The organism is Candidatus Methylomirabilota bacterium, assembly GCA_035315345.1.
Classification (GTDB): domain Bacteria; phylum Methylomirabilota; class Methylomirabilia; order Rokubacteriales; family CSP1-6; genus CAMLFJ01.
On sequence record DATFYA010000010.1, the window covers coordinates 1 to 55,871 of the forward strand.

Below are 55,871 nucleotides of genomic sequence, written 5' to 3' on the forward strand. Positions count from 1 at the left end.
GCGGCACGTGATCGTGGACGCCGACGATCCCTACCCGGGCTGCGCACGCCTGCGCGACGTGCTCGAGGATGGCGACGCGCCGGAGTGGGCCGCGGCCCTGCGCGCGGCCCGTGCCGCGGTCGAGCCGGCGGATCCATACACGATCCTCTACACCTCGGGCACGACCTCGTTCCCGAAGGGCGCGGTGATCAGCCACCTCAACTGCCTCCCGCACGGCTGGTGGTGCGGCGAGGTGATGCGCATGAGCGCGGACGACCGCGTGCTGCACGCCCTGCCGCTGTCCGGCACGTGGGGCGGCCTCTGCATTCCCTTAGCATCCTTCACCCACGGCAGCGCGCTGGTCCTGATGGAGTCCTTCGAGCCCGCGGTGGCCCTGCGGCTGATCGAGGCCGAGCGCATCACGGTGTGGAACGGCGTCGACACGATGGCGATCCCGATGCTGGAGCACCCGGACCTGGCCCGGCGCGATCGATCGCGCCTGCGCACCGGCGGCTTCGCGGCCACCGGCGGCGGCGTCGAAGGTCTCTTCGAGGCGGTGGTCGAGCGGCTCGGGGTGCGCCAGGCGTTCCAGCCCTACGGCATGACCGAGGTCAACGCGATGGCGATGGTGCACGATCTCGACGAGCCGCTCGAGGATCGCGCGCTCGCCGGCGTGTGGCCCGCTGACGGCATCGAGGCGCGCGTGGTCGATCCGGAGACCGGGCAGGACCGGCCGGTGGATCGCGAGGGCGAGCTGTGGCTACGCGGGCGGCTGGTCACCGCCGGCTACTACGAGAAGCCGGAGGAGACCGCGCGGGCCTTCACCGCCGACGGGTGGTTCAAGACCGGCGACCTGGCGGTGCGCGATGGGGCCGGCCGCGTGATCTTCATCGGCCGCCTGCGCGAGGTGCTGCGGGTGAGCCACTTCATGGTCGCCCCCGGCGAGATCGAGGCCTATCTGCAGACGCATCCGAAGGTGATGCAGGCCTTCGTCATCGGCGTGCCCGACGCGCGCACCAACGAGGCGGTGGCGGCCTACGTGATCCCGCGCGCCGGCGTCACCGATCTCACCGCCGACGAGGTGATCGCCCACTGCAAGGGACGCATCGCCTCGTTCAAGGTGCCCCGTCACGTGCGGATCGTGGCCGACGTACCGCGCACCCCGGGGCCCCACGGCGACAAGGTGCAGAAGGCGCGGCTACGCGAGATGTTCCTCGGCGAGGGCTGAGCGCGCCGCCGCGATCTCCTCGCGCACCGAGCCGGCGCCCGGAAACTCGCGCTTGGCCCGCCGGTACCAGTACTGCGCGTTGTCGAGATCGCCTTCCAGGGTGTGGACGATGCCGTGCAGCCACGAGCCCAGGATCGACTTCTGCTCCTGCACGATCTCGTGGGCCCGCTGCCAGTCTCCGGCCGCGAGGAGATCCAGGGCGCGGGCGAGAGCGTCCGACGCGGGCTTCATGCCGCCCGATGAGCGCTGGCGCGAAGAGGCCCGACCGCCAGACCGACGTGTTCCACGATCATCGTGCTCCGAAGTCTACCGCAGTCGTGTTGCCTCCGCTCACCACGACGCCGACGCGAGCTTGAGCGTGAGGGGAAACGGGGCGAGGCCGAGATCGGCGCCGGAGAGGTGCACCACCGGCGTCACCCGGATGTGCGGCTGGATCAGGCTATACGTCTGCTCGATGCCGGAGCGATCGACCCGCGTGGTCACCGCCCGTCATCGTACCAGCCGCCGCCCTGTCCCGGGCACTGGCACTCGGGCGTCGCGCAGGGCCCGGAGCCATCCGCGTGGCAGTGCATGCTCATCAGGTGCCCGCACGGGCACAGGCCCCGGATGGGAGGCGGCGACGGGACCTCCGTGTGCCGCTCGCCCGCCGAGAGGCAGCCTGGATCGAGGCGGGAGGAGATGATCTGGCGAGACCCGACGTGAACGTTCATGGCGCGCCGAGAGCGCAAGCCGGGTGCCAGGATGGAGGCCAAGTCCGATCACTACTTAGCCGCCCGGGCCCGACGTCGTTACCGGTCAGTGGCAGGCCGACTGCCATGGTTCGGTACACCGGCCGTCGGCAGGAGTTGCGCCCTCGGGCGCCGCTCAGGCCACGAGGTTGACCGGCGCCTCGCCACGCGCCACGCGGTGGATGTTCTCGGCGATCACCGAGGCGCGCGCCTCCATCATGCCCTCGGTCCAGCCCGACACGTGCGGAGTCATCAGCACGTTCGGCAGCGTGTGGAACGGGCGATGGCCGGGATGGGTCGGCGCGCCGCCCGACGGATAGCGGTACCAGACGTCGAGGGCGGCCGCGGCGATCGCCCTCCGGTGGAGGGCCTCGTAGAGCGCGTCCTCGTCCACGACCTCAGCGCGCGCCACGTTGATCAGCACGGTCGTGGGCTTCATCAGGCGGAGGCGTCGCGCGTCGATCAGCCCGCGGGTCTCGGTGGTGAGGGCGAGCGTGACCGCGACGTAGTCGCTGCGCCCGAGCACCTGGTCGAGCGCCTCCGGCCCGCGCACGAAGGCCAGCCCGTGGGGATCGGGCCGCGAGGCGTCCCGGCGGACGGCCAGGACCTCCATGTCGAACGCCCGCGCGCGCCGCGCAAGGGCCTGGCCGATCCGCCCGTAGCCGAGGATGCCGAGCGTCTTGCCCGCCAGCTCGGGCCAGAGCGGCGCCGGGCTGCCCGACCAGACGCTGTCCCATTGCCCGCGCCGGAGGTCGGCGTCCACGCGGCAGAAGTCGCGGGCGACCGCCAGCATGGCGCCGATGACGTACTCCGCGATGCCGACGTCGTGGCCGTAGGCGTTGGCGAGCGCGGTGCCCGGCCCGAGCGCGCCCCGGTCGATGCGATCGAGCCCGGCGCCCGGGACCTGGACGAGCCGCAGGCGCGGGGCGGCCTCCGCCATCTCCCGGGTGAAGCCCATGCCGACCAGCACGTCCACGTCGCCCAGCCGCGGGAGGATCTCGCGCTCGTCGCCCGCGATGACCTCGCACGGCACGCGCAGTCGCGCGCGCACCCGATCGATCACGTGGCTCGCGAAGACGCCCGCGAAGGCGACCCGGAGCGGCGACGTCACATGAGCACCATCTGGGTCTGGGTGGTGAGCGACAGCAGCCGCCCCGACTCGTCGGTGACCCGCGTCTGCCAGACCTGGGTGCGCTTGCCCTTGTGCAGCGGCGTGGCCTCGGCGCGCACCAGCCCGCTGCGGCCCGCCGCGAAGAAGTTGGTCTTGGACTCGAGCGTGGTCGTGCTCGCGCCCGCCGGCAGGTTGACCACGGTGGCGGCCGCGCCCACCGTGTCGGCCAGCGCCATCAGGGTACCCCCGTGCAGCGCGCCGCCGACCGTGCGCAGCTCGTCACGGATGGTCAGCTCGGCGACCACGCGGTCCGGCGTGGCTAGGACGATGCGCAGGCCGAGCAGCGTGCTCAGCGTGCCGCTCATCCGCTCGTTGAACAGCTCGGGATCGATCGCCATGGTCTCTCCTCTCGGGCTCCGGCCGGAGCGTCGCGGCCCTCCCGGCCTCGACGATCCTGGCTCCGAGCGCGCGCCGACTCAATTACCTCCCAGGTAATGGCGAAGGCGCATGGCGCGGTGTACCGTGCCGCCATGAAAACCGCCGCCGCATCCACGAAGACGACGAAGGCCAGCCCGGTGGGCCGGCTCATCAAGCACTGGCGGGAGCGCCGCCGCCTGAGCCAGCTGAGCCTGGCCGTCGACGCCGAGATCTCCACCCGGCACCTGAGCTTCATCGAGACCGGCCGCGCCCGGCCGAGCCGGGACATGGTACTGCTGCTGGCGCGCGCGCTGGAAGTGCCTCCGCGCGGGCGCAACGACCTGCTGACCGCGGCGGGTTTCGCCCCGGTCTATCGCGAGACCGCGCTGGACTCACCGGCGATGGGGGATGTGCGACGGGCGCTCGATTTCATCCTGCGCCAGCAGGAGCCGTTCCCCGGCCTCGTGATCGACGGGCACTGGAACCTCTTGATGGCGAACCAGGGCGCCGCGCGGCTCATGGAGCGATTCCTCGAGCCGGGCGGCGCGGCGGCGGTGGGCGACCGTCCCAACGCGATGCGGCTCTTCTATCATCCGCGCGGCCTGCGCCCCTACATCGTGAACTGGGAGCCGACCGCGGCCGCGCTGATCCAGTGGCTGCACCTCGACCTGGCCCGCGGTATCGGCGACGCCGAGACGCGGCGGCTCCTGGACGAATTGCTGTCCTATCCCGACGTGCCGCAGAAGTGGCGGACGCTCGATCTCGATCTGACTCCGGCGCCGTTCCTGGCCGTCGAGATGCGCAAGGGCGACCTCGACGTCAGGTTCTTCTCCACCCTGACCAGCCTTGGCGTACCCTACGACATCACGCTGCACGAGCTGCGGGTGGAGTGCTTCTTTCCCGCCGACGCGGCGAGCGAGGCGCGGCTGCGCGCGCTGGCCGGACCCGGATAGGCACGAGGAGCGACATGACCGAGACGACGCGGCCCACCCAGTTCGGACGCATCCACGCTCCCGACGCCGAGTGGCTGGCCCGCAATCCGCCCGAGCCGGTCCTCGAGCCCGACCTGCCCATCATCGACACGCACCATCACCTGTGGGATCGCAACGGCCACCGCTACTTCCTCCACGATTTCCTGGCCGACGTGGCGACCGGCCACACGGTCGTGGCCACCGTGTTCCTCGAGTGCCACTCGATGTACCGCGCGGGCGGGCCGGAGGAGATGCGGCCGGTGGGCGAGACCGAGTTCGTGACCGGCCAGGCCGCCATGAGCGCCAGCGGAATGTACGGGTCGACGCGCGTGGCCGCCGGCATCGTCGGCTTCGCCGATCTCACCCTCGGCGACCGGGTGGAGCCGGTGCTGGAGGCGCACCTGCGCGCGGGCGGCGGGCGCTTCCGCGGCGTGCGGCACGCGGCGGCGTGGGACGCCGACCCGGTCATCGGCAACAGCGAGGTCGCCGGCGGCCCGCATCTCTACCGGCGTCCCGACTTTCGCGCCGGGCTCGCGCGCCTGACCCGGCTGGGCCTCTCGCTCGACGCCTGGGTCTTCCATCCGCAGCTGGCCGACGTGGTGGACCTGGCGCGGGCGCATCCCGACGCCACCATGGTGCTCGGTCACGTGGGCGGCGTGCTCGGCTACGGCGCCTACGCGGGCAAGGGGCCGGAGGTCTTCGCGGCGTGGAAGCCGCAGATGGCCGAGCTGGCCCGCTGCCCCAACGTGAGCGTCAAGCTCGGCGGCATGATGATGCGCCTGGCCGCCTACGATTACCGCACGCAGCCGAAGCCGCCGACCTCTACCGAGCTGGCCGCCCTCTGGCGCCCCTACTTCGAGACCTGCATCGAGCTGTTCGGGCCGGATCGCTGCCTCTTCGAGAGCAACTTCCCGGTGGACAAGATGGGCATCGGCTGGGTCCCGCTCTGGAACACCTTCAAGCGCATCGCCTCGGGCGCGTCCGCCTCGGAGAAGCAGGCCCTGTTCAGCGGCACCGCGCGGCGGGTCTATCGCCTGCCGTGACGGACCCGCGGCGCGCCAACCGCGATCTCTGGAACGCCTGGACCCGGATCAACCTCCAGTCGGATTTCTACGACGTCGAGGCGTTCGCGACCGGGCGCGGCCGGGATCTCGACGCGATCTGCCTGGCCGGGCCGGGCGACGTGCGGGGCAAGTCGCTCCTCCACCTGCAGTGCCACTTCGGCATGGATTCCATCCGGTGGGCGCGACGTGGCGCGACGGTGACCGGCGTGGACTTCTCGGAGGAAGCCCTCGCGGCGGCGCGCGCCCTGGCCGCGCGCATGGGCGTGCCCGTCACGTTCATCCACGCCGACGTCTGCGATCTGCCCGCGAAGCTCGACGGCTGCTTCGACGTCGTCTTCACCTCGCACGGCGTGCTCTGCTGGCTGCCCGATCTCGAGCGCTGGGCCAGGGGGGTCGCGCGCTGCCTGGCCCCCGGCGGGCTCTTCTTCATCGTCGATGCGCACCCCATGCTCCTCTGCTTCGACGACCGGCCGGCCGAGCCCGATCTGCGGCTACTCTACCCGTACTTCCGCGGCCCCGAGCCGATCCGCGAGGAGCACCCCGGCTGCTACAGCGCGCCCGAGGCGCCGATCACGAGCGTCGAGCACGTCTGGCTGCATCGGCTCTCGAGCATCATCGGGTCCCTCGCGCGGGCCGGCCTGCGGGTCGAATCGTTCGAGGAGTATCCGTTCCTCGGGTGGAAGTTCTTTCCGTGGATGCAGCAGGGCGCAGATGGCTGGTGGCGGCTGCCGGACGACCGGCGGATTCCCACCGGCGCGGGCAGCCTCCCGCTCATGTTCTCGCTGAAGGCCAGCCGCTCCTCCGCTTGACAGGCCAAACGCCGGCATAGTATGTGGGGCATCCAGGGTAGTCCTCCGGGGCGACCCATCGTCGGGTCAGGACGTGAAGCGACTCCTCTTTCATCTCCTCGTGGCCGGCGCCGCGGTCGGGAGCCTCGCGCTCCTGGCCGGTGCGGTGATGCTGGTGCTCCGGCCGGCGCAACCCACTGAAAACCCGATCGATCCCAGCCGGGACCCGGCCGGAGAGGTCGCCGGGCGAGTGGCCAAGGTCGAATCGGGCATCATCCTCGTCAGCTCGGAGCCGCCGAGCAGCGGGCTGGTTCCGCTGGTCCTGACGAGAGATACGATGATCATGGTCGGCTCGAGCGCCGGGTGGCCCACGGATATCCGTCCGGGCGGTCAGATCAAGGTCGTCTACGACCTGTACGAGGGCAAGCGGCTAGCTCGATCGGTCCAGGTGATCACCGATCAGGCGACGAAGCGGACGGCCGCCTCCGAGCTGCTGCCCAGGCCCGCAGTGGCCCAGAAGGCCTCCGACCCGCCAAAAGCGGCGGATCCGCCGAAGCCCACGACGCCTCCGGTCGTGGCCGAGAAGACGCAGCTCGCCCCGCCCGCCAAATCATCCGGGCCGGAGCCGGCGGCCCGGTCGGGCGCCGCCGTCAAGACGGAGTCCCCGGCCGCGGCCGGACCGACGCCCGCCAGGGCCGCAATCCCGAGCCCGGCTGTGGCCGTGGCACCGCCTGCGAAGACGAGCGCACCGACCCCCGCCGCGTCCACACCGGCTCTGCCGGCGCCGCCCGCTTCCCCGGCGTCGCCGGCGGCCAGATCGACACCGCCCCCCGTGACCGCAGCCCCGGCAGCACCTCCGGCTCCGGCGCCCCAATCAACGCAGCAGCCGGTCAAAGCGCCCTCGCCGGGCGCCACCGGCGAGCCCATGCCGAAGGCCAGCTCGAGTCCGCCGACTTCGCCCCGGGCAGTGACCGTGACGCCGGCCCCGCTTCCACCGCCGGGAAAAGTCGCGCCGGCGTTGCCCGCCCCTACGGCGCCGGCTGCGGCGCCGCCAGCGGCCGGGCCACCCGCAGCTGCCCGGCCGACCGCCGCGGCGCCGACGTCGGCCCCGACGCCGGCCGCCGCGCCGCCTGCTCCGGCGCGCGCGGCCGCACCTCCTTCGGCGCCCGCGGTGCCGGCCGCCGAGCCAGCGCCGGCCCCGACACCGACGGTGGCCGCGCCGGCGGCTCCGCCTAGGCCGGCCGCCGCCGCGCCCGCGTCTCCGCCGCCGCGTCCGGGACCGGCGCCCGCGCGCACGCCTGCGCCCGTCCGGCCGGCGGAGCCCGATGCGACCGACGGCTCCGCGGCAGTGGACTGGCTACTGAAGGGACGACGGTAGCTCGACCGTCTTGACCCAGATGCCGGGCGAGCCCGGCGCGTGCTGCATGTGCGGTCGGATCTTCTGCGTCACCGGCGAGGCATCTCGCTGGGCCAGCCACTCCGCGCTCTCCGACACCTTCGGGTGCTCGAATTCGTAGAGCGTGAGATAGGTCGGTGCGCCTTCGACCGCCCGGTACCGCCGGCCCCGGATCACGCCGGGCACCTTCTCGTAGTTGGGCACGTAGATGGTGTTGTACCAGTCGTTGAACTCGCGATCGACCTCGGGCGGCACGTCCATGCGCCCGATCTGCAGTGACGGCGCCATGGGCGTCCGCGCCGCCTCGGCGGTCAGTGCGGTCGGATGGATCATCGTGTAGACGTTGCGGATGAACGGCCGGCCGATCGCCTGGGGCCCGACCCGCTTCGTCCACGGCGTGGGATTGGCCTGCACGTGCTTGTAGGCCGGGCTGTCGAGCACCGCCACGCTGTCTAGCTCGTAGCAGGCCAGGTGCTTCGGGCCGCCCTTGACTGCCTCGTAGCGCGCACCGCCGAGGAAGCCGGGGATCGCCATGCGCTCGGGCAGGTGCTCGTCGTTGTACCAGCGGTTGAACTCGTCTTCCTGCGCGGCGGGGACGTCCGCCCAGACCATCAAGAGTCCGGTGCCCTTCCTGGCCATGGTGTGCCCTCCTCTGCGGCCAGGGTATATCACGAGGCCCGGGCGGCGCCGCGTGGCTCGAGTCCGCCATCGTCGCGGGTGCGGCCGCAGAGCACGGCGGCCGCAGCGAGCACCTCGAGCGTCACCAGGCACCACAGCGCGGGCTGATAGCTGCCCAGCGCGTCGTGGAGCACGCCCACCAATCCCGGCCCCAGCGCGACGCCGGCCTGGGTGGCCGCGCCGACGAGGCCGAACACGGTGCCGAACGATCGCGGCCCGAACTCCGCGCGGGCGAGCAGCGGTGGAAACGTGATCAGGTTGCCGACGCCGAGACCGAAGACGAGGCTCGCCGCGATCAACACCGCGGAGGACGGCCAGGCGGCCATCGCGGCGAGCGCGGCGCCCTGCGCGCCGATGTTGACCGCGGAGAGCTTCCGCAGGTCCACGCGATCCGACAGCACGCCCAGGACGATCCGGCCGAGCAGCGCCGCCACCGTGGTCGCGCTCACCGTGAGCGCGGCCTGGCCCTCGCCGATCGCGGGCTCCAGCACGCTGATCTGGTGCACGAGGAAGCCGACCTGGGCGGCCAGCGCGAGCGCGAACGGGACCATCAGGGTCCAGAGCCGCGGCTCGCGCAGTACCTGCGGTCGCGTCCAGATTCGCGCCTGGCGCGGTCCCTCCGCCGCCGACGCCGACGGCCCGTCGCGACGCAGCTCGGAGGCGACCTGCTCGGGGGCCGGCCGCGGTCCGATCACGCCCCAGACGAGCGGCAGTCCGATGGCGAGCAAGGCCGCGGCCGCCGCGAGCGTGGCGAGCCGGAAGCCGTGACGCTGAACGAGCGCGACCAGGATCGGCACCAGCACCATGCCGCCCACGCTGGCGCCGGTCAGGGCTAGGGTCATGGCGAGACCCTGGCGGCGTCCGAACCAGGGCAGCAGCGTGCTGCTGAGCCCGGTCGAGCTGAGGCACGACCAGGAGGTCGCCATCACCAGGTAGACCGCGAAGAGCTGCCAGGGGGCGGTGATCACGCCGAGCAGCGCGACGGCGGCGGCCATGGTCACCACGCCGTAGGTGAGCACGCCGCGCGGGCCGTGACGGTCGATCAACCCGCCCACCACGACGAGGCAGCCGGCGCTGAGCGTGTAGTACGTGGTCACCGCGACCGAGATGAGTCCGGCCGACCAGCCGTGCAATCGGCTCAGCGCGTGGAGGTAGACGCCGAGGCCGTAGAAGCCGAGTCCCCACGAGAACGACGCGATGATGCCGCAGGCGACGACGACGGCCCAGCCCCGATACAGCGGCATTGTCTAGTTATACGGCATGCCGCCCCTCTCCCCAGCCGGCAGCGGCTGAGGTAGACTCGGAGCGCAGTCCGGCCGCAGATCCGCGGACAAAGGAGACCTCACGGTGAAGCTCGACGTGTCCATGCTGACCCACGACCTCAAGACCATCCCGGACTACGCCCGGAAGGTCGAGGCCATGGGCTACGATTGCCTCTGGTCCTCGGAGACGCAGCACGATCCCTACCTGCCCCTGGCCGTCGCCGCCACCTCGACGTCGCGGATCAAGCTCGGCACGAACATCGCGACGGTCTTCTCGCGAAGCCCGATGATCACCGCGCACACCGCGTGGGATCTGCAGAAGGCCTCGGGGGGCCGCTTCACTCTCGGGCTCGGCACCCAGGTGAAGGCGCACAACGAGCGGCGGTTCTCGGTGAAGTTCGAGTCTCCCGGCCCGAAGATGGCCGAGGCCATCCGGGCGATCCGGGCGATCTGGGACTGCTGGCAGAACGGCTCGAAGCTCAACTTCAAGGGCCAGTTCTACACCTTCGACGTGATGACCCCGTTCTTCAACCCCGGCCCGATCGAGCACCCGAAGATCCCGATCTACATCGCGGCGGTCAACCCGCTCATGTGCCGGATCGCGGGTGAATTGTGCGAGGGCATGCACGTGCATCCGTTCAACTCGCCCAGGTACTTGCGCGAAACCGTGCACCCCGCGGTGGAGGAAGGGCTCAAGCGCTCGGGCCGCTCCCGCAAGGACTTCACCTACGCGACCGCGACCTTCGTGGTGGTGGGCGAGACCGAGAAGGAGCGCGCCGCGCAAGCCCAGACCGTCAAGCAGCAGATCGCGTTCTACGGGTCGACGCGCACCTACGAACCGGTGCTGGCCGCCCACGGCTGGCAGGGCCTGACCGGCCAGCTCCACCGCAAGTCGGTGGAGGGCGACTGGAAGGGCATGGCCGACCTCATCACCGACGAGATGCTCGATACCTACGCGGTGACCGCGACCTACGAGAACCTGCACGCGAAGATCCTCGAGCGCTACCAGGGGCTGCTCGACCGCACCGGGCTTTACCAGCCGTACCAGCCGAATCTCGACGACCCGCGCCTGCCCGCGATGGTGCGCGCGTTCAACGGATGAGGCGTCCCTCAGGGTGAGGGGCAGGTCAGACAAGAGAAGATCGGAGAGACGATGACCGACAAAGTGCAGGTGGAGATCAAGGGCGACGTCGCCACGATCCTGCTGAACAAGCCCGAGCGCCTGAACGCGCTCGACAACGAGATGTGGCACGGCATCGGCGACGCCTGCCGCGCGGTGAACGCGGCGCCCGACGTGCGCGTGGCGGTGCTGATGGGCGGGGGCGGCTGCTTCTGCGCCGGGCTCGACGTGAAGGCGGGCTCCACGCTCAGCGCCGCCCTCGACGGCCTGTCGCCCGCCCAGTCCCTGGTCCGCATCCGCGAGCACCTGGCCGGCCACCAGGCCTCGTTCTCCGCGGTGGAGTCGCTGCGCGTGCCGGTCATCGGGGCCATCCAGCGCGCGTGCATGGGCGCGGGGCTCGAGCTGGCCCTCTGCTGCGACGTGCGGCTGGCCGCCGAGGGCACGCTCTTCTCGATCCCGGAGGTGCAGCTGGGCCTCGTGCCGGACATGGGCGGCACCCAGCGGCTGCCCCGCACCGTCGGCGTCGGGAAGGCCAAGGAGCTGATCTACTCGGCGCGCCGCTTCGACGCCGCCGAGGCGCTGCGCATCGGGCTCGTGCAGCACGTGTACCCGGCCGGCGAGCTGCAGGCCCGCGTGGGCGAGCTGGCCGCGGAGATCGCGGCCAACGCGCCGCTGGCCGTGCAGGCCGCGAAGCGCGCCATCGACGGCACCTACTACGGCGACATGCGCGCCTGGCTCGACTGGGAGACCGCGCAGGCCGCGGGTCCACTCCTGTCCGAGGATCGCAAGGCCGGCCTCGCGGCCGCGGCGGCCCGCACGCGCGCCGACTTCAAGGGCAAGTAGCCGAGCAAGCAACAACCCGGAGGACGTCATGGCTGATCTCTACGACCTGGGCGACCGGCCCCCGCTCGGCGACGTGCCGAAGCGCATGCACGCCTTCGCGGTGCGACAGAGCCGCTTCGGCCAGCCCCGCGACGCCTGGAAGCGCGAGGTGCTCCCCACGCCCACGATCGGCCCCGACGAGGTGCTGGTCTACGTCATGGCGTCGGGCATCAACTACAACAACGTGTGGGCCGCGCTCGGCCAGCCGCTCGACGTCATCGCGGAGCGGCAGAAGCTGGGCGAGCCCGAGGACTTTCACGCCGGGGGCAGCGACTGCTCCGGCATCGTGTGGGCCGTCGGGACCGACGTCAAGAACGTGAAGGTCGGCGACGAGGTGATCGTGCACAGCGGCTGGTGGCGCCCTGACGATCCCTGGGTGCGCTCGGGCAAGGACCCCATGCTCGCCGAGTCCACCCGCATCTGGGGCTACCAGACCAACTACGGCAGCTACTGCCAGTTCGCGCGCGCGCAGGCGCACCAGTGCATCGCCAAGCCGAAGCGCCTCACCTGGGAGGCCGCGGGCTGCTTCCTCCTCTGCGGCTCCACCGCCTACCGGATGCTGATGGGCTGGGCTCCGCACACCGTCGAGCCGGGCGACGTGGTGCTGGTGTGGGGCGCCACCGGCGGGCTCGGCAGCCTCGCGCTCGAGATCGTGCGGGCGCAGGGCGGCCGGCCCATCGCGGTGGTGTCCGACGACGCCAAGAAGAAGTTCTGCCTGGAGCACGGCGCGGTCGGCGTGATCAACCGGTCGCAGTTCGATCACTGGGGGCCGATGCCGGACACCCGGGACGCGAAGGCCTACGGCACCTGGGCCAAGGGCGCGCGAGCCTTCGGCAAGGCGGTCTGGGACGCGCTCGGTGAGCGCACCAATCCGAAGATCGTCTTCGAGCACCCGGGCGAGGCCACACTGCCCACCTCGGAGTTCGTGTGCGGCACCGGCGGCATGATCGTCATCTGCGCGGGCACCACCGGCTACAACGTCACGCTCGATCTGCGCTACCACTGGATGCGGCAGAAGCGCTTCCAGGGCAGCCATCTCTCCAACGACGAGCAGGCGCTGGCGGTGACCCGGCTGGTCGAGGCCGGGAAGGTCGACCCGTGTCTCTCGCAGACGTACGGGTTCGACGAGCTGCCCGAGTGCCACCAGCTCATGCTCGACAACAAGCACCCGTACGGAAACATGGCGGTGCTGGTGAACGCGACCAGGACCGGTCTCGGAGCCTCGTGATCCGGGCGCGCCGGTGAAGGCGCTCGCCTTCCACCAGCACGGCGGGCTCGACACGCTCGGCTACCAGGACGTCGCCGACCCGAAGATCGGCGACGGCGACGTCCTGGTGCGCGTGCGCGCGGCCGCGCTGAACCACCTCGATCTCTTCGTGCGCGAGGGATTGCCGGGGCTCACCCTGCCCATGCCGTTCTGGACCGGCTGCGACATCGCGGGCGAGGTCGTCGAGGTGGGCGCGGCGGTGACCGACGTCCGCGCGGGCGACCGCGTCGCGGTGAATCCGAACCTCTCGTGCGGCCGGTGCGAGTTCTGCCGCAAGGGCGAGCACAGCCTGTGCGTGAAGTACGGCATTCTCGGCGAGCACACCCACGGCGGGCTGGCCGAGTACGTGAAGGTCGAGGGCCGGCACGTGGTGACGCTGCCCCAGCACGTCTCCTGCGAGCACGCGGCCGCCTTCATCCTGGTCAACATGACGGCCTGGCGCATGCTCGTCACCCAGGCCCGCCTGCGCGCGGGGGAGGACCTGCTGATCCTGGGCGTGGGCGGCGGCGTCTCGTCGGCCGCGGTGCAGATCGGCAAGCTCTGCGGGGCGCGGGTGTGGGTCACCTCGTCGAGCGACGACAAGCTCGAGCGCGCGCGGGCCCTCGGCGCCGACGAGTGCATCAACTACGCGACGGACGACTGGGTGCGGGTGATCGGGGAGAAGACGGGCCGGCGTGGCGTCGACGTGGTGCTGGAGAACGTGGGCGCGGCGACCTGGAAGGGCGCGATCCGCACGGTGGCCAAGGGCGGGCGCATCGTCACCTGCGGGGCCACGTCGGGGCCCGTCGCGGAGACCGACATCCGGCTCGTGTTCTGGAAGCAGCTCTCGATCATCGGGTCCACCATGTCGAACGACGCCGAGTTCCACACCGTGATGGGCCAGCTCTTCGGCGGACGGCTCGCCCCCGTCGTGGACACGGTGATGCCGCTCCGCGACGGGGTGGAGGCGCAGCGCCGCCTCGCGGAGGGACGGCAGTTCGGCAAGATCGTCCTCGTCCCCTGACCGACCTCCGCTTCTCGCTGGTCATCGTCGCGGACTGGTCCGCGGCCGCCACGCCGGGCCCGCCGCGGCCGACGCGCGACCGCTGCTGGGTCGCGTGGGGATCGCCCGGCCCCCGCGGGGGATCCCGCGCGGGCCGACGGCCTCCGCCGCGCTATTTCCGCACGCGGCTCGAGGCGCTCGCGTTCATCCGCGACCTGCTCGCCGCCGAGCCCGCCGCGGCCCTGGTGGGCTTCGACTTCGTGTTCGGCTATCCGGCCGACGCCCGGCTTCCCGCCGCCCGCGCCCTCTGCGCGCGACTGGCCGCCCTGATCACCGACGCGCCCGACGGCGCCAACAACCGGTTTGCCGTCGCGGGCGCGCTGAACCGCGAGATCCAGGCCGCGTGCGGCGGCGGATTTCGCGGGCCCTTCTGGGGGCATCCGCCGGGCCGGCGCTTCCGCCACCTGAGCCCGACGCGCCCGCGCCCCTTTCCCGCCGCGGTGAGCGACGGGCGCCTCGTGGAGCGCCGGCTCGCGGCCCGTCGCATCCAGAGCCCGTGGAAGCTCTTCACGCGCGCCTCGGTCGGCTCGCAGGCCCTGGTGGGGCTGCCCGCGGTGCACCGGCTGCTCACCGATTCCGCGCTGGCGCCACGCGCGCGGCTCTGGCCGTTCGAGACGCGATGGGACGAGGCGATCGGCGCCGACACCATCGTGCTCGCCGAGATGTGGCCGAGCCTGGTGGACTGCCGCGACCAGCCGTACCCGATCAAGGACGCGTGCCAGGTGGCGGCCGCGCGCGACTGGGCGCTGGACCGGCCTCGCGCCCTGCTGCGATCGCTGGCCCGTCCGCCCGGGCTCACCGACGACGAGGAGCGCTGCTGCCGGGAGGTCGAGGGCTGGATCGTCGGACCGAACGTGCCCGCCGGAAATGTATGAATGCAAGACCTGACCCCATCGTGCTGATCACGGCGGGGGTGACCGGCATCGTGACGTCGGTGACCATGATCGGGCCGCTGCTCGTGGACATCTCGCGCGACCTCGGGATCTCGCTCGGCCAGGCCGGCTTGCTGGCCGCGGCGGCGGGGGTGCCCCAGGCCTTGTTCTCGCCGTTCTCCGGGCTCCTGTCCGATCGCCTGGGACGCAAGCCGATGATCGTGATCGCATTCGCCGGCGTGGCCGTGCTGAGCTTCGCGGCCGCGCTCGCGCCCGGCTTCGCCGCGCTCGCGGCCACGCGCTTCGCGGCCGGTCTGCTCGGCTCGCTGGCCCCGACCAGCCTGATGGCCTCGGTCGGCGACCTCTTCCCGAGCGAGCGGCGCGCCCGCGCCATGGGCTGGTTCAACATGGGCTTCAGCTTCGCGGCGATCGGCGGCGTACCGCTGATGAGCGCGATCGGCGGCGCCCTGGGCTGGCGCTGGGCCTTCGTCACCATCGGCGTGGTCATGCTGCTGCTCGCCGGCTCCATCGGGCGCTGGTTCCCCCGCATCCCGCCGATGGCCTCGGGCACCAGCGTGCTCGCCACCTACCGCGCCGTGTGGGACGTGCCGCGGCTGCTGAACCTGCTGGGCGCCAACCTGGCCGAGCGCTCGCTCTTCGGGATGATCGCGATCTACCTGCCCGCGTTCGTGATGCTGAGCTTCCACCTGAGCGCGGTCGCGGTGGCGCCGGTGCTGATCCTGGTCGCGCTCGGCGCGATCGGCGGCAACATGCTGGGCGGCCGGCTGGGTGACCGCTTCCCCCAGCCGGTGATCTTCGTGGTCGCCCAGATCATCAGCGCCGGCCTCGGCCTGGCCCTGTTCGGCGCGGGCTTTCCCTTCGCGCCGGTGGTGACGCTGGCGGTGCTGCTCACCCTGTGCAACGCGGCGAGCCGGCCCGCGTTCCTCGCCTACGGCTCCGACCTGGCCCCGCGTCAGCGCGGGGCGATGTTCGGCCTCATCGCGCTGACGAACCAGAGCGGGCTCGTGATCGGCTCCACGGTCGGCGCCGCGGCCATCGGGGGCGGCGGCTATCGCGGCATGGCGTTGGCCGCCCTGGCGCAGGGCGTGCTGGCCGCCGCGCTCGCCCTGCCCCTGCTCGGACGCGCGCGCATGGCCCGCGAGTGAGGGCGCCCGTCACTTCAGAAGCAGCGCCACGCCCGAGACCAACAGGAGCACGCGGATGACGATCTGGAAGCCGCGCGGCGAAAGGCCGGTCCTGGGGGCACCGCAATGAGGCCCGACCCGAGGCCGGCCATGCCCCGCACCCGGTACGCCAGGAGCCGCACGAGCCCGGAGTGGACCGCGAGCGCGAGGGTCAACGAGCGGGCGGGATCAGGCGGTCGGGCGACCTTCGAGATGCCAGGTGCCCTCGTCGCGATTCCAGAGACGGAGCATGTGACGGCCCCCGCCCTGCCCCGGCACGGGGGTGTCCTTGAACGCGGTGCGGCTGTGGGCGAACTGGCGGTTGTGGAGGTACTGGAGCTGTCCCTTCTCGATCCGGAACTCGACCCAGCTGGCCGGGTCGTCGACGATCTCGCGGAGGGCGGAGAGGGCGGCCCGGCCCTCGTCGTCAAGCGGGTGGCCGGCCAGCCGATAGCCGTTGACGATGTAGTCCTCGTAGTAGCGCGCGGACAGCGTACCGCCGTACTCGAACACCGGCTGCCAGCTCACACGCGGGGCGTCGGGGGCGTGCTCGCCCTGGCGGTCCCACGGAAACGGCCGGTACAGGCGGGCGAGGAGATCCGGGCGCGTCCGCCGCAGGACGTTGTGTGCGGTGACCAGGCTCGCGAAGCGGCTCAACCCGCCTTCGAGCGCCGACTCCAGACAGAACAGCCCCACGAACGCGGGCGCCTTCCAGAGCCACCCGCCGTCGGTGTGGAAGGGCTGACCCAGGTTGGTGACGGAGCGGCGCACGCCGTAGCCGAGCGCCTGCCCGGTGTCGCGCACGTCGTACATGCGCGCGCCGGTGGCCTTCTGGGCGACGACCTGCCCGAGCATGGCCGCGAGCAGCCACCCGATGGCGCGGTTGTCCTCGGCGGCATAGCGCTCCACCGGAAAGCGGTCCACCACCGCGAGGCCGGTCTCGGTCTGCAGCTTCGTCCGCACCCGGGACATGAGGGCCGAGCACGCGCGGAGGGAGAAGTCGACCGGCGTGAGGCGCTCCAGCGGCCGGGGCGAGACGCGCAGCGTCGCCACCACCTGGTCCAGCTCGGCCACGCACGCCGGGGGCACCGGGATCAGCCAGCGATCGGGCGAGATGCGGTCGCGCGTCCAGGCCTTCTGGGGCTCGACGTCGTCCGTCGGGAGCCGGACCGCGATCTGCTCGCCGCTCACTCGATCGCCCTCCTCGATCACGTCAACTGCGCCGGCAGTATAGCACGCGCCGCATACTGGACTGGTTTCAGTCCAATCGCCTCGGCGACTGTCGGCTGTCGCTCCGGCGCGTCTCCGACGCGCTGGCGCGAGCCTGGACCGCCTAGTACCAGCGGGGGTCGCCGGGTAGCAGCGCCAGCGGCTTGCCGTCCACCTGCAGCACGCGCGGACGGATGGTGGGCACGGCGAGGCCGCGCAGGCCGTCGAGGACGTCGGCAGTGCGCGCGCCCGCCCGCTGCAGCAGCTCCAGGTTCTTGATGGTGGGCAGGCGCAGCGTGATCTCCTTCCGTCCGAGGGCCTCGAAGGCCTCCGCGGCGGTGAGCCACCGGGAGGCCACGATCTCGTGGCCGTCCACCTCGGGGGCCTGGTCGGGGGGCGCCTCGGTCGCGAAGAAGCGCGTGTCGAAGCGAAGCGGCTGCTCCTCCGGCGTGATCCAGTGGGCGAAGTACATGAGCCGGTCGGTGGCGAGCGTGAGCCCTTCGGCCCGCAGCATCGTGAAGAATGCCGGGTTCGACGACTGGCACGCGCGGCGATACGCCGCGAACCGCTCGTGGTTGTCCGGGCTTGGCCGCACGAACCCGCCGGCGGCGTCGTAGGCCAGCAGGATCCCCACCTCCTCGAAGGCTTCGCGAATCGCGCCCACCCAGTAGCCCAGGGCCTGGCGGGGCGTCAGGTCGCCCCCGAGCCGCGCGCTGGCCTCGGCGGCGGTGAGCCCGCGGCAGAAGCGCTCGACGTCGTCGGGAATGTCGTCGGCCTCCACCTTCCCACCCGCGAAGACGTAGTCGCCCGCCGCGAACTTGCTGCGCCCGTGGCGCTGCACCAGCAGGATCTCCGCGGGCCCCGCCGCGCGATCGCGCAGCAGCACGAGCGTGGCGGCGGCGGACGGAATCGCGGGTGGGCTCATGATGGGCGCGGGCCGTCTGCATTCTGACACGGCGCACGTCCGCACAAAACCCTTGTGAATTGCGGCCCCGGGATGGGACACTCCGCTCGTGCACGACCCTCATCGGATCGCCGGCCCGCGCCCGCCGGAGCATCGCCGGCACACGCGCGTGGTGACGTCCTGGCCGGTGACCGTGCGGACCGGGGATCGGCTCCTGCGTCTGCAGACCCTCAACCTGAGCGCCCTCGGTGCCAAGGTATGCCTGCAGCATCCCCTGCCGTTCGGCCGGCTGGAGGTCGGCCAGCCGGCACTCCTGCGGCTCGAGCCACCGGACGGGCCGCCGGTCGAGGTGGAGGCCATCGTCTGGCGCACCGACGACGACGGCCCCGCCTTCTTCTTCATCGGCACCACGCCATCCGCCGCCTAGCCGCCCCTTCCAACGAGGAGACGCCCATGGGCGCAGAAGCCAGGATCAAGGAGCTCGGCATCACCCTCCCCAGCCCGCCCAAGCCGATGGGCAATTACGTGCCGGGCGTGCGCGTCGGCAATCTGCTCTTCCTGTCCGGTCACGGGCCGATCCGCATCGAGGGCAACCCGAGCGCCCGCGGCAAGGTGGGGCGCGACCTGTCCACGGAGGACGCCTACAAGGTCGCGCGCGACGTGGGCTTGAACCTCCTGGGCTCGGCCCGCTCGATCCTGGGCAGCCTCGACCGGGTGAAGCGCGTGGTCAAGGTGCTGGGCATGGTGAACGCGGTCGAGAGCTTCGGGGAGCAGCCCAAGGTCATCAACGGCTTCTCCGACCTGATGGTGGAGGTCTTCGGGGAGAACGGCCGGCACGCCCGCTCGGCGGTCGGCATGGGCTCGCTGCCCGCGGGCATTCCGGTGGAGATCGAGATGATCCTCGAGGTCGGCGGCGGCAGCGCACCGGCCCGCAGGCCGGCGCGGGCGAAGCCCGCCAAGAAGTCCCGCAAGCGCCGCTAGAGAGCCGGCGCGCTAGGCGAACAGCGGCGGCAGCACCCGTAGCGCCTCCGCGATCCGCGGGCCGTACCAGGACAGCAGCTTGCCGTCCACGAGGTGGATCCGGCCGTCCCGCACCGCGGGCAGGTCGGGATACGGCGCGAAGTCGGCCTGGTGCACCCGTCGGAAGCGATAGGGCTCGTCGGGCAGCAGGATGACCTCGGCCCCCGCGGCCGCCACCGCGTCCAGCGTGACCTCGGGATAGCGCGTCTCCGCCTCCGCGAAGACGTTCTGGCCGCCCACCACCGCCAGCATGTCGTGGATGTAGGTGTCGCGGTTGATCGTCATGTAGGGCCGACGCCAGATCGGGCAGAAGACGCGCCGGCACCGGCGCCCAGCCGCGGCGGCGCGCACCTCGTCGTAGCGCGCCCGGAGCGCCGCTTCCATCTCGTGGGCCCGCGGCCCCGCCTCCAGCAGCGCGCCCAGCTCGCCGATCAGGCGGATGCCGTCCGCCACCGTGCGCGGGTAGGTCACGTGAACCGGGATGCCCCACGCGCGCAGGGTCTCGACGTGCTCGCGGACGTTCTCCTCCACGTTGGCGATGACGAGGTCGGCGCCGAGATCACGGATCACGTCGAGGCGCGGGTTCTTCTCGCCTCCGACCCGGGTCTTGGTGGCCACCCCCTCGGGCGGCTCGGTGCAGTAGATGGTGCAGCCGACGACCCGGTCCCCCGCTCCGATCGCGAACAGGATCTCGGTGATGCTCGGGATGAGCGAGACGACCCGGCGGGGCGCGGACGTCAGAGCTTGGCGGCCTGCTCGGAAAGGCGCTCGACGAGCCCGATCAGCTCCTTCAGGTTCTCGCGCAGCGTCTCTTCCGCCTTGCGCGCCGTCTCGAGGTGACCGCCCTCGACCGCATCCTCGAAGGTGGTGACCGCGACGCCGAACTCTCTCAGCAATCGACGCGTGCTGTCCTGCGGCATGCTTCGTAGGATATCATGGCGCGCAGTCACGACATGGTCGGCGCCCTCGATGGCCTGTATCGTGCGCTCTACCGCTCCGTGCTGGCGCGGCTGCCCGAGCGTCTCTCGATCGCGATCGGCCAGTGGGGCCTGCGCCATCTGCCGCTGGATCATCTGGGTCTCTTCCGCAACGACGATCCGCGCCTGGCCATCACCCTGGGCGGAGTGCGGCTGCCGAACCCGCTCATCCTGTCGTCGATGTACTACGACGTGGCGATCCTCCGTCGCGCCATGGGGCTCGGCTGGGGGGCGGTCACCGCCAAGAGCATCACGCCGGGCCCGCGTCCCGGCCATCCCGAGCCCAACCTCGTGCGCATCCAGACCGCGGAAGGGCCCGGACTGATCAATTGCAACGGGTTCAAGAATCCCGGGCTCGAGGCGTATCGCGCGGCACTGGCCGGGCTGTCGCACCGGGTGCCGCTGATCGTGGCCGCGGCGGGGGAATCCGCGGAGGACTACGTGCGCGTGGTGGAGGGGCTGCAGGAGTTCGGCGACCTCGTGGAGCTGAACATCTCCTCGCCCAACACGAAGCTGGTCTACGGCTGGTCCACCCGGCCTCACGAGCTGAAGGAGGTCTTCCGGGCCGTGCGGGCCGCCACCGTGAAGCCGCTGATCGTGAAGATCTCGCCCGACTTCCGGGAGACCAACGAGACGATCACGATCCCGGCCGCGCTGGATGCCGGCATCACGATCGTGAACTACGGCAACACCCGCCGCGTCGAGGAGCCGCGCCTCTCCCAGCGAACGGGCGGACTCTCGGGGCCGGCGCTGTTCGAGGTGACGCGGGAGAACGTGCGCCGGGTGCGCGAGCGCTTCGGCGCGCGCCTGGAGCTGATCGCTACCGGCGGGATCGACAGCCCCGAGAAGGCCCGCGCCGCGCTCGAGGCCGGAGCCACCGCGTGCGGCATCTTCACCGGATTCATCACGCGAGGCCCGCTGCTCGTGCGCCGGATCCTCGACGCCCTCGCCGCGGGACCACGATAGACCGCTGATCCTGGCCGACCACGCCCTCCGACCGGGAGGAAGCTGGCGAAGGCTAGCGCCTCACGTCTCGCCCCCGCGGGAGAGCGCGCCGCGCTGGGCGAGGCTGATGAAGCGCTCCCGTCCGATGATGACGTGGTCGTGGATGCGCAGGTCGAGCAGCTCGGAGCAGTCGACGAGCTGCCGGGTCAGCCGCAGGTCCTCCCGGCTCGGGGTCGGATCGCCGCTCGGGTGGTTGTGCAGCAGGATGAGGGAGGCGGCCGATTCCAGGATGGCCGGCTTGAAGACCTCCCGCGGGTGCACCAGGCTGGCCGAGAGCGTGCCCTCGGAGATGACCACATCGCGCAGCAGGCCGTTCTGGGCGTCGAGCAGGGCGACGCGGAACACCTCCTTCTTGAGGTCCTCCATCAGCGGTCCGTAGCGCGCGAAGACCTGCTCCGGGCTGCCCAGCACGACGCGTCCGTGTCCGTTGCGCGACCGCAGCCGGCGCGTGATCTCGAAGAGCGCGGCCAGACGCACCGCCTTCACCGGCCCCACCCCGCGGATGGCGCCGAGCTCCGCGACGCCGCGGCCGGCGAGCCCGGACAGCGATCCGTAGCGCGTCAGCAGGTCGCGGGCCATGTCCATGGCGCTTCGCCCGGCCAGCCCGCTGCCCAGCTGGATGGCCAGCAGCTCCGCGTCGGCCAGCGATTCGGCGCCCTTGTGGTAGAGCCGCTCGCGAGGTCGATCCTCGGCCGGCCACTGCCCGATCCCGCCCGCCGACGATGTCATGCGCCTCGGGTAGCACGCGCGCGCGGACGCGGTCAACGCGTCGGATCCGATACGGGCTCCTCGATACGGATCTCGCGCGGCTCGTCCCCGAGGCCGCTCAGGTGCACGTGGATGGTGCGCGCGGGGAGCAGCGGGAGCAGCTTGTCGGCCCACTCGATCACGGTCACCCCGTCGCCGTGCAGCATCTCCTCGAGCCCCAGGTCGACCAGCTCGGTCAGGCTGCCGGTGCGATAGGCATCGAGATGGTACACGGGCAGGCGGCCGCGATAGTGGTTGACCAGCACGAACGTCGGGCTCGTCACGGCGCCGGTGACGCCGAGCCCGCGCGCGAGACCCTGCAGGAAGCACGTCTTCCCCGCCCCCAGCTCGCCGGTGCACGCCACCACCGAGCCGGCCACGAGACGCGCGCCCAGCCGCTCGCCGATGGCCTGGGTCTCCTCGGGGCTGCGCGAGACGAGGGTCTGGCTCATCGCGCCCCCGTGAGCGCGCGGAGGGCTGCGGGCAGGCTCTCGATCAGGTCGCTCGCGATCATCGCGTACTCGCCGCGATCGCGCGCGGCCACGTCACCGGCCAGCCCGTGGAGATAGCAGCCGCCCCGCAGCGCCGCCACCGCGTCGACGTCGCGCGCCAGCAGCGCGCCCACGATCCCGGTGAGCACGTCACCCGAGCCGCCCTTGGCCATGCCCGGGTTGCCGGTGGGATTGATGGCCACGTGGCCGTCCGGCCCGGCGATCACGGTGTCGGCCCCCTTCAGCGCGAGCGCGACCCGATGCTCGCGCGCGAAGATGCGCGCGACCTCGATCCGATCGGCCTGCACCCGGTCGATGCCGACCCCCAGCATGCGCGCCATCTCGCCGGGATGCGGCGTGAGCGCCCGCGGGCCGGCCGCGTGCCGGAGCAGATCCAGGTGGCCGGCCAGCGCGCTCAGCGCGTCGGCGTCCACCACCATGGGGCGATCCAGCTCGCGGATCAGCGTGCGGGCCAGCTCCTGCGTCTCGGGATCGAGCGAGAGCCCGGGCCCGAGGGCGACGGCGTCCATGCCCCGCGCCAGCTCGAGCAGGCGATCGCGCGCCGCGTGAGCGAGGCTCCGCGCCGGCGTCTCGGGGAGCGCCTCGGTCATGTACTCGGGCGCTTGCGTCGCGATGATCGGCTGCTGCGAGCCGGGCGCCGCGATGGTGCACAGGCCGACGCCGGCGCGCAGCGCTGCGCGGCCGGCGAGCACCGCGGCGCCCGTCTTGCCGAGCGAGCCGGCCACCACGAGGAGTCGGCCGAAGCGGCCCTTGTGCGCGTCGGCCGGCCGCGGCGGGAAGAGCGGGCGCGCGTCGGCGGCCTCGAGGCGCCACGTGGTGATCCCGCGCCGCACGTCGTCGGCCGGCACGCCGATGTCCACGATCTCGACGGGGCCGGCGTACGCGGCGGCGGGGTACAGCAGCAGGCTCCGCTTCAGGCCCGCGAAGGTGACGGTGCGGGTCGCCCTCACCGTCGCGCCGGACACGGCCCCGTCGTCTCCCCCGAGGCCCGAGGGCAGATCGAGCGAAATGATCGGGGCGCCCGCCTGCCCCGCCCGATCGATGGCCTCGATGGCCGCGGCCACGGGGCCGCGCGCCGGCCCGGTGCCGCCGGTGCCCAGCAGCGCGTCCACCACGACCACGGCGCCATCGAGGGCGCGCGCGAGGGCCTCGACATCGGCCTCGGTCGCGATCTGCTCGGTGCGGCCGCGCCATCGTGCGAGCGCGGCGGCCGCGTCGCCGCGCACGTCGGCGCGCCGGCCCACCAGGAGCACGCGAACCTTCGCGCCCCGCGTCTGGAGCCTCCGCGCCACCACGAAGCCGTCGCCGCCGTTGTTGCCCTTGCCGCACACCGCGACGATGGACTTCCCGCGGATCGGCGCGTGCCATCTCGCGATGAGGTCGGCGGCGCCGGAGCCGGCGGCCTCCATGAGCCGCGGCCCCGGGATGCCCAGGTCGCGAATGGCCCGCGCGTCCAGCGCGCGCATCTCGGCGGCGGTGAAGACGGGCAGCACGGCGTCAGCGGGCCGGCCGGCGGCGGATCGGACACGGGACCGGAGCGAACACGCCAAACCGTAGCCCGGAAGCCGCGTCGACGCAACTTCGGGGCGGCGATCGGGCCAGGGGGCGTAGGACCTTGGTCCCATTGGCGCGATGGCGGGCACGCGTCACTCTTGGCCGGGGTGGCCGATACTCCGCGATCGCCCACGACACGAGTCGAGGAGGAGCCCGGGCCGTGCGCACGCCGATGATCTCGCTCAACGCAGCGACCGGACTGATCGAGGCAATCAGCCGGGCACGGGGGGATCCGGACCAGATCCTCCACGCGGTCGGGCTGGACCGGTCGACCGTGTGCGACCCGGAGGGATTCCTTCCCTGCGCCGACTTCTCCCGTCTCCTCCAGGAAGCGGCCCGGCGGACGGGCGACGACGCCTTTGGCCTGCACTTCGGCGAGCAGTTCCAGCCCAAGAGCATCGGCCCGCTGATCTACGTGGTGCTGAATTCGCCGACGATGGCGGTCGCGTTCGACAACGCGGTGCGCTACCTGAAGGTTCACAACGAGGGCGCGCGGGTGACCTTCACCTACGACGACACCAGCGGGTATCTTCGCCAGTCGCTCCTGGGGGCAGTGGCCGACGAGGTGCGCCAGCAGAGCGAGTACAGCGTGGTGGTGGCGCTGAACACCCTGCGCCTCATGGCGGGAAGCCGCTGGTGCCCGCGCGAGGTGCAGTTCGCCCATCGGGCGCCCGCGTACACCGCCGAGCACGTGCGCATCTTCGGCGCGCCGCTCTTCTTCGGGAGCGAGACCAACACCCTGGTCATCGACCGGGCGTTCATCGACCGGCAGGTGCCGGCCGCCGACGAGCGGCTCTACCCGATCCTCCGCCGTTACCTCGACCGCGTGGTCAAGGAGATGCCGCGCGAGGACCGCACGCTCTCGTCGATCCGCCAGGTCATCGGCGATTCGATCCGCGAGGGAGATCCGAAGCTCGACGACGTGGCTCGGAGGGTCACGATGAGCACCCGCACGCTGCAGCGGCGCCTGAAGGAGCACGGCGTGGACTTCAAGGGGCTCGTGGACGACACCCGCCGGCGCTTCTCGCTCGACTACCTCGCGGATCCGGCGCACACGCCGGCCGAGATCGCCTACCTGCTGGGCTACTCCGAGGTGAGCGCGTTCAACCGCGCCTTCAAGCGGTGGACGGGCACGACGCCGTCGACCTACCGGCGGCGGGCGCCGAGCCTGAGCCCGGCCGGCTAGCGACCGGCGGGCAGCAGCAGGGCCGCGGACTGGATGAGGAAGTCGGCGAGCACGGTGGTGTAGACCTCGCGGTAGGTCGTCCGCGCGGCGCGCGGCATCTCGATGTGCATCGCCAACGTCGTCCGCCCCAGGAGCCCGGACTGCTTGGCCGCCGACGCGGTGTACCACAGCGAATCGATCGGCTCCATCCACACGTCGAGCCGCGGAACGTCGCCGTCCGCGGGCAGGCGCGCGTCGCGGATCAGCTCGAGCAGGGTCTTGAGCCGCCAGGCGTCGTCGCGGCTCACCCCGACGGTGGCGATCTCCAGGCGCCCCGCGCTCTCCGCGCGGGCGTTGCCGTGCACCTCCACGTAGAGCCGCAGCGGGCCCTGCGCGGCCTCGGTCACCCCGCGGCGATAGGTCTCGTAGACGCGGCGGGCCGGGGCGGTCGGGACCTCGAGCCGGGCGGCGGCGCCCGGCACGCCCTCGGTGGGACGGTTGACGTTGTAGCGGCGGCCCTCGGCATCGAGCTGTGAATAGCCGGTGGCGACCACCAGCCCGAACCCGCTCTGCCTGGCGAGGTCGCGGCCGATGACGTCGGTGGCGGCGTCCGAGGTGCCGTGCGGCGCGGCGATCACCAGGCCGGCCCGGCCCTTCTCGGCGTGGACCTCGCCGTTCGCGGTCCTCGCGGGCGGGACCTCCGTGGTCTCGGCCGGCTCCTTGCCCGTGATCACCCCCGCACAACCCGACGAGAGGAGGGCGAGGCCGATCCCCAGGCTAGCGAGGCCTCGCCTCGTCATCGGCGGTGTCGGCGATCAGCATCGCCTGCGCCATCGCGTACTCGCCGTCGTGGGTGAGCGAGAGCAGGACGCGCCGACCTCCCTTCGACTCGGCGATCTCCCGACACCGTCCGCTCAGCACCATCGTCGGGGCCTGGCCGCGCTCGCGGCGCACCTCGAGCTCGCGCCAGTTCACGCCCATGCTGAGCCCGGTGCCCAAGGCCTTGAGGGTCGCTTCCTTGGCCGCGAAGCGGGCGGCCAGGTGCGGGATGGGATCGCGGCGACGGCGACAATAGGCGATCTCCTGCTCGGTGAACACGCGCTGCAGGAAGCGCTCGTCCCAGCGCGCCACCACCCGACGCATGCGCGGCATCTGCGTGAGGTCCACGCCGATGCCCAGCACCCGGCTCATGCGCCGATGGCCTGCCGGACGATGGCGGCCAGCTCCCCGGCCATCCCCTCGATGCGGGCCTGGTCCTCGCCCTCGATCATCACCCGCAACAGCGACTCGGTGCCGGAGTAGCGCAGCAGGACGCGGCCCGCGCCGGCCATCTCCTGCTCGAGGGCCTTGGCCCGGTCCACCAGGCCGGGGATCTGGTCGACCGGCGGCTTGCTCGTCACCGCCACGTTCAGCAGGACCTGGGGGAACTTGGTCATGCAGCGCGACAGCTCCCCGAGGCTCGACTTCGTCTCCTGCATGACCCCGATGAGCTGGAGCGCGGACACGATGCCATCCCCGGTGGTGGCGTGATCGAGGAACAACAGGTGGCCCGACTGCTCACCGCCCACGTTGGCTCCGATGCGGAGCATCTCCTCGAGGACGTAGCGGTCGCCCACCTGCACCTTGACGATGCGGACGCCCAGCTGGGTGAGCGCGCGATCGAGCGCGAGATTGGCCATCACGGTGGTGACCACGGTGCCGCCCTTGAGCTGGCCACGCGAGGCCAGGTGCCGGCCGCAGATGGCCAGCGCGAAGTCGCCGTCGCGGATCTGCCCCTCCTCGTCCACCGAGATGAGCCGGTCGCCGTCGCCGTCGAAGGCGACGCCCAGGTGGGCGCGCGACCGCAGCACCTCCTTCTGTAGCGCCTCCGGATGCAGCGCGCCCGCGCCGAGGTTGATGTTCTGGCCGTCGGGGCTGGCGTTCATCACCCGCACGTCCGCGCCGAGCCGGCGGAAGATCTCGGGGGCGACCCGGTACGTCGCGCCGTGGGCGCAGTCCAGCACGACCCGCAGCCCCCGCAGGTCGTGCGGACAGCAGGCGCGCGCGTGATCGATGTAGTCGGCTTCGGCCGCCTCGTGCTGCACCAGGCGACCGATGTGCACGCCGGTCGGCCAGGGGGCGATGTCGCGTCCGCCCAGGCGCGCCTCGATCTCCTCCTCCCAGGCGTCGGGAAACTTGGCGCCCTCGGACGAGAAGATCTTGATGCCATTGTCCTCGAACGGGTTGTGCGAGGCCGAGAGCACCACGCCGCCGTGCGCCTCCAGCCGCCGGGTGAGATAGGCGATCGCGGGAGTGGGCAGCACGCCGACCGCGTAGACGTCTCCGCCCGCCGACAGCGCGCCCGCCACGAGGGCGCCCTCCAGCATGGGCCCGGACAGCCGCGTGTCGCGTCCGACCACCAGTCGGGTCTTGGTGGTGCCGTGGTGCTCGAGCAGCGTCGCCACCAGCTGGCGGCCGAGCCGGAACGCCAGCTCGGTGGTGAGCGGGGGCTTGTTGGCGAGACCGCGGATCCCGTCGGTGCCGAAGAGGCGGCTCACGAGCGGGCCGATCCGAGGACGAGGTGCACGCGCGACGGACTGACCCGCAGGACGGTGACACCGGGCGGGACCATGATCTGCTCCGGGAGCACGCTCACCGTCACCTCGCCCGGCTTCGCCCCGGTGAGGTTCACCCGCGCCTTGACCCGGTCCGGTCCCAGGCGCAGGAGGGTGCCCCGCAGGCCGTGGAGCTGGACGTCGACGCTGTCGGGACGCTCGCCCATCACCTGGAGTCCGTCGGGGATCCCGCTCAGCTCGAGCGGCGCCGCGATGATCAGCTCGGACTTCTCCGAGGTCATGACGAACGCCCAGAGCACCATGGACACCGCGAAGGCCAGGAGCTTCAGCTCCCAGTGACGGGTGAGCGCGCTCACTTGCGGAGCCACTCCCGCGCCGGCTCCCACCACGCCGATCGCCGCGGCAGGGGCGCTTCCTCGAGGGAGAACAGCTCGGCCAGTCGGCGCCGCAGCGCCTCCTGGTCGAGCGGCGACTCCATCTGGCCGTCGACGGCCAGCGAGATCCGTCCGCTCTCCTCGGAGACGATCAGCACCACCGCGTCGGTCTCCTCGGCCAGTCCCAGCCCGGCGCGATGGCGCGTGCCCATGTTCCGGCCGAGCTGGGTGTTGCGCGAGAGCGGCAGGAAACACCCGGCCGCGGCCACCCGGTCGCCGCGGATGAAGGCGGCGCCGTCGTGGAGCGGAGAGTACGGCAGGAACAGGCTCACCAGCAGATCGGCCGACACCAGCGCGTCGAGCGGCACGCCCAGCTCCGCGTAGTTGCGCAGACCGGTGGTGCGCTCGAGCACGATCAGGGCTCCGATGCGCTTGCTGGCCAGGGAGTCGGCCGCCTTGATCACGTCGTCGATCAGGTGGCTGCGCTCCTCGCGGGCGCCCATGGTCATGCCCTGGAAGAGACGGCTCTCCCCGAGACGGGTCAGCGCGCGGCGCAGCTCGGGCTGGAAGAGCACCACGAGGGCCAGAACCCAGAACGACCAGAAGTTGTCGAGCAACCAGCTGGTGCTGAAGAGCTCGAGCTGCCGCGCCACGTACGAGGCGACCATGAGACCGGCCAGCCCGAGCAGCATCTGGATGGCGCGCGTCTCCTTGAACATGACGAAGATGCGGTAGAGGACGATCGCCACCACCACGATGTCGATGGCGTCGCGGAGACGGAAGGTCTGGAGCACCGGCCACACGGCTAGGCGACTCCGGCGGCCGCGCGCTCCCGCGCGCGCTGCAACGCCTGGGCGACGCGGACCGCCTGCACCGTCTCGGCCACGTCGTGGGCCCGGATGACGTGGGCGCCGCCGAGCACCGCGGCGGCGGCGGCCGCGAGGCTCCCGGGTAGGCGATCGGTCGGGTCGTCGACACCGGCCAGGGCGCCGATGAACGACTTCCGCGAGACGCCGACGTGGAGCGGGCGGCCCAGCGCATGCAGGGCCGGCAGGTCCGCGAGCACGCGGCAATCCCAGTCGGGCCAGGCGACGGACGGGCCGCGGAAGAAGCCGATGCCCGGGTCGAGCAGGATGCGCTCGTCCGGGATGCCCGCGGCTCGCGCGAGCGCCAGGCTTCGCTCCAGCGAGTCGCGCACGATCGCGATGGGGTCGGCCATCGGGTCGATCGGCGCGCCGTGGGCGGGCGAGGCCATCAATACCAGTCCCGCCCCCGCCTCCGCGGCCAGACCGGCCAGGGCCGGATCGAGATGCAGGCCGCTGACGTCGTTGATCAGGCGGGCGCCGGCCTCGAGGGCGGCCCGGGCCGGCACCGAGCGGCTCGTGTCGGCCGAGACGGGCAGGCCGAGTCGCGCGGTGAGCCGGCCAATCGCCTGGCGAAGTCGATCCGCCTCCTGCTCGGCCGGGATCCACGCCTCGAGGTAGGGCGCGGTGGACATGGCCCCCACGTCGAGCCAGGCCGCCCCCGCGCGCGCCATGGCGCCGGCCGTGCGCAGCAGCCGATCACTGTCGGGGGCCACGGAGCCGGGGTAGAAGGACTCCGGGCTCACGTTGAGCGCACCCACGACGGCCACGTCCAGGCCATCGCCTATCGACACCCCTGCCACGGTCGCGCGGTTCACGGGAGAGTACCCCATCGACACGTTATCATCGCGAGCGGCCGAAGCGGCACGCCGAATTTGACGTGAATGCGAGACCCGCTTCTCTTTCTGATGCGGGGGCCCAGACATGGCCCCCGCACTCCCCCAGCCGCGGACAACCCGCCGGCGGGCGGCTCTACGCGGGGCTGGGCGCCTCGTGGAGCGGCGGCACGCGGAGGATGCGGGCGATCTCCTCGCCGTCGAGCGATTCGCGCTCCAGCAGGGCGCGGGCGAGGGCGTGCAGCTTCTCGAGGTTCGACTCGATCATGTGGCGCGCGCGCGCCGCGGACTCGACGACGATGCGCTTGATCTCCGAATCGATCAGCACCGCGGTCTCCTCGCTGAAGTCCTTCGGGCGCGCCACCTCACGACCGAGGAAGATGTGCTCCTCGCCCTTGCCGAAGGTGAGCGGCCCCATCTTGTCCGACATGCCCCACTCGCACACCATCTTGCGCGCCATGTCGGTGGCCTTCTCGAGATCGTCGCCCGCGCCGGTGGTCTGCTGCTGGAAGACGATCTCCTCGGCGGCGCGGCCGCCGAGCAGGATCGTGATCCGGTTCACCAGGTACTCGCGCGAGTAGTTGTACTTGTCGTCGGCGGGCAGCTGCTGGGTGAGGCCGAGCGCGCGGCCGCGCGGAATGATGGTGACCTTGTGCAGCGGATCCGCGCCGGGCAACAGGTCCGCGACGAGGGCGTGGCCCGCCTCGTGATAGGCGATCGTCTTCTTCTCGGTCTCCGAGATGATCATCGAGCGCCGCTCCACGCCCATCAGGACCTTGTCCTTGGCGTTCTCGAAGTCGAGCATCTCGACGACCTTCTTGTCCTGGCGCGCGGCCAGCAGCGCGGCCTCGTTCACCAGATTGGCGAGATCGGCGCCCGAGAAGCCGGGCGTGCCCCGCGCCAGCACCTTGAGGTCGACCTTGGGCGCGAGCGGGATCCGCCGTGCGTGCACCTTCAGGATCTCCTCGCGGCCCTTGACATCGGGTCGCGCCACCACCACCTGGCGGTCGAAGCGCCCCGGCCGCAGCAGGGCGGGATCGAGCACGTCGGGCCGGTTGGTGGCCGCGATGAGGATGACGCCCTCGTTGGTCTCGAAGCCGTCCATCTCGACCAGCAGCTGGTTCAGGGTCTGCTCGCGCTCGTCGTGGCCGCCGCCGAGGCCCGCGCCCCGGTGTCGGCCGACCGCGTCGATCTCGTCCATGAAGATGATGCAGGGCGCGTGCTTCTTGCCCTGCTCGAACAGGTCGCGTACCCGGGAGGCGCCCACGCCGACGAACATCTCGACGAAGTCCGAGCCCGAGATCGAGAAGAACGGCACGTTGGCCTCGCCCGCGATGGCCTTGGCCAGCAGGGTCTTGCCGGTGCCGGGAGGGCCGACCAGCAGCACCCCCTTCGGGATCTTGCCGCCGAGCTTCTGGAACTTGGGCGGATCCTTGAGGAACTCGATGATCTCGCGCAGCTCTTCCTTGGCCTCGTCCACGCCCGCCACGTCCTGGAAGGTGACCTTGTTCTGCTTCTCGGAGATCAGCCGCGCGCGCGCCTTGCCGAAGGACAGCGCCTTGGCGCCGCCGCCCTGCATCTGGCGCATGAAGAAGATCCACACGCCGATGAACAGCAGCATCGGCACCCACTGCAGCACGATCGCCAGCCACGAGTTGGTGTCGGGCGGCTTGACGTCGATCTTCACGCCCTTGTCCTTCAGCGACTTCACCAGGTCGGGGTAGTCGGCGGTGAAGGTGCGGAACGACGACCCGTCGCTCAGACGCCCGGAGACGTTGTTGCCCTTGAGCGTGACCTCGCGGACCTCGCCCGACTCGACCTTCTTCAGGAAGTCGGAGAAGACGATCTCGCCCCGGGGCGACTGGTTCTGCTGGAAGAGCTGGAAGAGGAGGATGACGATGAGGCCGATCACCATCCACAGAGCGAGATTTTTGTAGAACGGATTCATGGTGCAGTAACTATACCATACGGTGCGCAGGCGCAAACGGCCGTCAACATGAGAATCAGCCGGCCAATCAGGACGGCGGGAGCACCGGGTCCAGCACGGCCAGGTCGGGCAAATTGCGGTGCCAGCCGTCGTAGTCGAGCCCGTAGCCGACCACGAACTCGTCGGGGATCACGAAGCCCACGTAGTCGATGTCGACATCGACATCGCGCCGGGACACCTTGTCCAGCAGGACGCACAGGGCCAGGCTGCGCGGGTGCCGGGTCGCCAGGTTGCGGCGCAGATAGCTGATGGTCCGCCCCGAGTCGATGACGTCTTCCACGATGATCACGTCCCGGCCCTCGATCGAGATCGACAGGTCCGCGGTCAGCCGCACCACCCCTGAGGACTTCGTGCCCGCGCCGTACGAGGACACCGCCATGAAGTCCATGGTGCCGGCCAGCGGGATGGCCCGGAGCAGGTCGGCGGTGAAAACGATCGCGCCCTTGAGCACGCCGACCAGAAGCGGCGAGCGTCCCTGATAGTCACGGCCGATCGACCGGCCCAGATCGCCGACGCGGGCGGCGATCTCCTCCCGCGAGATCAGGATGCGGCCCAGACGCCGGTCCACCGGGGCTGAGGCCTAGTTGAGCGTGACGAACACGTTGAGCGAGCGCGAGCCGCGCAGCCGCTCGGCCGCCGCCGCGGCCTCCTCGCGCGACTTGAAGGTGCCGATCCGGACCCGGTAGCGGGCGTGTCCCTCCGCGAGGGTCGCCACGTAGGCCTCGAGCCCGGAGGAGGCCAGCTGCTGCCGCATGTCATCGGCCTGCTTACGGTTCTTGAATGCGGCGACCTGGATCGTCCACGGTGAGCCCGCCGTGGGCGCGGGCGCGGCCGGCGCGGCCTTGCTCTGGACCGGCGGCAGCGCGGCCACCGACGGCGCGGGCGTGGCAGCCGCCGGTGCGGTGGAGGCCGGCGCGGGCGGCGCCGGAGGCGTGGGTGACGGCTTGATGGCCACCGTCTTGGGCTCGGGCCGCGGCGACGCCCCCTGCGCGGCCAGCGGCTCGGTCAGCGTCTGATAGAACGTCAGCTTCTCCGTCGGCTCGGGCGCGCGGTCGGCCATGGTCTCGGCCGCGAGGCCCCCGCGGCGCGCGGGCGGCGTCGCCGCCTTGCGGGCCGCCTCGGAGACGGACGGCAAGGACACGGGGGGCGCGGGACGCGCCCACTGACGGCCGACGAGCAGGCCCAGGGCGAAGGTCAGCACGAGCATCACCAGGACCCCGCCGCCCAGCACCATCCACTGGCCGGTGCCGGGCCCGCTCCCCACCCGTCGCCGCACGGACGTGGCCATGGCTCAGTCGCGCTCGCCGGCGCGGCTCATGCTGTCCGGCGCGGAGACGCCGAGCAGGTCGAGCCCGTTGCGGATCACCTGCCCCACCGCGGCGCAGAGGCCGAGGCGGGCCAGCGTGGTGGCGCGATCGGGCGTGATCACCCGGTGCGCCTTGTAGTACGGGTGAAAGACGCCGGCCAGCTCCGAGAGATAGTAGGCGACGCGATGGGGCTCGCGGGCTCGCGCGGCGCCCGCCACCAGCTCCGGGTACTGCAGGAGCCGCTTGATCAGCGCCTGCTCCTCCGGCAGCGTCAGCGTGGCGAAGTCGACCTGATCCCACGGCGGCACGTCCACCGCTTGATCGCCGGCGGTCTTGAAGAGGCTGGCGACGCGGGCGTGCGCGTACTGGACGTAGAACACCGGATTGTCGGACGACTGGCGCGTGGCGACCGCGAGGTCGAACTCGAGCGGGCTGTCGTGGCGCCGGGTGAGGAACGTGAAGCGCGCGGCGTCGCGGCCGACCTCTTCCAGCAATTCCTCCATGAGGACGAACTCGCCGCGGCGCTTCGACATGCGCACCGGCTGGCCGTCGCGCAGCAGGGTCACGAGCTGCACGATGAGCACGTCGAACGCGGAGGCGGGATGGCCGAGAGCCTGCATCGCGGCCCGCAAGCGGGCGACGTAGCCGTGATGGTCCGGGCCGATGAAGTCGATCACGTGGTCGGCGCGTCCGAACTTCTCGAAGTGGTGGAAGCCGACGTCCACTCCGAAGTAGGTCAGCTCGCCGTCCGACCGCCGGAGTACCCGGTCCTTGTCGTCGCCCAGCGCGGTGGAGCGGAACCAGAGCGCGCCGTCCTGCTCGTAGGTGTGGCCGGCCGCCGCGAGGGCCGCGATGGCCTCCCGGGGGCGGCCCGCGTCGCGCACGTCGCGCTGCTCGTGCGCCCACTGGTCGAAGTGCGTGCCGTAGGCCTCCAGCACCCGACGCTGCGTCTCCACGATCGCGGCGACCGCGCGGCGACCCAGCCGCTCCAGGCGCTGCGGCTCGGGCAAGGCCGCGGTCGCCCGCAGGGCCGCCTCGTCTTCGGCGAGCCACTCCGCCACCAGCTCGATCAGGTACTCGCCGGGGTACGCGTTCTCGGGCAGCTCGGCGGGATCGCCCAGCGCCTGGCGGAGCCGCACGTCCACCGACCGGGCGAGGGCCAGGAACTGGTTGCCCGCGTCGTTGACGTAGTACTGCGATTCGACCGCGTAGCCCTGGGCACGGAAGATCCGCGCGAGCGCGTCGCCCACCGCGGCGGCGCGCGCGTTGACGATCACGAGCGGGCCGGTCGGGTTGGCCGAGACGAACTCGACGAGCACGCGCGTCCCGCGCCCCGCCGCGCTCGTGCCGTAGGACTTGCCCGCGGCCAGGATCGCGTGGAGGCCATCCGCGCACCAGCGGGGGGAGAGGAAGACGTTGAGGAATCCAGGCCCCGCGATCTCGAGCCGATCGACCGCAGGCGTGCGGGGAAAGTTCGCCACGATCGCCTCGGCGATCTTCCGCGGTGGCCGGCGCGCCTCGCGCGCGAGGGCCATGGCCGCGTTGGTGGCGTAGTCGCCGTGCCGCGCGTCGCGCGGGATCTCCCACTGCACCTCGGTCGGTGCGGGCAACCCGGCGGCGTCGAGCGCGTGCCTCAATGCGTCCGCGAGATGGTCGGTGATGTTCTTCACGGCGGCGGCGGAGATTGTTGAATGATACGCCCCGGCCCCCGACGAAGCGAAGAAATCCAGCACGTACCGTCGGGGCGCACCTTCCTCGAACAGCCCGTGCAGGTCGGTGCCCCACGCGCGGCCGTCGGCGGAGACGCATCCTTCCGCGCGGCCCTCGATCTGGAGCAGCGGGTGCGCGCCCTCGCGCGTCGTGTGCCCATGTGGATCTCGTAGCCGTCGAAGGCGCGGCCGTCGGCGCGGCGACGAGCGATCACGGACGTACCACCAGGATGAGCGCCGCGCCGACGAGCGAAAGAGTGGCCGCCCAGGCCTCGACCCGGAGGGCGCGATCGATGGCCTCCACATCCGGCGGCGGACCGTCGCCCAGGCGATAGTGCCCGGCTTTCGCGAGGGTGACGCCGAGCGCGCCGGCCATCGCGGCCATGGTCTGGCCCGCATTGGGGCTCGCGGTGCGCGTGGCGTCGCGCCGCCTCATCGCCGCCGCGCCCGCCCAGGACTCGCGCGCCAGCCATGCGCCGGCCACGAGGGCCCCCGCGGCCAGGCGCGCCGGCACGTAGTTGAGCGCGTCGTCGATCCGGGCGGTCGCGCGGCCCAGGTAGTCGAGCTCGGCGTCGCGGTAGCCGATCATCGCGTCGGCGGTGTTGACGGCGCGGTAGGCCCACGCCGAAGCCAGGCCGGCCGCGGATCCACCGAGGAGCGTCCCGGCGACGAAGAACGCCACGGGCGCGACGAAGCCGTCCGTGAGGTTCTCCGCGAGCGACTCCACCGCGGCGGAGCCCACCGCCCCGCGATCGAGATCGGCGGTGGGACGGCTCACCAGATGCCAGGCGACCTGCCGGCGCGCGCCGTCGAGATCGTCCACGACCAGGTGCCCACGGACCACCTCGACGGCGTCGGTGAGGCCGCGGAGCGAGAAGCTGCACTTCAGCAGCCACGCCTGCGCGAGCGGCGCAGCCGCGCCCGGCAGCTCTCCGAGCACGGCGTGCGCGATCAGGGCCAGGCCCGCGGCGACGCCGGCCACGATCAGGATCAGGAGCGTCCCGTAGAGCATGAGATCTGCCGGCGCGGCTGGCGCGCGAGCGCGACCGAGCCCGATGAGCCGGCCGATCCCCGCCACCGGGTGCCAACGGTTCGGTGGATCTCCCAGGAGGAGATCCAGCGCCACCGCGAGCACCAGCAGCGTCACCGGAGCTCGAACACGAGCGGGAGGCGGATCAGCAGCGGCCGTCGGGGCAACGACTCCGGGAACGGCACGAGCCCGAGGCGATGGATCGTCTCCAGCGCGGCCTCGTCGAGCAGCGGGTTCGTCGACGAGCGCACCACCCGCACGTCCCGGATCCGGCCACTGGCCTCGATCCACACGTCGAGCTCGACGGTTCCCTGCGCCCCCTGCCGGCGCGCGGCGAGCGGATAGACGAGCGCCTCCTGCACGCGCTGCCGGAACCGGGCGAGGTACGGACCGTACTCACCGGGCACCGCGCCTCCGCCGCCGCCCGGCGCGGTCCTGGCCAGCGGTGACCCGCCCGAGACGGCGGCGTCCGGCGCGGCTTCACCTCCCGCTGCGTCTGTCTGCCGCGCGCCGCCCGACGAGCCGGCCGACTCCGATCCGGCGATCAGCGCGGACGGCGCCCGCGATGCTGCTGGCACCGGCGCGGACTCGCCGGACGCCGCCGCGGGGCGCGGAGGATCGGGGGCCAGCACCGGCGCCGGTGGCGGCGGGGCCGCGGCGGCCACGGGCGGCGGCGGAGCGGGTGCGACCGCTTCCGGTGGAGGCGTGGCTGGCCGGAACGGCGCGGGAGGACGACGGCGCGCGCCCCCGTCGTCGCGGGCCGCGCGGCCCGACGGCGGCGCGGCGACGCGGCGTGCTGGCTCGGCCGGCTCGCCGGCGCCGGCCGGTCCCGACGCCGACTCGCTCCGCTCCAGCAGGTCCACGAACAGGGGATGCGCCCATTCCGATCCCGACCACGACAGGAGCGCGAGGATCCCCCCCGCGTGCAGGAGCACCGAGAGGGTCAGACCGCCGAGCCGCGCCGCCGGGGTCATGGATGTCGTTCCTGCCACTCGCGGATGCCACGGTCAAGGGCCCCGCGCACCGCGCGTGCCACCGCCCAGCCCAGCGGACTCGCCGGCCCGCCGTACCGGGCGCGCCCCCCGCGGCCGGTGGCCGCGATCGCCACCGCGTCGGTGGACGTGCCGCTGGCGGGCAGGCCATCAGCGGTGCGGATTCCCGCGTCCCGGAGCGCCAGCCCCTTCACCTCCGTGGCGGTCGTCGCGGCGTTGACCAGAGCGGCCGGCTCCGGATCGGCGTCCACCACCACGATCATGTTGATCGTCGAGGCCTCGCCCCGGGCGATGGGCGAAAGGCCGGCCGCCACCGGATTGCCGAGGCCGACCGTCGCCACCGCCATCGCGGCGCACCCTTCGGTGGCCTCGGTGACGATGACCGCGCGCTCGGTCGCCGCGCCGGTGAGCAGCCCGACCCACGGGCCGGGCACCGCCGCGCGCCGCGCGAACGCGTCGATCGTGCGCGAGGGATCCTCGCACGAGTCGTCCTGGCCCACGTGCACGTTGAGGATGGCGCGCGCTTCGGCGAAGCCGCCGAGGTGCACCGCCGAGGACAGCACGCGGAGCCGCCGCGCGGCGACCACCACCACGGCTTCGGCTCCGACCTCGACGGTCACCCCGGCGATCATCGTCCTAGAACGACGCCCGCAGGCCCACGAGGGCGTTGATGCCGAGCGCAGGGAAGCCGCGCACCTCCGCGTACTTCTCGTTGAGCGCGTTCTGCACTCGCGCGGTCAGCTCGAGCTTCTGCAGCACCCCCGTCTGACTCAGGATGCGCCAGGTGCCACCGAGGTCGACGCGGGTGTAACCGCTGTTGTAGACGTCGCCGACCGGATCGAACTGCCGCTCGACCACGTACACCTGCACGAAGGTGGACAAGCTCGGGAGCGGCTGCCAGGTGAGCCCGACGCTGCCCGCGTTCCGCGGGATGCGCGGCAGGGGCCGGCCGGTGGTGAAGTTGTCGGTGTCGGTGTAGGTGTAGGTGACCGAGGCGATCAGGTTCGGCAGGATGTCCACGTCGCCACCGACCTCGACGCCCTGGGAGCGGGCGCGGCCCGCGTTGAACGGTCCCCCGAAGGTCGCGGTCGGCAGGGGCGTGCAGCACACGATGGCGTCGGTGAAGTTGGTGTGGAAGTACGTCGCCCGGAGCCGGATCCGGTTGTTCCACAGGTCCTGGTCCACGCCCACGTCCCAGGAGATGCTGCGCTCCGGCTCGAGGTCGGGGTTGCCGAAATCCGGGAAGAAGAGGTCGTTGAAGGTCGGGGCGCGGAAGCCGGAGCCGCCGCCGCCGCGCAGCCGGGTGCCGCTCTCCTTGATCACGAACAGCACCGAGCCCTGAGCGGTCGTGGCCTGCCCGAACTGGCTGTCGTGCTCGATCCGGAACCCCCCGGTGATGAACAACCGCTCGAGGAATCGCAGCTGCTGCTCGAGCAGGCCCCACGGCACCTGTCGGTCGGCCCGGAACACGCCCTTGCTATCGCCTTCCTCGTTGCGGAACCCGCCGCCCAGCGTGGTCGTGCTCCACTTGCCGATGAAGAACGAGTTGAGCCACTGGCTCTCCAGCCGCTCGACGTCCACCTGCGAGCGGATGGGCACGTCGAAATCGAAGCCGGGATCGGGCGGGTCCTGGAATCCCTGGTTGCTGGTGTAGCGGCCGAAGGTGGCGCGGCTCTCCCACCACTCGACCGGCCGCGTCTTGGCCTCCACGCTGAGCACGGTGGTCTCGGTCTGCTGCTTGGCGTTCGGGTTGATGATCGGGTCGATGGGCTGGGGCGGCGGGAAGACCGGCTTGATCGGCACGCCGGTGTCGTTCTTGTTGTAGCGATAGACCACCGAGATCGCGCTGTCCAGCGGCAGGGTGAGCCCGAGCCGGACGTTGCCCGCCCACATGTCACTGTTGTCGTTCTTGAACTGCCCATTGCTCTCGAAGTGCACGCCGGACAGCGCGTAGTCGAAGATCTTGTACACCCCGCTCGCCGACAGCCGGTTCTGCATTGTGTCGTAGTTGCCGAAGGCGTTGTCGACGACGGCGCTGAAGAGACGGCCGTTGCCCTTGCGGGTGATGATGTTCACCACGCCGCCGATGGCGTCGGCTCCGTACAGCGTGGACTGCGGTCCGCGGATGACCTCGATGCGGTCGATCTGCTCCGGCGAGATGTCGGACAGATCGGTCTGCCCGAGGGTGGGGCTCGAGACCCGGACGCCGTCGACGAGGATCAGCACTTGATTGGCGTTGGCACCCCGGATGCTCAGGTTGGACAGCTTGCCGTAGCTGCCCTGCTGGGTGACGTTGACGCCCGGAATGTTGCGGAACGCATCGTCCACCGTCGAGTAGTGATAGGTCTTGAAGTCCTCGCCGGGGATCACGTTCAGGGCCACGCCCAGCTGACGCGAGGGCGTCGCCACGGTGGTGGCGGTCACCACGACCGGGTCCACCCCCTTCTTCTCCTCCTGCGCCTCGGCCGCGGCAGCGGCCATCAGCATCACCATGACAAGCATTCCCAGTGTCCTTCGCATGCGCGCTCCTCTTCTCTCGAAAGGATGGCACTCCGGCATCGCGGCCAGGTCTCCTGACTCGTGGATCGGCGTCGTGGCCCGGCCTTCCCGGGACGTCGTGGCGACGTCCCAGTGGCTCCCGTACGGGATCGGGCGTGACTTCCCACTCACAGTGGCGGGACCGTGCCGGCTTCGGCGCGAACATCGGCCGGGACCGGCTTCCCTTGAGCCGCGATGGTGTCCGTGCTGGGCGTCTAGCGGCGATCACCTCCCATCTCGCTCTCAGACCCTCGGATAGATCAGGTGCACGGCGGGTCGGCGGCTGACCGGGTGCTTGTCGACGATGACCCGGCAGCCGTAGGCGGCCTCGAGCACCGCCTCGTCGATCACGGCCTCGGGGGGTCCGACGCGCACCGCCGCGCCGTCCGCCATGAGGAGCAGGCGGTCGGACAGCTCGGCGGCGAACCCCAGATCGTGCGACACGAGCACGATGGTGAGGCCCGTCTCGCGCCCCAGCCGGCGCAGGAGACCGGCGCACTCGGCCTGGTAGCGCAGATCCAGGTAGGCCGTCGGCTCGTCCAGCACGAGCAGGCGCGGCTCCTGGGCCAGCGCTCGGGCCAGCATGACCCGCTGCCGCTCGCCCCCGCTCAGCCGGTCGATCAGGGCGCCACGCAGGTCCAGGACGCCCACCGTCTCCATCGCCCGGCGTGCCGCGGCACGATCCTCGGCGCTCTCGAAGAACCGCCGCGGGGCGCGGGGGAAGCGGCCCATCAGCACGAGCTCCTCGACGATGTGAGGGAAGCCGCGCGGCACGTCCTGCGGGACGACCGCGACGTGCCGGGCTACCGCCGCCCTGGTCAGCCCGGCAAGGTCCTCGCCGGCCAGGAGCACACGACCGGCCGACGGTTCGAGGACTTTCGACAGCAGTCGCACCAAAGTGGTCTTGCCGGAAGCGTTCGGCCCGATCACGCCGAACGTTTCCCCGGCCTGGACTTCGAACGACAGATCGCGGATGGCGAAGTCGCGGCGGGCGGCCCCCTGAGACGCATAGGTGAAGCCGAGCTGCCGGCACGCCAGGAGCGCGGTCACAGGCGCGGCTGCCCGGTGCGCGCCCGCAGCAGGTAGATGAAGAACGGCGTCCCGCAGAAGGCCGTGATGACGCCGACCGAAAGCTCGGCCGGGGCGATGACGTTGCGCGCGACGGTGTCGGCCAGGAGCAGGAACGCCCCGCCGCCCAGCATGGCCGCGGGAATCACCACGCGGTTGTCCGATCCCAGGAGCATGCGGATGGTCTGGGGTACGATCAGCCCCACGAATCCGATCGGCCCCACGAAGGCCACGGTGGCCGAGGTCAGCAGGGCCGCGCCCGCGAAGATCCGGCGCTTGAGCGCCTCGGCATCCACCCCGAGCTGCTGCGCGCTCTCCTCGCCGAGCGCCAGAAGATTGAGCTGCCGAGCCGCTCCGACGACCAGCCAGAACCCGATCGCGACCGCGGCCGCGAACACGGCGAGGCTGCGCGGCGCGATCGGACCCAGGTTTCCGAGAAGCCAATGCACGACGCCGCCCAGCCGGTCGAAATCGATGATCGAGATCAGCACCGTGATCGCCGAGGAGAAGAACAGGCTGATGATCACCCCGGCCAGGAGGAGCGTGTGCACCGGCAGACCGCCAGCGCTTGCCGCGATGAGGTAGACCGCCATGCCGGCCGCCAGCGCCCCCGCGAACGCGCAGGCCGCGAGGCCCAGCACCTCCACGAGGCCGCCGCCGAGGCCAAACACCTGCGCGACGATCACGCCGAACGCCGCCCCGCTCGAGACGCCGAGCACGGAGGGCTCGGCCAGCGGGTTGCGCGACAGCGCCTGGAAGCCCGCGCCCGCCACCGCGAGCGCGCCGCCGGCCAGCAGCGCGGCGAGGATCCGCGGCAACCGCAGGCTGAGCACCACGACCTGGTCGACGCCCCTCACACGACCGGCCAGCACCGCCAGCACGTCGCCCGGAGGGACGCGCGCGCTGCCCAGGAACAAGGCCCCGAGCGACGCCAGGGCGACCACGAGTGCCAGGCCGAGCAAGATCGCGGCGAGGCGCGCGCCGGACACGGGCCCGGTCATCGGGCCGCCGCCTTGTCGAATGCCTCGGGATGGATCAGGCGGGCGAGCCGTTCCAGGCCGTCGACCATGCGCGGGCCGTACCGGTGCATGAGGTTGCCGTCCATGGTGTAAAGACGGCCCGCCGCGATGGCGGGGACCTGGCCGAGACGCTCCCATTTGGCCCGGACCAGCGGGCTGCGCTCGGAGCCGTGGCTCGCCAGGACGATGACCTCGGGATGCCGCGCCAGGGCCGCCTCCATGCTGTAACGCGGATAGCCCGGGCCGCCGTCGGCCGTCACCGAGTCGCCCCCGGCGAGGGCGATGAGCTCGGAGACGAGCGCGCCGGGCCCCGGCACGATCAGCGGGTCGGGCCAGAGCACGTAGAGCACCCGCGGACGTGGCCGGCCGCTCACGCGGGTCGTCACGGCCTCGATCCGGGCCCGCATCGTCGCCACCGCGCGATCGGCCGCCTCGGGCCGCTCGGTCAGGCGTCCGAGCCGACCCATGACGTCCATCACGTCGGAGACCGTGATTGGATTGACGAGGAAAACCGGAATGTTGAGCCGTCCCAGCTGATCGAACGTCTCATGGCGATTGCCCGCCGGTGTCGCGACGACCAGGTCGGGCTTGAGCGACACGATCCCCTCGAGGCTGGGAGCCAGCATGCCGCCCACGCTCGGCTTGCGGCGAGCCTCGGCGGGGTAGTCGCAGAAATCGGTTCTGCCGACGAGCCGGCCCTGCGCGCCGATCGTGAATAGGATCTCGGTCACGCTCGGCACCAGCGAGATGATGCGCGTCGGCGGCGCCGGAAGGTCCACCCACCGTCCGGTCTGATCGGCGACGGTGAGCGCGGCTGTCGGCTGAGGCAGCAGCAGGGCCATGGCCAGCGTCGCGAGCAGGCGGCTCATGCCGACGCGCCGGGCGGGTCGGCGCGATCGCTCACGCCGGCGGACTTGAACGTGGCCATCTCGGTGAAGACGGCACAGGCGGCCCGAGCCAGGCCGATGCAGAGGGCGGCGCCGGTCCCCTCCCCCAGCCGCATCTCGAGGTCGAGATACGGCTCGAGCCCGAGATCGTCGAGCACGCGCGCGTGCCCAGGCTCGCTCGACCGATGGGCCGCGATCAACGCCCCGCGGATGTCCGGCTTGAGCCGGGCGGCCACGAGGGCGGCGGCGCCGGCGATGAAGCCGTCCAGCACCACCGGCAGCCGGTGGACCGCGCCGGCGAGGATCACGCCCACCAGCCCCGCGATCTCGAAGCCACCGAGCTTCGCCAGCGTGTCGAGCGGGTCGGCGGGGTCCGGGCCGTTCACCTCGAGCGCGCGGCGCACCGCTTCGACCTTCCGGCGCCGGCCGTCTTCGTCCACCCCGGTCCCGAGTCCGGTGACGCTCTCGGCCGATGCGCCGGTGAGGGCGGCAACCAGGGCGCTCGCCGCCGTGGTGTTGCCGATGCCCATCTCGCCGGTGCCGATCAGGTCTGCGCCCCGCGCGCGCTCGTCCTCGACGAGCGCGATACCCGCCTCGATCGCGTGGAGCGCTTCGGCCCTCGTCATGGCGGGGCCGCGGGTCATGTCCTGCGTCCCCGGGCCGACCTTGCACCTTCGTAGCGCGGAATGCTGCGGGAGCGCGGCAGCCACGCCGAGATCTGCGACCACGACGCGGGCGCCCGCGTGGCGTGCCAGCGCGTTGACCGCGGCGCCCCCATTGAGGAAATTTTCCACCATCTGCGCGGTGACCACCTGCGGGTACGCGCTCACGCCCTGCGCGACCACGCCGTGATCGCCGGCCAGCGTGAAGATGACCGGATCGCGCAGCGACGGCGGGCACGTGCCCTGGATCGCGCAGAGTCGCACCAGCAGATCCTCGAGGCGGCCCAGGCTTCCCGGCGGCTTCGTGAGCTGAGCGAGCCGACGGCGCGCCTCGTGGTGGGCGGCATCATCCGGCCGCACGCCGATATCAAGGAGCTTCGGGAGGGCGGGCATCGGGACTCGAGGGCAGCGGAGTGTCTTTGACGGTCACCGGGATGCCGGCGACCATCAAGGTGACCCGGTCGGCGGCGGCAGCCAGGCGTTGATTCACCGAGCCGAGGAGATCGCGGAAGCGACGGCCGAGCGGGGTCGGTGGATGCACGCCGTTGCCGACCTCGTTGGACACGATCACGAGGGTCGCGAGGCGCTCCCGCATCAGCTTGACGAGGTCGTCGGCGGCCGCGAGCACCGCGACGTCCTCATCGCCACGGTCCATCAGGTTCGCGACCCAGATCGTGACGCAGTCGATGACGATGAGCTCGTGCGAGCGCACGGCGCGGCGGCACTCGGCCCCCACCTCGAGCGGCGCCTCGATCGTGCTCCAGCGAGCGGGCCGCTCGGCCCGGTGACGGGCGATGCGCGCGGCCATCTCGGCGTCGAGCGCGCGCGCGGTGGCCAGGAAGGCGACGAAGCCGGCCGGCCCAGCCTGGTCGAGCGCGTAGCGGCTCTTGCCGCTGCGCGCGCCTCCAAGCACGAGGTGCGAGTGATGGACGGCCGTCACCCGGGTCCTCCCTCGAAGACCGGCACGGGGTGGCGGCGCCGGGCAGGTCTCCTGGCTCTCGGATCGCTCTACTCCCCGCGCCTTCCCGATCCGGCTCGAGCCGGATCAGTGGCCGATCGCGGGTTTCGTCCCCGATTACAGTGACGGGGTCGCGGCGGATTCGCACCGCCTTCCCTGGGGCCCGCACCCGGCGGGCCGCCCGGACACCGTGGACGGGCCCGACCGTAGCAGAGGGCCGGCATCAACGCAAGCCGACGCGCGCGTTGATGCCCTCCTGAGAAGCGGTTACCAGCGAGAGAAGCGGTCGATCCGGCGCCGGGCGCGCTTGGTGGGACGGCCGGAGCCCGGCGGCCGATACGCCGGGGGAGCCGGCCGCTCTTCTCTCGGCGGCGGGGGCGGGGTCAGGTCCTCGTACAGGAGCGCCGCCTCGCTGCCGCTGCCTCGCCGTTCCGCGAGGCCGGCCACCCGCACGATCCGTCGCCCGCGCGGCAACGTCACCTGCAGGAGATCGCCCGCGCGAACTGCCTTCGACGGCTTGGCCGCATCGCCGTTGACATCCACCTTGCCGCCATTGCACGCGGCCGCGGCGAGCGTGCGGCTCTTGAAGAATCGGGCGGCCCACAGCCACTTGTCGATCCGCACGTCCGGCATCAGGTTTTTACCCTAGCACGGGCCCTGCGTGAGACACTGAGCCGGCCAATGATCCGGCTCCTGGTCTCGCTCTCGACCGCGGCCGCGCTCGCGGTCGCCTTCCTCATCACGCCGGCGAGAGCGGCGGACACGCTCCCCGTCGAAAACTGGTCCACGCAGCCGGAGGGTAAGACCGGCATCCCCGAGGGCTGGAAGGGGCAGAGTTGGGGCAGCCCGAAATATGACTTCCGCATCGAGACCGTGGACGGCCGTAAGGTCCTTCACCTCAAGAGCGACGGCGACAGCTCCGCGGTGTCGAAGGAGGTGAAGGTCGACGTCAAGACCTGGCAGATCCTCGAATGGAGCTGGCGGGTGGTCAAGCTACCGGCCGGCGGCGACGCCCGAAAATCCGCGACCGACGACGAGGCAGCCCAGATCTACGTGGTGTTCCCTCGCTTCCCCACCGCGGTGCGCTCCCGCATCATCGCGTATATCTGGGACACCACCGCACCGGTCGGAGCGATCTTCAAGAGTGAGAAAACCGGAACCGTCACCTACGTCGTGGTCAGGTCCGGCCCGTCCGATGTGGGCAAGTGGATCACCGAGCGCCGCAACGTGTTCGAGGACTTCAAGAAGATCTACGGCGACAGCCCGTCGGAGGACGCCGGTGTGATCTCGGTCCTGATCGATTCCAATGACACCCGGTCGTCCGCCGAGTCGTTTGTGGGAGAGATCTTGTTCCGGAAACCCTAGGAAGGGAAGGTCGCGATGGCGCGCTTCGGGGTAACGCTGCTGCGGGTGGTTCTGGGTCTCGTCTACACCATGCACGCGTACCTGGCGCTCGCGATCTTCGGGCCGTCGGGGATGGTTGCCTACCAGGTGAAGAATGGAATCCCGTTCCCCGAGATTGCCACCTGGTACCTGATCCTGGCCCACGGCCTTGGAGGTCTTTGCCTCGTACTGGGCATCTTTCCGCGGTGGGCGGCCCTCGCCAACGTGCCGGTGATGCTCGGGGCCATCGTCTTCGTGCACCTGAAGCACGGCTTCTGGGCGCACCAGGGTGGCTATGAATACCCCCTGGTGCTCTTGCTCGCCTCGTTGGCCCTCGCGATGACGGGCGGCGGCGCGCTTACTCTGAAGCGGTAGGCGCGGTCGACTGCCGCCGGGGCGCCGGCGGGAAGGTCTTGGCGGGCACGGAGCTCGCGGCCTGATTCAGCGCCAGGTCGGTCTGCTTTCCCGCCCTCACCGTGAATCGCTGCTCCCAGATGATCTTGTCATCATGGATCCCGAGGAGACGATACTGCCCCTCGGGAATGTCCTTGAACTCGAACTTCTCTCCGAGGAGAATCTCGGCCCGCCGCTGGACGGGGCGCGTCGAGTCGTCGGTCCCGAGCATCGAGATGCGGAGCCGGACCCGGTGCTCGGTGGGAATCACGCCCGGCCACTCCGTCTGGCCGGTGATCCATCCCAGGCTGGCCGGATCGGGCTTCTGGGCCGCGTCGGCGCTCACGTCGGCCATGGCGACCGCGGCGGGAGCCTCCTCCATCGCGCCCACGCGCACGAGCCAGCGACGCGCCTCCTGATGCTCGTTCGAATCGGCCGCGGCATTCGCGACGACCCACCGGAACTGGGCCACGGCCTCACTGCGCCGGTCCAAAAAGGAGTAGGCCGTCCCGAGCGCGAAGCGAAGTGGCACGCTATTGGGCTCGAGATCGATCGCCTGTCGGAACTTCTCGACCGCGGCGGCGTACTGGCCCACGGCCATCAGGGCCTCGCCCTCGGCGCGCATCTGCGCGGCGGGAGCGAGTGCACTGGTGGCCGGGGGCGGGAGCGCGGGCGGCTGCTGGCACGCCGCCAGGAAGAGGACCGCGCCGAGGAGGACGCGGCGCACGATCAGTGCTCGCGGTACGCGGTGACTCGCATGTTGTAGAGGGCCATGAGGGCGCGGTCGATGTTTTCCTTGCTCGATCGAATCTTCATGTTGCCCTCCGTCTTGACCGAGAACTCCGAGAAGCCGCTCACCTCGCCCGGATTGGTCTCGTTGACGATGAGGGCGCCCCGAATCTCGGTGTTGCTGTTGCCGAGGAACGCGGAGGAGTTGTTGCGGCCGGTCAGCAGCACGATGCCATTCCAGCGGAAGTTGCCGGTCTGGAAGAAGGCCAGGTCGGAGTCCTCGACCACCAGGATCCCGTAGCCGGTGATGGGGTTGGTGCCGTCGACGGTGAGGCCGCGGAACAGGGAGTCGGGGTCGTACTGGCCCCGGACGTAGAGCATCGTGGGCGAGGTCGACGAGCCGAGGCTGACCGTCTGATTGATCTGCTGCGCCCCGCCGCAGTTGTTCGTCACCGTCACCACATTGGGAGTGCCCGTGCTCTGCATCTTGATGCCTTCGGGCTTGTCATGGTCTCCCCCCGACGCGGGATACTGGCACGCTTGGGTGCTCTCGAGGATCTGGGTCGACGGATTCGAGGCCAGATTCTGCATGAACTTGGTGATGAGCTGCGGAGTCAGCGTCGAGTCGTTCGCGATGGTGTTGCGCCCATTGCCGGTGGCCCCGGTGAGGTTCGACCCGTCGGTGCTCGACCCGTAGCCGTCACCGTCGGTCTTGCCATGGAGATAGTTGCGCTTGTTCAGGTTGTCGAAGCCGTTCTGGGCGATCGTCTCGATCGCGTTGGTGGCGGCGGTCATCGCATATTTCAGCGAGCCGGTCCCGGTCGGACTGGTGCCGCTATCGCTATCCTTCCAGTCGCGCCCGTCGACGCTGTAGCAACCGCTGCACGGCGGCTCCTCCGTGTAGGTGTCGCCCTGAACACCGGGCAGGCTCACCGCCGCGTTGATCGGCAGGTTACCGCGCTGCACGACCGCGGTGATCGTCTTGCTGGCCCCATTGAAGCTGCCCGTCGACTTCAGGATGACGATCTTGTTGTTGTCCACCGAGGTGCTGGTATCGAGGGGATTGCCGCTGCCGATCAGCGCCTGATCCGTGGTGAGAGAGTTCAGGTCGTTGCGGAGGGTCACCGTGAAGGTGCCGGCGCTCGACGTGAGACCGGGAAGCGTCTGACCGGTGACGAGCACCTTACAGGTGATGCCGGTGCCGCAGTTGACGCCGCCCGTGGTGAGACTGCTGCCCAGCAGCGTCGAGTCATCGAACGCCTTGCCCGCCAGCTGGCTCAGGCCCCACTCGATGCCGCTCTCCGCGAGCTGGCGCGCCCGCGCACCGTCCGAGAGGTTGCGCGAGATCTGGGGCTCGACCGCTCCCAGGGTCATGAACGTGATGGTGAGCAGCGTCAGGACCATCAGCAGGATCATCGCGAGGGGCAGCGCCACCCCGCGTTCGTTGCCCAGCAGTAACAGCCGCCACGTCTTCATCGGTCCCGCCTCCACGGTGTGACTTGGCTCATCGGTTTCTCAGCCGAACGCGATCGATCATGGTCACCTGAGCGCCGCGGGTCGCGGTCTGGACCGTCACGGAGATCTGCACGGCCCGGATCAGCTCGGTCGACGCGGTGACGGTGTTGGTGTCGTCCAGGTACGTGAAGGTCAGGGCGGTGATGCCGGAGGCGATGGTCTGCGGCGTTGTGTCCACCACGCTTTCCTGCCGCGTCAGGTTCCCGCCCGACAGGGCGTAGGTGATCTGCTCGCCCCGGCAGCCGGCCGTCGGGCACGTCATGGGATCAGTGACCAGGGCCGCGGTGTTGATCGGGGTGCACGGGACCCCGCAGGTCGACCCATCCCAGTTGTATTGGAGCGTCAGCGCGGTCGCGCTCGGGCTGGTGATCGGCACGAACTTGTAGCAGGGGACGCTCGTCGCGTACAGGGGATAGTTGGTCGCATTCGGACACAACCCGGGATCCGTCTCGGGCGGCACCGGCTCGTAGCCGGCTTCGCGGATCTCCTTGACCATGCGCTCGATCGCGACTCGCGCGCCCTGCTGACCGTCCACCTGAGTGGTGCCGAACCAGTAGGCCTGCTGGCCCGACATGACCAGCCCCAGCAGGCTCGCCATCACCAGTCCCACGACCGCGCACACCACCATCATCTCGGCCAGGGTGTAGCCTCGCTGGCTGTTCATCGTGGCACCTCGCATCACCGGTTCGCCAGGAAGATGGAGAGTGAGACCGAGCGCTCCGTGGTGAGTACTCCCCGCCCCGTCACGGGACGATAGAAGACGGTCACGTCGACGCGGGCGCCCTGAAGACCGCCCGGATTGTTGGTGATCGTCGTGGTCCGCCGGTATCGCGGCGGCGCTCCGGCAATCGTTCCGTAGCCCTCGGTCGCGGGCAGGTTCGCGGTCGTCAGCTGCACGAGACCGGTCTGCTGCATCGCGAGCCCCTTTGCTTGCTCGATCCGCTGCTCGGCGAGGAAGACGGCGGTGCTCTGCTGGCGTCCGGCTTCGACTCCGTCGACTCCGTAGCCGAAGCCCGTGGCCACCGCGACGAGGCCCACCGAGATGACGGCACAGGCGACCATGATCTCGGCCAAGGTGAAGCCGGCCTGGCTGGTGCTGAACTTCCATTTGATCAAGACGTGCATCGTGTTCCTCCCAATCTCGCGGCCGGATATCAAGCAAGTGAAATGCCAGCCCTGAGAGACCAGGATCTTCGGGACGTCGTGTCGCAAAACAACTTGAAATACCTGGACTGTTAGCGATCTGACAGCGCGCCAATCTGGAGGTCGTCGACGGGAAGCTACAAGGCGTGACGGGCGACCTACAAGCAGCGTCAGCCGCCAAACGGCCTACGCGACGGCGACCGCCTCCACGCAGGGCTCGCAGTGATTGAGCAGCCGCAGTGTCCAGCGCCCGCTGGCCCGCTCGATCACCGAGAGCGCGGCGTAGTCCTGGCCGAGGGCCAGCAGCCGCTCCGGGCCCAGACCGAGCGCGCGACAGAGGATCGCGCGATTGCTTCCGCCGTGCGCAACAACCGCCACCGTTGTCCCCGGGTGACGGGCGACGATGGCCTCGAACGCGGGCAGCACCCGTGCCTCGAGATCCTGCAGGCTTTCACCGCCGGGGAACTGGAAGCGGCCCACGTCGGCCATCCAGGCTTTGAAGGCCACCGGGTCGACGGCGCGAATCTCCTCGGCGGTCATCCCGTCCCAGTCGCCCATCGCGAACTCGCGCAAGGCGGGGTCCGCGATCGGCGCGAGTCGATGAGGCGCCGCGAGGATCTCGGCGCTTCGGCGCGTGCGCACCAGGTCGCTGCAGTAGATCGCATCGAAGCGAGCCCGGCTGAGGCGCGCGGCGAGCGCGGCGATCTGCGCCGCCCCGAGGGGCGAGAGCGGCACGTCGAGATGCCCGATGAACCGACGCGTCTCCGCTCCGACGACGCTCCCGTGGCGAACCAGGCAGATCGTGGTCGCGGTCAGAGCAGCCCCCGATGCGCCGCCACGACCGCGAGCAGCAGGGCAGCCAGCTCGCTCACCTCCACGACCGCTCCCAGCACGTCGCCGGTGATCCCCGCAAAGCGGCGGGCGGCGAATCGCGCCCCCAGCAAAGCCAGGCCGAGCGCGCCGGCCGCGACGGCGGCGCCCCACGGCCCCAGGAGCCAGGCCGCCGACGCCAGGCCAGCCGCCGCGCACACGGGACCGGCCCAGCCCGACAGATCGGCGGCAAACGCGCCGCCCAGTCCCTGCCCCGGAGTGGCGGGGCGCAGCCACGCGGCCGCGAGCATCGGACTCACGCGCCCCAGGACGGGAGCCAGAAGCAACACGCGACCGCGAATCGGCGCGGGCAGCTCGGAAAGGGACGCGACGAACAGGATGAGCGCCAGCCCGAGCCCGGCGGCGCCGAACACTCCGATCCGGCTGTCCCGCATGATCGCGCGGCGGCGCGCCGCATCCGGACCGGCGAGCCCGTCGAGGCAGTCGGCGAGGCCGTCGAGATGGATGCCCCCCGTCATGATCTTCCAGACCGCCACGAGCAGGGTCGCGCCGACCAGCGGCGGCGCGAGGGCGAGGACGACGCGCTCGGCGGCCATCAGCACGACGCCCAGCATCAGGCCCACGACCGGGAACCACCAGGCGGCCCGGCCGAGGGCAGACCGGTCGGCGCGTTCACGGCCCGGCAGCGGGACGATGGTCAGGAAGCGAACCGCGAGGATCAACGAGGCGATGATCGGGGCCCCGCGGCGTCGGGCACGCCGCTCAGACGGGCTGGACGGGATTGCGTCGAAGCGGGAACTCGAGCTGCTTGGACTCCGCGTACGCCAAGCGCTTGATCAGCTCGTCACGTAGCTCGGAGCCGCCGACGATGCCGTCCACCAGCATCTCGGACGCAAGCTTGTAGATGTCGACGTCCTGCGCGTACTCGTCGCGCTTCTTCTGCACGTAGGCGGCGCGCGCGGCTTCCGGCAGCTCCATGATCTTGTTGAAGTACACCGCATTGACCGCCGGCTCGGGCCCCATGATGGCCACCTGCCCCTGGGGCAGGGCGAGCGCCGCGTCGGGCTCGAACGCGGGCCCGCACATCGCGTAAAGGCCCGCCCCGTAGCACTTTCGCACCACCACGCAGATCTTCGGCACGGTGGCCTGCGACGTGGCGAACACCATCTTGGCGCCGTGGCGGATGATGCCCGCTCGCTCGACCTTGGTGCCGACCATGAAGCCGGAGACGTCGGCCAGGTACACGAGCGGGACGTTGTAGGCGTTGCACAGCGAGATGAAGCGCGCCGCCTTGTCTGAGGAATCCACCATCAGAACGCCGCCCTTGACCTTCGGCTGGTTGGCCACGATCCCCATCGCGCGACCGCCGATCCGCGCGAAGCCCACCACGATCTCCTGGGCGAAGAGGCGCTTGATCTCGAAGAAGGAGCCCGCGTCGACCACGCGATCGATGACCTCGTACATGTCGAACCACTTCCGCTGATCGTAGGGAACGATCTCCTCGATCGACCGCCCGGGCTTGGACGCCTGTGCCTCGATCGCGGCCGGCCGCTCCCGGAAGGAGCCCGGCAGGTAGGAGAGGTAGCGACGGCAGAGATCGATAGCCTCCTCGTCGGACGCGGCCAGCACGTCGCCGCAGCCCGAGACCGTGCAATGCATGCGGGCGCCGCCCAGATCCTCGAGGGTCGTCTTCTCGCCGATCGCCATCTCGACCATTCGCGGAGATCCCACGTACAGGCTGGCCTTGCCGTCCACCATGATCACGCAGTCGGTCAGCGCGGGCAGATAGGCCGAGCCGGCCGGCGACGGCCCGAAGAGGATGCAGACCTGCGGGACCACGCCGGACAGCTGCACCTCGTTGTAGAAGATCCGGCCGGCGTGGAAGCGGCCGGGGAAGATCTTGATCTGCTCCGAGATCCGCCCGCCCGCCGCGTCGACCAGGTAGATGAGCGGGACCTGCAGGCGCTGAGCCCGCTCCTGGATCCGCACGATCTTCTGGACCGTCTTCTCGCCCCACGATCCGGCCTTCACCGTGTAGTCGTTGGCCATGACCGCCACGGTGCGGCCGCCCACCGTCCCCACCCCGGTGACCACGCCGTCGGCGGGCGTGTCCGGCTCCTGGTTGCGCGCGAAGAGGAAGTCTTCCTGGAATTCGGTCCCCGGGTCGAGGAGCAGCTTCAGGCGATCGCGAACGAAGAGCTTGCCTTCCTCCTTGAGCTTGTCGCGGTACTTGACGTGCCCCTGCTCGATGCGGCTGCGCTCCTGACGGTACCGCTGCTCGCTCATGGCCGGCTAGGGGTTCGGGTTCGCCCAGAGGATGATGATGAGCACGCCGTTGCCATAGGCGGGCCCGCCCAGCACCGCGGGCGCACCGGGCGCGGCGAGGATCGCCGCCTTCATCTCGGGCTGCTCGCCTCGGAGCAAGCGCACGCGCATGCGCACGGACGTGCCGTGAAGCTCGTCCGGCGTGACCTCGAGCCAGCGCTCGCCGGGTACCGCGAAGCGCTGCTGGGTGCCGAGAGGACCTTCCACCCGCTGGCGGTCGAGGGTCGTGTAGTCGGTGTAGCGGAACAGGGCGTGCAGACGCGGCAGGATCTTGCGAAGGCGCTCGTCCGCCTCGGCGTCGGGCTTGGGAGCGGGAACGGCCTTTGGCGCGGATTGGCCTTCCCGGGGCGTCGAGGCTTCGAGGATGCGTACCCCGAAACGGACGATCTGCTGGGCGTGCGCCGCGGAGGCCCACGCGATGGTGAGCCCGAGGCAGAGGATCACCGCGAGCATCGGCCCGAGCAGCCCCTTGAGCCGTTTGCGCGCGTTATGCAGCCTGGACATGACCGTTCCGATCGGGCAGTTCAGCACCTCGGCGATCTCGCGGTACGAGAGGCCTTCGACGTCACTGAGCATGATAATCGCTCGTGCCTTGGGCGGCAAGGCATCGAGCGCCCGCCGGATGCGCGCTCGCTGCTCCGCCCGCGCGGCTTGCTGATCCGGCCCGCCGCCCGGGTCCGGTGTCGTGCGGGCCCACTCTTCCTCGGTGACCCGCTCCGGGCCGAACGCGCGGGCCTGCGCGCCGCGCTGGCGGTGGCGATCGGTGGCCACGTTGACCGTGATCCGGAAGAGCCAGGTGTAGAAGGCCGACTGACCGCGAAACGACGGCAGCGAATGAAACGCACGTACGAATGCTTCCTGGGCCACGTCCCACGCCTCCTCGCGGTCGTGGAGTACCTGATAGGCCAGGCGCCACACGCGCTGTCGGTACTTCTCGACCAGGGGCTCGAACGCCGAAGCGTCTCCGGCGATGCAGCGCTGGATGAGCACCGGCTCGTCGATCTCGACGGGCTCGGAAGGCTCGCCCGGGCCGGCGGGGCCAGATGGCGCGTCGGGAGAGGTCATGGTCTCCACCGGCCTCGCCGCCCGCTCGGCCGGATCCGCCCGCTGCTCTCGCGCCCCTTATTCGATCGCGAGTTGGACGGCAGGAAGGGCGCCCGCATTCACGGCCGGCGTCGCGAGCCGACCCGCGGGCCGCGGGGCGTCCCGGAAGCGCCGACCAGCAGCGCCTCCACGCCGAGCAGGTAGCTGGCGGGGCCGAACCCGGAGATCTGACCCATCGCGGCCGCGGCCACGACCGAGCGATGCCGGAACTCCTCGCGGGCGTGGATGTTCGACAGATGCACCTCGACGACGGGCAGCCGCTGCGAGGCGACCGCGTCGCGCAGGGCGATCGAGTAGTGCGACAGCGCGCCCGGATTGAAGACGATCCCCCGGAATCCCTCACGCGCGGCCGACTGAACCCAGTCCACCAGCTCGCCCTCGTGATTCGACTGCCGGCACACCGCGCGGGCGCCGCGGCTCTCCGCGTGCCGCTGCACGGCGCGATTGACTTCCGACAGGGTCACTCGCCCATACACCGCGGGTTCGCGCGTTCCGAGGAGATTGAGGTTGGGCCCGTGCAGCACGAGGATGGCGGGCGCGGCGCGACGTGCCATTGCCGGGAGAGAATACACCGCGGCGGGAAGGACGCCAAATACCGCCCACCGCCCGTATAATGCGGCCGGTTCAGACAGACGCGTCGGGCACCGTGTCGGGCCGCTGGTGCCCGGGCAGCGCCGACGCCACGATGGCCTGCACGCGGTGAGCGAGATCGCGGGCCGCGCGCTTGACGTCGGCGCCTGGCGGAGGAGTGACCACCGGGTGGTAGATGATGGTGAGGCGCCCCGGTCGGGGTAGCCGGCGCGCGGGTGGCCACGACTCGTGCGCCCCGATAATGGTCACCGGCATGATCGGCACCCCGAGCGAGCAGGCCAGTCGGAACGCGCCGAGCCGGAAGCGCTGCACGCGCCCGTCCGGGCTCCGTCCCGCCTCGGGAAAGATCATGACCGCCTCGCCGGCGTTGAGGAGCCGCACCGCGGTCCGGGTGGCGCTGGCGTCCGCCGCGTCGATGTCGACCGGGAAGGCCCGCAAGCGGCGAATGAGCCAGGCAAAGCCGGGGATGCGGAACAGCGCGTTCCAGGCCATGTAGTGGACCGGCCGTCGCACCGGAATCGTCGCGAGCACCGGATCGGCGTAGGTCACGTGGTTGGACACGATGAGGAGCGGACCCGAGGGAGGAATGTGCTGGACGCCCTGGAAGTGGATGCGGAAGTAGATCCGCGCTCCGAGCCAGAGCATCGGACGGAGCGCGTCGACGACCGGCGTAGGCACGTCCCGATAATGCCACGCGGCGCCTGAGCTCGACAATGCGCGAGGGCACACGGCCGCTCGTGATCGCGCACCGGGGCGCCTCCGCCGACGCGCCCGAGAACACGATCGCCGCCTTCGAGCTGGCCCTCGAGCAGGGCGCGGACGGCATCGAGCTCGACGTCCACCTCTCCGCCGACGGCCATCCCGTGGTCATCCACGACTTCACCCTCGAGCGCACCACCAACGGGTCGGGTCCGGTGAGCGCTCGGCGGGTGCGAGACCTCAAGCGCCTGGACGCGGGCGGCTGGCGGGACGGCCGGTTCCTCGGCCAGCGCATCCAGACCCTCCAGGAGGTGCTCGAGCGCTTCCGGGACCGCGCGCGCTTCTGGGTGGAGCTCAAGGCGGGCTCACGAGTCTATCCGGGCATCGAGGAGCGCGTGGTCTCGACGTTGGAAATCTACGACGTCGTCGACCGGGCCCTCGTCCAGTCGTTCGACCACGACGCCATCGCCCTCGCCCGCTCGCTCAGTCGGGAGATCCGGCTGGGCGTCCTGGTGGAGAAGGCACCGGTGCCGGACGCGCTACTGGCGCCCGGGATCGCGAGCGCGATCTGTCCAGGTCAGGATCTGATGACCGAGGGTCTGCTGGCGAAGATCAGGGAGGCCGGGCTGGAATGCTACGTCTGGACGGTCAACGAGCCGGCCCTGATGGACCGGCTCGTGAGCTGGAAGGTCAGCGGCATCATCACCGACCGGCCGGGCGTGCTGTCCGCCCGGCTCGGCCGGTAGAGGGTTCGGCGTCTACTCTTCGTCGTTCTCCTCGGTCTCCACGCCGGCGCCCACGGCCTCCAGGCGCGGCAGCATCCGCTCGAGACGATCCTGGCAGCGCACGCAGGTGGTGACCTCCGGCATCGCGCGAAGCCGCGCGGGGGCGATGGCCTCGCCGCACTCCTCGCAGACGCCGTACTCACCGCCCCGCAGCCGGTCGAGAGCCTCGGCCAGCTTGTTGGCACGCTCGACCAGCAGACTCCGCGTGGCAAAACTCATCTCGCGGTCCTCGTTCAGGCGGATCACGTCAACCTCGTCGGCCGGAGTCGTGTTGTCCACACGACCAGCGCCGAGATCCTCGTAGGTCATCACTCCACCCATGTGCCGGATGCGCTGCATGGTGTGGCTGAGTTCTCTCTCCAGGCGCTTCTTGATCTCGTCCATCGTCTCTCCCTCCTGGGTTCCGGATCGTGTGAACCGGCTCGCCCGGCTGGCCGGTCCTGGGTGCAAGGCCTGTGCCTCGCACTTACTGGACAGAGACGAGCAAAAACCTTGGATATTCAGAA

The 55,871-nt window shown here is 71.2% G+C and carries 62 protein-coding genes and 2 riboswitches; of the genes, 17 read left to right on the plus strand and 45 right to left on the minus strand.

All coding sequences use genetic code 11. The features are described 5' to 3' along the window. Positions 1–1,207: AMP-binding protein (locus VKN16_01365; protein ID HME92849.1), on the plus strand; the 1,207-nt coding region annotated here is incomplete at its 5' end. On the opposite strand, the gene VKN16_01370 is transcribed toward VKN16_01365, so the two are convergent. From VKN16_01370 to VKN16_01385, 4 genes are all read right to left on the minus strand, one after another. Beyond that, positions 1,178–1,438: a hypothetical protein gene (locus VKN16_01370; GenBank protein HME92850.1), complete on the minus strand. Its 261-nt coding sequence runs from the start codon at positions 1,436–1,438 to the stop codon at positions 1,178–1,180. The genes VKN16_01365 and VKN16_01370 overlap by 30 nt on opposite strands. A 99-nt stretch (positions 1,439–1,537) precedes the next feature. After that, entirely contained in the window at positions 1,538–1,690 is a 153-nt protein-coding gene (locus tag VKN16_01375; protein ID HME92851.1) for a hypothetical protein, read from the minus strand. Between the two features lie 381 nt (positions 1,691–2,071). Beyond that, the gene (locus tag VKN16_01380) at positions 2,072–3,046 is read right to left on the minus strand and encodes a 2-hydroxyacid dehydrogenase (GenBank protein ID HME92852.1); all 975 of its coding nucleotides are present in this window, start codon (positions 3,044–3,046) and stop codon (positions 2,072–2,074) included. Continuing rightward, positions 3,043–3,411, minus strand: coding sequence for a PaaI family thioesterase (locus VKN16_01385; GenBank protein ID HME92853.1), 369 nt, complete (start codon positions 3,409–3,411; stop codon positions 3,043–3,045). Before VKN16_01385 ends, VKN16_01380 begins: the two co-directional genes overlap by 4 nt. Positions 3,412–3,540: 129 nt before the next feature. On the opposite strand from VKN16_01385, the gene VKN16_01390 reads away from it, so the two are divergent. The 3 genes from VKN16_01390 to VKN16_01400 are packed head-to-tail and all read left to right on the plus strand — an operon-like array spanning position 3,541 to position 6,307. After that, entirely contained in the window at positions 3,541–4,416 is an 876-nt protein-coding gene (locus VKN16_01390; protein ID HME92854.1) for a helix-turn-helix transcriptional regulator, read from the plus strand. 14 nt (positions 4,417–4,430) lie between these two features. After that, positions 4,431–5,477, plus strand: a complete 1,047-nt coding sequence (locus tag VKN16_01395) for an amidohydrolase family protein (GenBank protein HME92855.1) — start codon at positions 4,431–4,433, stop codon at positions 5,475–5,477. After that, the gene (locus tag VKN16_01400) at positions 5,474–6,307 is read left to right on the plus strand and encodes a class I SAM-dependent methyltransferase (GenBank protein HME92856.1); all 834 of its coding nucleotides are present in this window, start codon (positions 5,474–5,476) and stop codon (positions 6,305–6,307) included. The genes VKN16_01395 and VKN16_01400 overlap by 4 nt, the downstream gene beginning before the upstream one ends. Before the next feature lie 438 nt (positions 6,308–6,745). Here VKN16_01400 and VKN16_01405 read toward each other — a convergent pair whose 3' ends face one another. The 3 genes from VKN16_01405 to VKN16_01415 form a co-directional block, all read right to left on the minus strand. Beyond that, positions 6,746–7,582: a hypothetical protein gene (locus VKN16_01405; GenBank protein HME92857.1), complete on the minus strand. Its 837-nt coding sequence runs from the start codon at positions 7,580–7,582 to the stop codon at positions 6,746–6,748. A 61-nt stretch (positions 7,583–7,643) separates the two neighbouring features. Continuing rightward, positions 7,644–8,321 (minus strand): hypothetical protein, encoded by a 678-nt coding sequence (locus tag VKN16_01410; GenBank protein HME92858.1) that lies wholly within the window; start codon positions 8,319–8,321, stop codon positions 7,644–7,646. A gap of 29 nt (positions 8,322–8,350) precedes the next feature. After that, positions 8,351–9,604, minus strand: coding sequence for an MFS transporter (locus VKN16_01415; protein ID HME92859.1), 1,254 nt, complete (start codon positions 9,602–9,604; stop codon positions 8,351–8,353). Positions 9,605–9,707: 103 nt separating this feature from the next. Here VKN16_01415 and VKN16_01420 point away from each other — a divergent pair, with 103 nt between their 5' ends. From VKN16_01420 to VKN16_01445, 6 genes are all read left to right on the plus strand, one after another. Further along, positions 9,708–10,724: a TIGR03617 family F420-dependent LLM class oxidoreductase gene (locus VKN16_01420; protein HME92860.1), complete on the plus strand. Its 1,017-nt coding sequence runs from the start codon at positions 9,708–9,710 to the stop codon at positions 10,722–10,724. 51 nt (positions 10,725–10,775) lie between these two features. Further along, entirely contained in the window at positions 10,776–11,585 is an 810-nt protein-coding gene (locus tag VKN16_01425) for an enoyl-CoA hydratase/isomerase family protein (GenBank protein ID HME92861.1), read from the plus strand. Between the two features lie 28 nt (positions 11,586–11,613). Beyond that, on the plus strand, positions 11,614–12,852 hold the full coding sequence (ccrA, locus tag VKN16_01430) for a crotonyl-CoA carboxylase/reductase (protein HME92862.1): 1,239 nt from the start codon (positions 11,614–11,616) through the stop codon (positions 12,850–12,852). Between the two features lie 13 nt (positions 12,853–12,865). Then, complete coding sequence (locus VKN16_01435; protein HME92863.1) at positions 12,866–13,894, plus strand: zinc-binding dehydrogenase; 1,029 nt, start codon at positions 12,866–12,868, stop codon at positions 13,892–13,894. Between the two features lie 224 nt (positions 13,895–14,118). After that, a complete protein-coding gene (locus VKN16_01440; protein ID HME92864.1) occupies positions 14,119–14,808 on the plus strand; it encodes a hypothetical protein in 690 nt (229 codons plus the stop codon). Between the two features lie 20 nt (positions 14,809–14,828). Next, the gene (locus VKN16_01445; GenBank protein ID HME92865.1) at positions 14,829–15,971 is read left to right on the plus strand and encodes an MFS transporter; all 1,143 of its coding nucleotides are present in this window, start codon (positions 14,829–14,831) and stop codon (positions 15,969–15,971) included. 207 nt (positions 15,972–16,178) lie between these two features. Here VKN16_01445 and VKN16_01450 read toward each other — a convergent pair whose 3' ends face one another. Both VKN16_01450 and VKN16_01455 read right to left on the minus strand, forming a co-directional pair. Continuing rightward, positions 16,179–17,180 (minus strand): TauD/TfdA family dioxygenase, encoded by a 1,002-nt coding sequence (locus VKN16_01450; protein ID HME92866.1) that lies wholly within the window; start codon positions 17,178–17,180, stop codon positions 16,179–16,181. Positions 17,181–17,322: 142 nt separating this feature from the next. Beyond that, entirely contained in the window at positions 17,323–18,123 is an 801-nt protein-coding gene (locus VKN16_01455; GenBank protein HME92867.1) for a hypothetical protein, read from the minus strand. Between the two features lie 88 nt (positions 18,124–18,211). On the opposite strand from VKN16_01455, the gene VKN16_01460 reads away from it, so the two are divergent. Next, positions 18,212–18,529, plus strand: coding sequence for a PilZ domain-containing protein (locus tag VKN16_01460; protein HME92868.1), 318 nt, complete (start codon positions 18,212–18,214; stop codon positions 18,527–18,529). 26 nt (positions 18,530–18,555) lie between these two features. Then, entirely contained in the window at positions 18,556–19,083 is a 528-nt protein-coding gene (locus VKN16_01465; protein HME92869.1) for a RidA family protein, read from the plus strand. 12 nt (positions 19,084–19,095) lie between these two features. Here the strand turns inward: VKN16_01465 and VKN16_01470 are convergent, their stop codons facing one another. Continuing rightward, positions 19,096–19,863: a cobalamin-binding protein gene (locus VKN16_01470; protein ID HME92870.1), complete on the minus strand. Its 768-nt coding sequence runs from the start codon at positions 19,861–19,863 to the stop codon at positions 19,096–19,098. Beyond that, a complete protein-coding gene (locus VKN16_01475) occupies positions 19,860–20,042 on the minus strand; it encodes a hypothetical protein (protein ID HME92871.1) in 183 nt (60 codons plus the stop codon). The genes VKN16_01470 and VKN16_01475 overlap by 4 nt, the downstream gene beginning before the upstream one ends. A 15-nt stretch (positions 20,043–20,057) precedes the next feature. Between VKN16_01475 and VKN16_01480 the strand changes: the two genes are divergently transcribed. Then, on the plus strand, positions 20,058–21,065 hold the full coding sequence (locus VKN16_01480) for a hypothetical protein (protein HME92872.1): 1,008 nt from the start codon (positions 20,058–20,060) through the stop codon (positions 21,063–21,065). Positions 21,066–21,125: 60 nt separating this feature from the next. On the opposite strand, the gene radC is transcribed toward VKN16_01480, so the two are convergent. Genes radC through VKN16_01495 form a run of 3 tightly spaced genes read right to left on the minus strand, consistent with a single transcriptional unit; the run spans position 21,126 to position 23,856 of the window. After that, the gene (radC, locus tag VKN16_01485) at positions 21,126–21,833 is read right to left on the minus strand and encodes a DNA repair protein RadC (GenBank protein ID HME92873.1); all 708 of its coding nucleotides are present in this window, start codon (positions 21,831–21,833) and stop codon (positions 21,126–21,128) included. A gap of 32 nt (positions 21,834–21,865) precedes the next feature. Further along, the gene (tsaE, locus tag VKN16_01490; GenBank protein HME92874.1) at positions 21,866–22,303 is read right to left on the minus strand and encodes a tRNA (adenosine(37)-N6)-threonylcarbamoyltransferase complex ATPase subunit type 1 TsaE; all 438 of its coding nucleotides are present in this window, start codon (positions 22,301–22,303) and stop codon (positions 21,866–21,868) included. Next, positions 22,300–23,856, minus strand: a complete 1,557-nt coding sequence (locus VKN16_01495; protein ID HME92875.1) for an NAD(P)H-hydrate dehydratase — start codon at positions 23,854–23,856, stop codon at positions 22,300–22,302. The genes tsaE and VKN16_01495 overlap by 4 nt, the downstream gene beginning before the upstream one ends. A gap of 221 nt (positions 23,857–24,077) precedes the next feature. On the opposite strand from VKN16_01495, the gene VKN16_01500 reads away from it, so the two are divergent. Continuing rightward, entirely contained in the window at positions 24,078–25,103 is a 1,026-nt protein-coding gene (locus tag VKN16_01500) for an AraC family transcriptional regulator (GenBank protein HME92876.1), read from the plus strand. Here the strand turns inward: VKN16_01500 and VKN16_01505 are convergent. From VKN16_01505 to VKN16_01600, 20 genes are all read right to left on the minus strand, one after another. After that, entirely contained in the window at positions 25,100–25,816 is a 717-nt protein-coding gene (locus VKN16_01505) for a hypothetical protein (protein HME92877.1), read from the minus strand. The two genes, VKN16_01500 and VKN16_01505, sit on opposite strands and share 4 nt — an antisense overlap. A 43-nt stretch (positions 25,817–25,859) precedes the next feature. Further along, positions 25,860–26,273, minus strand: a complete 414-nt coding sequence (gene acpS / locus VKN16_01510) for a holo-ACP synthase (protein HME92878.1) — start codon at positions 26,271–26,273, stop codon at positions 25,860–25,862. Then, positions 26,270–27,619, minus strand: a complete 1,350-nt coding sequence (glmM, locus tag VKN16_01515) for a phosphoglucosamine mutase (protein ID HME92879.1) — start codon at positions 27,617–27,619, stop codon at positions 26,270–26,272. Before glmM ends, acpS begins: the two co-directional genes overlap by 4 nt. Then, positions 27,616–27,993: a CdaR family protein gene (locus VKN16_01520; protein ID HME92880.1), complete on the minus strand. Its 378-nt coding sequence runs from the start codon at positions 27,991–27,993 to the stop codon at positions 27,616–27,618. Before VKN16_01520 ends, glmM begins: the two co-directional genes overlap by 4 nt. Continuing rightward, positions 27,990–28,814, minus strand: coding sequence for a diadenylate cyclase CdaA (gene cdaA, locus VKN16_01525; protein ID HME92881.1), 825 nt, complete (start codon positions 28,812–28,814; stop codon positions 27,990–27,992). The genes VKN16_01520 and cdaA overlap by 4 nt, the downstream gene beginning before the upstream one ends. Before the next feature lie 2 nt (positions 28,815–28,816). Next, positions 28,817–29,644, minus strand: a complete 828-nt coding sequence (folP, locus tag VKN16_01530) for a dihydropteroate synthase (protein ID HME92882.1) — start codon at positions 29,642–29,644, stop codon at positions 28,817–28,819. 202 nt (positions 29,645–29,846) lie between these two features. Then, on the minus strand, positions 29,847–31,658 hold the full coding sequence (gene ftsH, locus VKN16_01535) for an ATP-dependent zinc metalloprotease FtsH (GenBank protein ID HME92883.1): 1,812 nt from the start codon (positions 31,656–31,658) through the stop codon (positions 29,847–29,849). A 67-nt stretch (positions 31,659–31,725) separates the two neighbouring features. After that, entirely contained in the window at positions 31,726–32,265 is a 540-nt protein-coding gene (gene hpt, locus VKN16_01540; protein HME92884.1) for a hypoxanthine phosphoribosyltransferase, read from the minus strand. A 12-nt stretch (positions 32,266–32,277) separates the two neighbouring features. Next, positions 32,278–32,985 (minus strand): SPOR domain-containing protein, encoded by a 708-nt coding sequence (locus tag VKN16_01545; protein ID HME92885.1) that lies wholly within the window; start codon positions 32,983–32,985, stop codon positions 32,278–32,280. 3 nt (positions 32,986–32,988) lie between these two features. Continuing rightward, positions 32,989–34,674 (minus strand): arginine--tRNA ligase, encoded by a 1,686-nt coding sequence (gene argS, locus VKN16_01550; GenBank protein HME92886.1) that lies wholly within the window; start codon positions 34,672–34,674, stop codon positions 32,989–32,991. 250 nt (positions 34,675–34,924) lie between these two features. Continuing rightward, positions 34,925–35,860 (minus strand): adenosylcobinamide-phosphate synthase CbiB, encoded by a 936-nt coding sequence (gene cbiB, locus VKN16_01555; protein HME92887.1) that lies wholly within the window; start codon positions 35,858–35,860, stop codon positions 34,925–34,927. Beyond that, on the minus strand, positions 35,857–36,717 hold the full coding sequence (locus tag VKN16_01560) for an energy transducer TonB (GenBank protein HME92888.1): 861 nt from the start codon (positions 36,715–36,717) through the stop codon (positions 35,857–35,859). Before VKN16_01560 ends, cbiB begins: the two co-directional genes overlap by 4 nt. Beyond that, complete coding sequence (locus VKN16_01565) at positions 36,714–37,355, minus strand: adenosylcobinamide amidohydrolase (protein ID HME92889.1); 642 nt, start codon at positions 37,353–37,355, stop codon at positions 36,714–36,716. Before VKN16_01565 ends, VKN16_01560 begins: the two co-directional genes overlap by 4 nt. 16 nt (positions 37,356–37,371) lie before the next feature. Continuing rightward, complete coding sequence (locus VKN16_01570; GenBank protein ID HME92890.1) at positions 37,372–39,237, minus strand: TonB-dependent receptor; 1,866 nt, start codon at positions 39,235–39,237, stop codon at positions 37,372–37,374. Between the two features lie 64 nt (positions 39,238–39,301). After that, positions 39,302–39,460: riboswitch (cobalamin riboswitch) on the minus strand. Positions 39,461–39,516: 56 nt separating this feature from the next. Continuing rightward, entirely contained in the window at positions 39,517–40,323 is an 807-nt protein-coding gene (locus VKN16_01575) for an ABC transporter ATP-binding protein (GenBank protein HME92891.1), read from the minus strand. After that, complete coding sequence (locus tag VKN16_01580) at positions 40,320–41,342, minus strand: iron ABC transporter permease (GenBank protein ID HME92892.1); 1,023 nt, start codon at positions 41,340–41,342, stop codon at positions 40,320–40,322. The genes VKN16_01575 and VKN16_01580 overlap by 4 nt, the downstream gene beginning before the upstream one ends. Further along, positions 41,339–42,229: a cobalamin-binding protein gene (locus VKN16_01585; GenBank protein ID HME92893.1), complete on the minus strand. Its 891-nt coding sequence runs from the start codon at positions 42,227–42,229 to the stop codon at positions 41,339–41,341. The genes VKN16_01580 and VKN16_01585 overlap by 4 nt, the downstream gene beginning before the upstream one ends. Then, positions 42,226–43,269, minus strand: a complete 1,044-nt coding sequence (gene cobT, locus VKN16_01590) for a nicotinate-nucleotide--dimethylbenzimidazole phosphoribosyltransferase (protein ID HME92894.1) — start codon at positions 43,267–43,269, stop codon at positions 42,226–42,228. The genes VKN16_01585 and cobT overlap by 4 nt, the downstream gene beginning before the upstream one ends. Positions 43,270–43,276: 7 nt before the next feature. After that, positions 43,277–43,849: a bifunctional adenosylcobinamide kinase/adenosylcobinamide-phosphate guanylyltransferase gene (gene cobU / locus VKN16_01595; GenBank protein ID HME92895.1), complete on the minus strand. Its 573-nt coding sequence runs from the start codon at positions 43,847–43,849 to the stop codon at positions 43,277–43,279. Between the two features lie 44 nt (positions 43,850–43,893). Beyond that, a riboswitch (cobalamin riboswitch) is annotated at positions 43,894–44,025 on the minus strand. 109 nt (positions 44,026–44,134) lie between these two features. Further along, positions 44,135–44,500, minus strand: a complete 366-nt coding sequence (locus VKN16_01600) for an RNA-binding S4 domain-containing protein (GenBank protein ID HME92896.1) — start codon at positions 44,498–44,500, stop codon at positions 44,135–44,137. Positions 44,501–44,548: 48 nt separating this feature from the next. Between VKN16_01600 and VKN16_01605 the strand changes: the two genes are divergently transcribed. Both VKN16_01605 and VKN16_01610 read left to right on the plus strand, forming a co-directional pair. Further along, positions 44,549–45,232, plus strand: coding sequence for a DUF3047 domain-containing protein (locus tag VKN16_01605; GenBank protein HME92897.1), 684 nt, complete (start codon positions 44,549–44,551; stop codon positions 45,230–45,232). A gap of 15 nt (positions 45,233–45,247) precedes the next feature. Further along, positions 45,248–45,625: a DoxX family protein gene (locus tag VKN16_01610; GenBank protein HME92898.1), complete on the plus strand. Its 378-nt coding sequence runs from the start codon at positions 45,248–45,250 to the stop codon at positions 45,623–45,625. Here the strand turns inward: VKN16_01610 and VKN16_01615 are convergent. From VKN16_01615 to VKN16_01660, 10 genes are all read right to left on the minus strand, one after another. Further along, positions 45,609–46,370: a tetratricopeptide repeat protein gene (locus VKN16_01615; protein ID HME92899.1), complete on the minus strand. Its 762-nt coding sequence runs from the start codon at positions 46,368–46,370 to the stop codon at positions 45,609–45,611. The two genes, VKN16_01610 and VKN16_01615, sit on opposite strands and share 17 nt — an antisense overlap. Positions 46,371–46,372: 2 nt before the next feature. Continuing rightward, positions 46,373–47,848 (minus strand): PilX N-terminal domain-containing pilus assembly protein, encoded by a 1,476-nt coding sequence (locus VKN16_01620; protein HME92900.1) that lies wholly within the window; start codon positions 47,846–47,848, stop codon positions 46,373–46,375. A gap of 28 nt (positions 47,849–47,876) precedes the next feature. Further along, positions 47,877–48,551, minus strand: coding sequence for a prepilin-type N-terminal cleavage/methylation domain-containing protein (locus tag VKN16_01625; GenBank protein HME92901.1), 675 nt, complete (start codon positions 48,549–48,551; stop codon positions 47,877–47,879). Between the two features lie 14 nt (positions 48,552–48,565). Continuing rightward, positions 48,566–49,012: a prepilin-type N-terminal cleavage/methylation domain-containing protein gene (locus VKN16_01630; protein HME92902.1), complete on the minus strand. Its 447-nt coding sequence runs from the start codon at positions 49,010–49,012 to the stop codon at positions 48,566–48,568. Positions 49,013–49,216: 204 nt separating this feature from the next. Beyond that, positions 49,217–49,960 (minus strand): histidine phosphatase family protein, encoded by a 744-nt coding sequence (locus VKN16_01635; GenBank protein HME92903.1) that lies wholly within the window; start codon positions 49,958–49,960, stop codon positions 49,217–49,219. Next, entirely contained in the window at positions 49,843–50,583 is a 741-nt protein-coding gene (cobS, locus tag VKN16_01640; GenBank protein ID HME92904.1) for an adenosylcobinamide-GDP ribazoletransferase, read from the minus strand. Before cobS ends, VKN16_01635 begins: the two co-directional genes overlap by 118 nt. Before the next feature lie 40 nt (positions 50,584–50,623). Continuing rightward, a complete protein-coding gene (locus VKN16_01645) occupies positions 50,624–52,147 on the minus strand; it encodes an acyl-CoA carboxylase subunit beta (protein ID HME92905.1) in 1,524 nt (507 codons plus the stop codon). Positions 52,148–52,153: 6 nt separating this feature from the next. Then, positions 52,154–53,251, minus strand: a complete 1,098-nt coding sequence (locus VKN16_01650; protein HME92906.1) for a sigma-70 family RNA polymerase sigma factor — start codon at positions 53,249–53,251, stop codon at positions 52,154–52,156. 98 nt (positions 53,252–53,349) lie between these two features. Next, positions 53,350–53,844 carry a type II 3-dehydroquinate dehydratase gene (gene aroQ, locus VKN16_01655; GenBank protein ID HME92907.1) on the minus strand — a complete coding sequence of 165 codons (495 nt, stop codon included), beginning with the start codon at positions 53,842–53,844 and terminating at the stop codon, positions 53,350–53,352. A gap of 70 nt (positions 53,845–53,914) precedes the next feature. Continuing rightward, the gene (locus VKN16_01660) at positions 53,915–54,559 is read right to left on the minus strand and encodes a lysophospholipid acyltransferase family protein (GenBank protein HME92908.1); all 645 of its coding nucleotides are present in this window, start codon (positions 54,557–54,559) and stop codon (positions 53,915–53,917) included. 35 nt (positions 54,560–54,594) lie between these two features. On the opposite strand from VKN16_01660, the gene VKN16_01665 reads away from it, so the two are divergent. Beyond that, positions 54,595–55,326 carry a glycerophosphodiester phosphodiesterase family protein gene (locus VKN16_01665; GenBank protein ID HME92909.1) on the plus strand — a complete coding sequence of 244 codons (732 nt, stop codon included), beginning with the start codon at positions 54,595–54,597 and terminating at the stop codon, positions 55,324–55,326. Positions 55,327–55,338: 12 nt separating this feature from the next. Here VKN16_01665 and VKN16_01670 read toward each other — a convergent pair whose 3' ends face one another. After that, the gene (locus VKN16_01670; protein ID HME92910.1) at positions 55,339–55,749 is read right to left on the minus strand and encodes a TraR/DksA C4-type zinc finger protein; all 411 of its coding nucleotides are present in this window, start codon (positions 55,747–55,749) and stop codon (positions 55,339–55,341) included. Positions 55,750–55,871 lie beyond the last annotated feature (122 nt).

Bases quoted from the DNA above. Each gene is read 5' to 3' on its own strand.
- VKN16_01600 (HME92896.1), bottom strand. From the start codon at position 44,500: ATGCCGGACGTGCGGATCGACAAGTGGCTGTGGGCCGCCCGATTCTTC.
- ccrA (HME92862.1), top strand. From the start codon at position 11,614: ATGGCTGATCTCTACGACCTGGGCGACCGGCCCCCGCTCGGCGACGTG.
- VKN16_01665 (HME92909.1), top strand. From the start codon at position 54,595: ATGCGCGAGGGCACACGGCCGCTCGTGATCGCGCACCGGGGCGCCTCC.
- VKN16_01410 (HME92858.1), bottom strand. From the start codon at position 8,321: ATGGCCAGGAAGGGCACCGGACTCTTGATGGTCTGGGCGGACGTCCCC.
- VKN16_01670 (HME92910.1), bottom strand. From the start codon at position 55,749: ATGGACGAGATCAAGAAGCGCCTGGAGAGAGAACTCAGCCACACCATG.
- VKN16_01385 (HME92853.1), bottom strand. From the start codon at position 3,411: ATGAGCGGCACGCTGAGCACGCTGCTCGGCCTGCGCATCGTCCTAGCC.
- ftsH (HME92883.1), bottom strand. From the start codon at position 31,658: ATGAATCCGTTCTACAAAAATCTCGCTCTGTGGATGGTGATCGGCCTC.
- VKN16_01415 (HME92859.1), bottom strand. From the start codon at position 9,604: ATGCCGCTGTATCGGGGCTGGGCCGTCGTCGTCGCCTGCGGCATCATC.
- VKN16_01480 (HME92872.1), top strand. From the start codon at position 20,058: ATGGCGCGCAGTCACGACATGGTCGGCGCCCTCGATGGCCTGTATCGT.
- VKN16_01650 (HME92906.1), bottom strand. From the start codon at position 53,251: ATGACCTCTCCCGACGCGCCATCTGGCCCCGCCGGCCCGGGCGAGCCT.
- VKN16_01620 (HME92900.1), bottom strand. From the start codon at position 47,848: ATGAAGACGTGGCGGCTGTTACTGCTGGGCAACGAACGCGGGGTGGCG.
- VKN16_01560 (HME92888.1), bottom strand. From the start codon at position 36,717: ATGACCCCGGCGGCGCGGCTCGGCGGTCTGACCCTCTCGGTGCTCCTG.
- radC (HME92873.1), bottom strand. From the start codon at position 21,833: ATGACATCGTCGGCGGGCGGGATCGGGCAGTGGCCGGCCGAGGATCGA.
- tsaE (HME92874.1), bottom strand. From the start codon at position 22,303: ATGAGCCAGACCCTCGTCTCGCGCAGCCCCGAGGAGACCCAGGCCATC.
- acpS (HME92878.1), bottom strand. From the start codon at position 26,273: ATGAGCCGGGTGCTGGGCATCGGCGTGGACCTCACGCAGATGCCGCGC.
- VKN16_01390 (HME92854.1), top strand. From the start codon at position 3,541: ATGGCGAAGGCGCATGGCGCGGTGTACCGTGCCGCCATGAAAACCGCC.
- VKN16_01570 (HME92890.1), bottom strand. From the start codon at position 39,237: ATGCTTGTCATGGTGATGCTGATGGCCGCTGCCGCGGCCGAGGCGCAG.
- VKN16_01610 (HME92898.1), top strand. From the start codon at position 45,248: ATGGCGCGCTTCGGGGTAACGCTGCTGCGGGTGGTTCTGGGTCTCGTC.
- VKN16_01580 (HME92892.1), bottom strand. From the start codon at position 41,342: ATGACCGGGCCCGTGTCCGGCGCGCGCCTCGCCGCGATCTTGCTCGGC.
- VKN16_01605 (HME92897.1), top strand. From the start codon at position 44,549: ATGATCCGGCTCCTGGTCTCGCTCTCGACCGCGGCCGCGCTCGCGGTC.
- VKN16_01475 (HME92871.1), bottom strand. From the start codon at position 20,042: ATGCCGCAGGACAGCACGCGTCGATTGCTGAGAGAGTTCGGCGTCGCG.
- aroQ (HME92907.1), bottom strand. From the start codon at position 53,844: ATGGCACGTCGCGCCGCGCCCGCCATCCTCGTGCTGCACGGGCCCAAC.
- VKN16_01625 (HME92901.1), bottom strand. From the start codon at position 48,551: ATGAACAGCCAGCGAGGCTACACCCTGGCCGAGATGATGGTGGTGTGC.
- VKN16_01545 (HME92885.1), bottom strand. From the start codon at position 32,985: ATGGCCACGTCCGTGCGGCGACGGGTGGGGAGCGGGCCCGGCACCGGC.
- VKN16_01370 (HME92850.1), bottom strand. From the start codon at position 1,438: ATGAAGCCCGCGTCGGACGCTCTCGCCCGCGCCCTGGATCTCCTCGCG.
- VKN16_01455 (HME92867.1), bottom strand. From the start codon at position 18,123: ATGAGCCCACCCGCGATTCCGTCCGCCGCCGCCACGCTCGTGCTGCTG.
- VKN16_01425 (HME92861.1), top strand. From the start codon at position 10,776: ATGACCGACAAAGTGCAGGTGGAGATCAAGGGCGACGTCGCCACGATC.
- VKN16_01395 (HME92855.1), top strand. From the start codon at position 4,431: ATGACCGAGACGACGCGGCCCACCCAGTTCGGACGCATCCACGCTCCC.
- VKN16_01645 (HME92905.1), bottom strand. From the start codon at position 52,147: ATGAGCGAGCAGCGGTACCGTCAGGAGCGCAGCCGCATCGAGCAGGGG.
- VKN16_01630 (HME92902.1), bottom strand. From the start codon at position 49,012: ATGCACGTCTTGATCAAATGGAAGTTCAGCACCAGCCAGGCCGGCTTC.
- VKN16_01585 (HME92893.1), bottom strand. From the start codon at position 42,229: ATGAGCCGCCTGCTCGCGACGCTGGCCATGGCCCTGCTGCTGCCTCAG.
- VKN16_01465 (HME92869.1), top strand. From the start codon at position 18,556: ATGGGCGCAGAAGCCAGGATCAAGGAGCTCGGCATCACCCTCCCCAGC.